Source organism: Streptomyces bauhiniae, assembly GCF_004784475.1.
GTDB classification, from domain to species: domain Bacteria; phylum Actinomycetota; class Actinomycetes; order Streptomycetales; family Streptomycetaceae; genus Streptomyces; species Streptomyces seoulensis.
In genome coordinates this window covers 1-57,671 of sequence record NZ_SRRT01000005.1, presented here as the reverse complement: position 1 = coordinate 57,671, position 57,671 = coordinate 1, and the positions used below count along the sequence as shown (strand labels likewise).

The window sequence follows — 57,671 nt, the reverse complement described above, 5'->3', positions numbered from 1 at the left end:
GCGTGTCACCGCCCGCGAGCCGGAATCCCGGACCGGGGGAGGGGATGGCGTCGGCGCGGCGGAGCACGGCCACGATCGACACGCCGGTCTCGGTGCGCATCCGGGTGTCCCCGAGCAGCCGCCCGTTCCAGTGCGAGACGGAGGACAGCGAGATGCGCTCGGCGACCAGGCCCAGCTCGGTCGTGGACAGCAGACTGGGGCTCTGGTGCGTCGGCATCAGCGTCCTGGCGATGGCCTCCGCCTCGCCGCCGGTCAACTGCACCGACAGCGCGCACGCGTCGGGGTCGTCCTCGCGGTAGGCGCTCAGTGTCCGCGCCCCGTCCCGGTGGGCCACCACCGACAGCCGGCGGTGTTCGCGGGTGGTGAGGTCGTACCGGACGCCGATCCCCGGCAACGGCGTCCTACTCGTGCGAACGGTGCCCATGGCAACCCCCCTGACGCTTTTGACTGTTTCTTGGTGCAACCATTGCCTACACCCTAGCTTGACGGTGCATGGCCACACGGAAGGCAGTCGGTCAGGGGGGTCACGTCATGCTTTGTGCGGTTTTCAGCCGCCGAGGTTGCCCTGCCGGGCGTCGGCCCACAGGTCGACCCCGCCGTCGGTGGCGTACTTGTCGATCTCGGCCAGCTCCTCGGCGCTGAACTCCAGGTTCTGAAGCGCCGCCACGTTCTGCTCGAGTTGCTCGGTGCGCGAGGCGCCGATCACCAGCGAGGTCACCCGCTCGTCACGCAGCGCCCAGGCCAGCGCCATCTGAGCCAGGGACTGGCCGCGCCGGGCCGCGATGTCGTTCAGGGCGCGCAGTCGGCCGCGCATGTCCTCGGTCAGCCAGGACTGATCGAAGGACTTGCCCGCAGCCGCCCGCGAGTCCTCCGGCACGCCGTCCAGGTAGCGGCCGGTCAGCAGGCCCTGCGCCAGCGCCGTGAAGCCGATGACACCGAAGCCCTCCTCCTCGGCCACGTCCAGCAGGCCCTCGGTCTCGATCCAGCGGTTGAGCATGTTGTACGACGGCTGGTGGATCAGCATCGGCGTGCCCAGCTCACGCAGGATCGCCGCGGCCTGCCGGGTGCGCTCGGCGTCGTAGGAGGAGATGCCGACGTACAGGGCCTTGCCCTGGCGGACGGCGGTGTCGAGCGCGCCCATCGTCTCCTCCAGCGGCGTGCTCGCGTCCAGCCGGTGGGAGTAGAAGATGTCGACGTAGTCCAGGCCCATGCGCTTCAGCGACTGGTCCAGGGAGGCCAGCACATATTTGCGCGAGCCACCGCCCTGGCCGTAGGGGCCCGGCCACATGTCCCAGCCCGCCTTGGTGGAGACCACCAGCTCGTCCCGGTACGGCGCGAGGTCCTGCTTCATCAGCCGGCCGAAGTTGATCTCCGCCGAGCCGTAGGGCGGGCCGTAGTTGTTCGCCAGGTCGTGGTGGGTGATCCCCAGGTCGAAGGCGCGCAGCGCGATCTCCCGCTGGGTCTCGAAGGGCCGGTCGTCACCGAAGTTGTGCCAGTAGCCCAGCGACAGCAGGGGCAGGTCGAGCCCCGAGCGGCCGGTGCGCCGGTAGCGCATGGTGCCGTCGTAACGAGCGGGGTCCGCGACATGGTTCATCGGGTGATCTCCGGGTGATGCCGTAGGGGTGCCCCCGGGAAGCGGGGCTGATCCACCCTGCGCCCTCGGCAGCCCGAAGTCCAACCGTCGTACGTCATGGGATTGAGCTGCCTTGTTTCTTAATCAACCGGGCCCTGACCTCGGCATTCGCCCATGTGTACGTGGCCGGTGTGACGTGTGCGGCGTTGGGCAGCAGGATGGGACACGGGGCTGATGCCCGGTGCGGCCGGAGAAAGCGCATCCCGGTGACACCGACGGCGAAAGGAGCGGCAGTGAGTGATGCCCTGTCCGACGGAGAGCGGCCCTCAGGCATAAAGAAGCGGGCCTCCAAGGCCGTGACGGACCTCCCTCACCAGGTCCGCGAGGAGCTGACCCACAGACTGCGGCGCAATCGGGGCGCCTTCCGCAAGGACGACGTCCAGGTCGTCGAACCCCCTCTGCTCAAGCGAGCCGTCGGCGCCTCGGCGCTCGGCAACTGCATGGAGTGGTTCGACTTCGGGGTCTACAGCTACCTTGCCGCCACGCTCGGCAAGGTGTTCTTCCCCGGCGCCTCCCCGGCCGCCCAGGTGATCTCCTCCTTCGCCACCTTCGCCGCCGCCTTCGTGGTGCGCCCCCTCGGCGGGCTGGTCTTCGGACCGCTCGGCGACCGGCTCGGCCGGCAGAAGGTGCTGGCCACCACCATGATCATGATGGCCATCGGCACCTTCGCCATCGGGGTGATCCCCGGCTACTCCACCATCGGCATCGCGGCCCCCATCCTGCTGCTGGTCGCCCGTATGGTGCAGGGCTTCTCCACCGGCGGCGAGTACGGCGGCGCGACCACCTTCGTCGCGGAGTACTCACCCGACCGGCGGCGCGGCTTCCTCTCGAGCTGGCTCGACTTCGGCACCTTCGTCGGCTACGCCCTCGGCTCCGCCCTGGTCACCGTGCTGAACCTGCTGCTGTCGGACGCCGAGATGCTCTCCTGGGGCTGGCGCATCCCGTTCCTGGTCGCCGGTCCGCTCGGCGTGATCGGCCTCTACATGCGGCTGAAGCTGGAGGAGTCCCCGGCGTTCCAGCAGCAGCTCGACGAGCACGAGAAGAGCCTCGCCCAGGAGTCGGCCGGCAGCGAGTTCAAGGACATCATCAAGAGGCACTGGAGGGCGCTGCTCATCTGCATGGGCCTGGTGCTGCTGTACAACGTCACCAACTACATGGTCACGGGCTATCTGCCGACGTACCAGACCGAGACGCTCGGCCGGTCCAGCAGTTCGGCCGATGTGCTGGTGCTCATCGGCATGGTGTGGATCGTCATCCTGATCACCTTCCTCGGCCGGCTCAGCGACCGGATCGGCCGGCGCCCGCTGTACGGCTGGGCCGCCGTCGCCATGATCATCCTGGCGATCCCGGCGTTCCTGCTGATCAAGGCGGAGGGCACCTGGGCGCCGATCCTCGGCGTGCTGATCCTCTCCACCCTGCTGGCCTGCTTCGCCGCGCCGAGCGCGGCCACCCTGCCGGCTCTCTTCCCGACGGCCGTCCGGTACGCGGCGATGGGCATCGGCTTCAACTTCGCCGTCGCGGCCTTCGGCGGGACGACCCCGCTGGTGACCGCCGCGCTGGTGGACATCACCGGCGACGACCTGATGCCCGCGTACTACCTGATGCTGGCCGGCGTCATCGGTCTGATCACGGTGAAGTTCCTCCCCGAGAGCGCCCAGGTCCCCCTGCGCGGCTCGCAGCCCATGGTCGGCTCGAACGAGGAACGCCGTGAGCTGATCACGACGTCCAAGGAGCTGTACGCCCTGGCGAAGGACCGCCCGGCGGCGGACCGGGGCTAGCCCCTCAAGACCCCGCGAGACCCCTCGTCGTCCCTGTGGCGACGAGGGGTCTTCGCATGTCAGGACGCCGACTCCGGTACCAACTCCGGGTTCTGGGCCGGGACTTAAGGGGAGATTAATCGAGGGTTAAACGTCGCTGGGTGAGGCTGTCGTTTGTTCTGAAACCCGTTGCTCATGGGCGATTTGAGAGGTCGCCGGGGTGGTTGGAGCGGGTGGGACCGAGGCGTATGGTCGGGGCCTGCCGGTGGTGCTCGCCGTCGCGTGAGAGCGCTCTCAGACCTTCGGGTCCGGTGTGTGCGGTGTGCTCTTCCGGCGCTCGTCCCGTCCCCCACGGTCGAGGGCGTGCCCCGTACGTCCCCCCCACAGAGAACAGGGTGTGGTCTGGTCATGGCTGGTCATCGTTTACGTCGCTGGTCCTACCGCGGACTGATCTGCGGAAGCGCCGCCGCGCTCGCGGCCGGTGTGCTGCTCAACACCACGGGCCCCGGCGCCCACCGCGCCGACGCCGCGCCGGCGGCCGCGCTGAGCTGGTCCGACGACTTCGACGGCGCCGCGGGCAGCGCGCCGGACAGCTCCCGCTGGACCCTGGAGACGGGCGGCAGCGGCAACGGCAACCACGAGCTGCAGTACTACACGAACAGCACCGACAACGCCGCCCTCGACGGCAACGGCAACCTGGTCATCACCGCCCGCAAGAACACCGACCCCAACCTGAACTGCTGGAACGGGCCCTGTCAGTTCACCTCCGCGCGGCTGAACACGGCGCAGACCTTCACGCAGAAGTACGGCCACTTCGAGGCCCGCATCAAGATCCCGCGCGGTCAGGGCATCTGGCCGGCCTTCTGGATGCTGGGCGACGACCTCGGCAGCGCGGGCTGGCCCAACAGCGGCGAGATCGACATCATGGAGAACGTCGGCAAGGAGCCTTCCACGGTGCACGGCACCATCCACGGCCCCGGCTACTCCGGCGCGGGCGGGATTGGCGCCGCGTACAACCTGCCCGACGGCAAGCCGTTCGCCGACGACTTCCACACTTTCGCGGTCGACTGGAGCCCGTCCGGCATCACCTGGTCCGTGGACGGCCAGAACTACCAGACCCGCACTCCGGCCGACGTGAACGGCAACAAGTGGGTCTACGACCACCCCTTCTTCGTCATCCTCAACCTCGCGGTCGGGGGTGACTGGCCCGGCAGCCCCGACGCCGGTACGTCCTTCCCGCAGACGATGACCGTGGACTACGTCCACGTCTCCGCCCAGAACTGAGGTCCGGGGGCCGGGAGTTGTTCGACCCCGGCCCCTGGCCGTCCCCGTGTTGTCCCGGCTCCGGCCGGGTGCGTCCCCCACTGCAAGGAGTTCCCCGCATGTCGCCTCGTCACCAGCGCAACCTGACCCGCCGCAAGCTGATGTTCGCCCTGGGCGGCGCGGCCGTGGCCATCCCCGCGGGCGCCGCCATCGCGCCCTTCGCCCTCGCCGACCAGCCGGGGGACAGCGGCGGCAACAAGACCCGCGCGGCGTCGGGTTCGCTGCCGGTGACCGTCGTCAACAACAGCGGCTCGTTCGACAACGGGTCCGTGAACGTCTACGTCGTCGGCAACGTCGACGGCAAGCAGGTCCGCCTCAAGCAGGACGGCACCCTCGCGCCCATCGCCGTCTCCGACAACGGCGCCGACGGCTTCACCGACTACGCGATACCGCTCGCGGGCAGCGGCGAGACCAAGCTGTCCCTGCCGTTCATGTCGGGCCGTATCTACGTCTCGCTCGGCGACAAGCTGAAGATGAAGGCCGTCACCGACGGCAACGGCAACGCGGCGCTGCAGTTCCCCGCCGGCTGGGTCGAGTCCGACCCCAACTTCGGTGTGCTGCACGACTGTGCGGAGTTCACGTACAACGCGTCCGGCATGTTCTGCAACACCACGATGGTCGACATGTTCAGCGTGCCGATGAGCATCCGGCTCACCGGTGAGAAGGACCAGACCACCGGCAGCATCCGGGACGGGGGCCGGGCCGCCGCGTTCGCCGCGGTGAAGGAGGTCGCGGAGTTCTCCAAGCTGGTCGTGGACGACAAGCGCATCATCGCGCCGGGTCACGGGCTGGACGCCGGTCTGTTCGCCAAGGACTACTTCGCGCCGTACATCGACGAGGTGTGGTCCACCTTCACCGGCAAGGACCTGAAGATCACGACCAACGCCGGCACCTTCACCGGCCGGGTCCGGGGCGACCGCTTCACCTTCGACGGGCCGGCCTCGGTGTCCTTCGCCAAGCCGTCCACCCGTGACGTCCTCTTCTGCGACGGCAACCTCGCCGCGCCGAACGACGGCACCACCGGGCCCGTCGCCGCGGTCCTCGGCGCCGGCTTCAACCGCTCGACGCTGCTCACCGACACCGCGCAGCCCAGCACCGACCCGGCCGCCTTCTACCAGGGCGAGCTGACCAACCACTACTCCAAGGCCATCCACGCGGCCACCAAGGACGGCAAGGCGTACGGGTTCGCCTTCGACGACGTCGCCGACTTCGCCTCCTTCATCCAGGACACGGCGCCCTCCGGCTTCACGCTCACGCTGACGGCGTTCTGATCCACCCCCCGACAGCACTGCTCCCCGCCTCGGCTCAAGGCGGGGAGCAGTGTGGTTGTCCCTGGTGGTCAGCAGGGACGGATGTGCCAGACCGGCGTCCAGGACGCGGTGCCGCTCTGCGGGGCCCGGCTGCTCCAGCGCTCGGTGCCGTTCTCGTTGTAGAACCGGGCCACGGTGCCGTTGGTCTGGCTGTTGTTGAAGTAGCCGTCCCCGATTCCGTAGAAGTCGTAGTAGCCGCAGTAGTAGTAGTCGTAGCGCTTGCCGTTGCCGTCCTGGATACACAGGTGCCCGGAGCCGCAACTGATCGCGGCGGTGCCGGAGGCGGCGAAGGTCACCGTCCCGCCGGGCATGGTCGCCTGGTCCGCCGCGAGCTGCCGCTCGCCGGGGTGGGCGGCCAGATAGCTGTCGATCCGCCCCTGCACACCGCCCGCCGCCGACGCGCTCCCGGCCAGCAACTGACTCCCCGCCAGCGCCACCGCGGCCACCGTCACACCCAGACCTTTGCGCACGCTCATCCTGAAACTCCCCCTCTTCCCACCCCCGGCCACCGCCACGGACGACGCCGGCCCCGAAGGCTGAACCCATCGTCCCGACCGAATGACCTGCCCTTGAAGCCCGATTCCGGTCATTGGCCCCAGGCCCGGCTCACCCAGGGGGCGCACACGCACCCCGCCACCGCCCCTTCGCACTACGAACCGTTTCAGCAACCGCCCCCCAAAACATCGCTCCGCAAACCCGAGTGAACGCCTCCCGCATCGCACGCCCCTGCCGTCTCCCGCAATCGGACGCTCAGGGTGATCAATTGACTCGATCCGGTTGGGACACGACGGCGCCGCGCCCGCCGCCACTTCAGTCGATTCGCCCCGCCGGAGCGAGCCGTCCCGGCTTCAGTAGCCCCTCCGACGTACGGTCTTGACCGGCGGAAATGGTCGAAATCGCCCTGGAGGAACGATGACGCATGCCGGGGGTCAGGCGCCCCGTACCAGCAAGGGGCTGAATGGGCACATGCTGATGGCGGCCGTGGTGTCCGCGATCAGTGGGCTGCTGTACGGCTACGACACCGGCATCATCTCCGGCGCGCTGCTCCAGATCTCCGAGGAGTTCCACATCGGGAACACCATGAAGGAGACCATCGCCGCCGGAATCCTGCTGGGTGCCGTCATCGGCTCGCTGAGCTGCAGCCTGCTGTGCGAGCGCTTCGGCCGGCACCGCACCATTCTGCTGATCTGCTGCGTGTTCATCGCGGGCAGCCTGACCTGCGCCGTCGCCCCCAACGCGGTGGGCCTAGCCCTCGCCCGCGTGCTGCTCGGCTTCGCCGTCGGCGGCGCCACCCAGACCGTGCCGATGTACGTGGCCGAGCTGGCGCCCAGGACGATCCGCGGCCGGCTGGTCCTCTGCTTCCAGCTCGCCATCGGCGTCGGCATCGTCATCGCCACCATCGTCGGCGCGAGCGAGGCCGTGTCCTGGCGGGTGTCCATCGGCGCGGCCGCCGCACCCGCGCTGGTGATGCTGCTGGGCCAACTGCGGCTCCCCGAGAGCCCCCGCTGGCTGATCCTGCGCAAGGGCGACGTGGAGGGGGCGGAGAAGGTCCTGAAGCAGGTACGCCCCGCCGGCTACGACGTCGACTCCGAGCTGGAGGAGATCAGCGCCCTGGCCCGCCGTCAGCAGCGCACCGACCGGAACCATCAGGGCTGGCGCGGGCTGCGGCAGAGGTGGGTGCGTCCGGCACTGGTCGTCGGCTGCGGCATCGCCGTCTTCACCCAGCTCTCCGGCATCGAGATGATCATCTACTACGCGCCGACCATCCTCACCGACAACGGCTTCTCCCGCTCCTCGGCGCTCCGGGTCAGCGTGGCGCTGGGCGTGGTCTACCTGGTGATGATGATCGTCGGTCTGTGGATCGTCGACAAGGTCGGCCGCCGCAGGCTCACCCTGATCATGGTGCCCGGCGCGGCCGTGAGCCTGTTCGTGCTGGGCGGCTTCTACATCACCGGCCACGGCACCCGCGCCTACGTCCCCGCCATCGTCGCCTGCCTGCTGGCCTTCATGTTCTTCAACGCGGGCGGACTCCAGCTCATGGGCTGGCTGACCGGCTCCGAGATCTACCCGCTGACCGTGCGCGCCGCCGCCACCAGCGTCCAGTCGGCCACCCTGTGGAGCACCAACCTCCTGATCACCCTCACCCTGCTCAGCATGATCAGCGCGTTCGGCGTGGGCCAGGTGTTCTGGATCTACGCCTTCTTCAACGTCGCCGCGTGGCTGTTCGTGTGGTGGAAGATGCCGGAACTCACCGGGCACAGCCTGGAGGACATCGAACGGCACCTGAAGAACGACGAGTTCCAGCCCGAGGACTTCGCCCGCTCCTGACCGGCACCCTCAACTCACCGGCCGGAAGCAGGCCGTGACCTCCTTGCCGCGCGGGCACGGATAGGCGCCCCAGCTATCGGCCAGCGCGTCCACCAGCAGCATGCCCCGCCCGCCGGTCGCCCCGGTGGTCGGCCTGCGCTGCTCCGGCAGCTCCGGCGAGGCATCGTGCACGGTGACATGCAGGCACTCGCTGTCCCAGGTCAGGACGAGCTGCGCGGTGGCCCCGGCGTGCACATGGGCGTTGGTGACCAGCTCGGACACCGTCAGCAGCACCGCGTCCACCGTGTCCGGCGCGCTCCGCGCCCAGTCCAGGCTCTCCAGATGGCCGCGCGTCCAGTCCCGCGCCGCCTTCACCCCACTGCTGACGGGCAGCGACCGCGCCCACCCCACGGCGCGCAGGGAGGACTCGCTCAAGGAAGATTCATCGACGCTCATGACACCCGCTTGCCCCGCGATCGCCCCCGCACCCCGCCGAAACCCTTGACTTCGCGAGCACTCCAAGTGATGAGCTCCTCGGTGTCCACGAACAACGAGGGGGAACCATGAACGACTCACCGGTCGCGCTCATCACGGGCGGCGGCAGCGGCATCGGCGCGGCCGTGGCGCGGCACCTGCTGGACGCCGGCCACCGCGTCACCGTCACCGGACGCGGCAAGGACCGGCTGCGGGAGTTCGCCGAGAGCGTGGGCGACCCCGACGGCCTGCTCACCATCCCGGGCAGCGCGTCCTCCTACGACGACGTCCGGGACGCGGTGGACCGCACTCTCGAGCGGTACGGGCGGCTGGACACCGTCATCGCCAACGCCGGTGTCGCCACCCACGACTCCGTCGCCGAGGGCGACCCGGCGGGATGGAGCGAGATGGTGCTGACGAACGTCCTCGGCCCGGCTCTGCTCATCCGCGCCGCCGTCGACGCGCTCAAGGAGACCCGCGGCCGGATCGTCCTCATCGGCAGTGTCGCCGGGTTCGTGAACACCCCAGGCAACCTCTACGGGGCGACCAAGTGGGCGGTCACCGGGCTCGCCGAGAACACCCGGCGTCAGGTCACCGAGTACGGCATCGGCGTCACCCTGGTCGCGCCCGGCCGGGTGGAGACCCCGTTCTGGGACGGCTACGGCAGCCTGCCGCCGGGACATCTGCTGACCGCCGGCCAGATCGCCGACTCGGTGGTCTGGGCGATCCGGCAGCCGGCCGGGGTGGACGTCAACACCGTCGTCGTACGGCCGGTCGGGCAGCCCAACTGAGCCGACGAGAGCGGGCCCCGGCCGAGCGAACTTCCGCTCGGCCGGGGCCCGTTCGGTATGGAGCACGCGCGTCAGCGGCGCTTCCGGCGGCTCAGCAGGGTCAGCGCGACCACCGCGACCGCACCGGCGACCAGCAGCCCCCGCTTGTCGCGCACCTGCTCGGGCGCCCGCTCCTGCCAGAGCTGCTCGGCCTGACCGGCCTTGGCCCGGACCTGGGTGGCCGCGAGGGCGGCCTTCTCCTTGACCGGGTCCGGCACCTTCTCCGCCAGCTTCTGCGCGGTCTCGGCGGTCTGCACCTTGAGCGCGGCCGCCTTCTCCTGGGCACGGGCCTTGACGTCGGCCTTGTCGGTGAGCGCCTCCACGGTCTCCCCGAGCTCATGGCGGGTCCGCTCGACCTGCTCCCGAAGCTCCTGGGGGCTCGCGGAGGAGGACTCCTCGAACGGCTGCTGTGTCATCGCTTGGCACTCTCCTTGATCTCGGCCACATCGGCCTTCACACTGTCGATGGTCTGCTCCGGAGCGGGCGGGGCGGCCTGGCCGACCTCCTTCTTGCCGGTCAGGGCGAGCACCGCCGTGACCGCGCCGAGGACGCCGGTGACGATGAGGGCCGCGGCCCACACCGGAAGCGGTACGGCAAGACCGGCGATCGCCGTGGCCACCAGGGCCTGGAGCGTGAGGAAGCCGACCAGGCCGGCGCCTCCGAAGAGCCCGCCGCCCTTGCCGTAGCGCTTGCCCTTCTCCTTCATCTCCGCCTGGGCGAGCCGGAGTTCACCGCGCACCAGCTCGGTGAGCTGCTGCGAGGCGCGTTGCACCAATTCGCCGACCGGCTCCTCACGGGCCACCGCTTGTTCACGGTCGGGTTCGAACATGACCATCACCCCTCCTGCGTATCCGGAAATCCGGATGCCCCGGTTACGCGAAGAGACGCCTGCCAGGGCCCTGTTCCACAGGGCCCTCACACGGGCGGCACCGAGATGGACGGGGCAGGTGGGTGAGGTGTTACGGCTGTGGCCAGCGGTCCGGCTCGCGGGAGGCCGGTCCGTCCGTCTCGAAGGGGCCGGCCGGCCGGCTCGGGTCGAGGATCTCGTCGCCGAACAGATCCTGGAGCCAGTTGGTCTGGTAGACGGTGTCGAGGTAGCGCTCGCCCAGGTCCGGTGCGATGGCCACCGCCGTCATGTCACGGGTGTCGTGGCGGGACAGCCAGTGCGCCGCGCCGCTGACCACCGTGCCGGTGGACCCGCCGAAGAGGAAGCCGCGCCGGGCCATCTGATGGCAGGCCCGGATGGTGTCCGCCTCCTCCACCCGGATCACCTCGTTGACGTAGGACTCGTCCAGCAGCGGCGGCCGCATGCTCATCCCGAGGCCGGGGATCATCCGGCGGCCGGGCTCCCCGCCGAAGGCGACCGAGCCCACGCTGTCCACCGCGACGATGCGCACCGGGCGGTGCCACTGCCGGAAGTAGCGGGCGCACCCCATCAGCGTCCCGGCGGTGCCCGTACCGACGAACAGCACGTCCAGGCGGGGGAAGTGACGGGCGATCTGCGGCGCGGTCGTGCGGTAGTGCGCCTGCCAGTTGCCGGGGTTGGTGTACTGGCTGAGCCACACGTACCGGTCGTCGGAGGCGCACAGCGAGCGGACGTACTCGATCCGCGTGCCCAGGAACCCGCCGTTCTCGTCCAGGTCGGCCACGATGTGCACCTTGCTGCCGAGGGCCTCCATCAGCAGCCGGGTCGACAGATTGCAGCGCGAGTCGGTGACGCACAGGAACTTGTAGCCCTTGCTCGCGGCGATCATGCTGAGCGCCACGCCGAGGTTCCCGGACGAGGATTCGACGATGACGGAGTCCGGCTTGAGGATGCCCTCCCGCTCGGCGCTCTCCACCATCTCGTTCGCGGCCTTCAGCTTGATGGAGCCGGCGAAGTTGAAGCCCTCGCACTTCAGGTAGAGGGGACAGCCGAGGATCGACTTGAGGTCGACGAAGAGATGGCCTTCGTTGAAGTCATGGGGAGCGGATATGACGGGCACGATGGGCCTCCTGGTACCGGGGAAGGGCAGCGCTCTCAGCCGTACCGGCGCAGGTCGTGGAAGAAGTTGTCGATGAGGCCGAGGTTTCCCGCGGCGGCCGTCCCGTCGTAGACGTACTTGCCGACGGCGAGGTCGAGGACGCCGAGCCCGAAGGGCGAGAAGACGATCGGCCGGTCGGGCGGGGGAGCGGCCCGGCCGAGCATCACGTCGTTCAGCGTGCCGTTGAGGAAGTCCCGGTTCCCGGTGCGCTGTTCGACCAGGTGCGGGGAGGTGTCGGCCTTCAGGCAGTGCTCGACGTCGTCGACGAAGTTGGCCGACGCCAGGAGGACTTCGGGGGCGAGGTCGCGCAACGAGACGTGCAGGACCACGGGGTTGTGCGAGAACAGTGAGGCGTCGGTGACGTGCGGCTGTCCGGCGACGGTGGCGAAGACCACCAGGTCACTGGAGCGGATCAGGTCCGCCGCGCTGTCGTGGACGGTGACCTCGGCGCTCGTCCCGCTCTGCCGCAGGTAGTCGCAGAACCCGGCGGCGCTGTCGGCGGCCAGGTCGTGCACCCCGACCGCCTCGAAGTCCCAGCCGGTGCCCGCGAGGAAGGTGTGGATGTAGCGGGCGATCAGACCGGTGCCGAAGAACCCGACCCGGGTCGGGCGCGGCCGGTTGCGGCTGAACCAGTCGGCGGCCAGCGCGGCGGACGCGGCCGTCCGGGTCGCGCTGATGATGGAACTCTCCAGACAGGCGAACGGATAACCCGTCGTGGGGTCGTTGAGGATCAGCACCGCCGAGGCGCGGGGGAGACCCGACCGGACGTTGTCCGGGAAGCTGGAGATCCACTTCATGCCGTCGACGCCCACGGAACCGCCGACCGAGGCCGGCAGCGCGATGATCCGCGAGCTGGGCCGGTCGGGGAACCGCAGGAAGTAGGACGGCGGGTTCACCGAGTCCCCGGCCCCGTGCAGCCGGTAGGTCGCCTCGACCAGGTCCGTGATCTCCCGCTCGCGCCCGGCGAGCGCCTTCTGCACCTGCTCACCGGAGATCACCGCGAACGTCGGCGAGGCCGGGTCGGGGTGGGCCGGCTGCGCTGTGGTGGGCAACAGGTCGGTCATCGCGTCCTCGCCTCCGGGTTCGTGGCACCGGCGTCCAGTCGGCGCGGGCCGGCCATGCCGACCAGCACCTGCCTGTCCCCGGTGTAGGGCTCCCTGCTGTGCGCGGTGCGCACGTTGTCGACGAGGAGCAGGTCGCCGGCCTGCCACGGCTCACGCCGGGTGTGTTTCTCGTACGTCGCGTTGAGCAGCTCGACGACGTCCTCACCGATCGGAGTGCCGTCCCCGAAACGGGTGTTGAACGGCAGGCCGTCCGCGCCGTAGATGTCCACCAGGTACTCGCGGACCTCGGGGGCGAGTGTCCACTCGTTGAGGAACGCGATCTGGTTGAACCAGCACGCCTCGCCCGTGACCGGGTGCCGGACCACGGCCGGTCGCCGCTGGGTGGTGCGCAGCGAACCGTCCGGCTGCCAGGCGAAGTCGATGCCGTTCGCCCGGCAGTAGCTCTCCACCCCGGTGCGGTCGGCGGTCCCGAACGACTCCTCCAGGGACGCCCCGATCTCGTCGTTGTAGGACCGGGTCAGCAGCCAGCCCTCCCGCTCGAAGCGGGTGCGCACCTCGGCGGGCAGCTCCCGCAGCACCTCCGCCGCGTCCGCCACCGCCGTCGCCCCGCCGTCCTCGGGCGCGGTCAGGCAGGCGAACAGCATCAGACCGGGCGGCTCCTGGGTGTAGCTCAGTTCGTGGTGCATGCACATCGGCTGATTCGCCGGCCAGGTCGTGGACGCGTACAGCCCGGAACCGAAGGTCTCGCGCGGCGCGAAGGACTCCCGCTCCGTCATCAGACCGCCGGTCAGCCGGGTGAACACGGCACCGACCTGCTCCGGGTCCCGCAGCCCCAGGCCCCGCACCAGCAGCGACCCGTGCTCGGCGACGAGGGCGCGCAGCACGTCGCGGTACTGCGCCGCCCAGCCCACCACGTCCGGCGGGGTGTCGATACGGGCCACCGGCGGTCTGCCCGGCCGCAGCTCCACATCGAGCGGGGCTGCCAGGGATGAGGTCGACATCTCGGTTTTTCCTTTCGGTCGCCCGCCATTGGGCTGAAGGGAGGAACGTCAGGAGGAGGCCAGCGGCTCGACGGCGGTCAGTACGGCCTTCGCCGCCTCGGTGGGGCGCAGGCGCGGGAAGTAGTGCCCGCCGTCGGGGAGTTCGTGCAGGTCGACGCGGCCGGCCAGCAGCAGCCAGTCCCGGTGGGCCCCGCTGTACCCGGCCGTGTACGGGTCGTCGGCGGCCACCACCACCGACACCGGCGCCGCCAGCCGCACGGCCGGCGGGTTCTCCAGGGCGTCGGAGAAGTACCGGTGCGCGGAGAGGCAGTCGTGGCGGTAGGCGGCGCCGACGCGCTCGGCGTGCCGGGCGGTCAGTTCCGCCAGCTCGACATAACCACCTTCCTCGGCCAGCCGCGCGGCGATCTCGGCGTCGCTCCGGACGGACAGCGCCTCGACGGCGGCATGTCGCTCGGCGGCCGTGCCCAGCAGTTGCGCGCCCAGGAACAGCCGCGCCACCTCCACCCCGCGCTCCTGGAGCCTGCGGGCCGTCTCCACGGCCGCAGCGGCGCCGGAGGAGTGGCCCCACAGCATGACCCGAGTCAGGCCCCGCGCGGTGATCTCCGCCGCGACCCGCTCCGCCACCTCGGCGACCGAGCCGAACGGCTCCTGCCGCCCGGCCAGGTCGTGCCCCGGCAGCTCCACCGCGAGCACCGGCATGCCGCCGCCCGCCAAGGCGCTCGCCATCGGCTGGAAGTTGACCGCGTTGCCCCCCGCGTACGGGAAGCACACCAGCGCGCACTCCGGCGTGCCGTCGGCCTCCGCCAGCGGCTGCAGCAGCTCCCCGTCCGGCCCGGCCGCGCCGTCCAGCAGGGCGGCCAGGTCGGCGAGGACCGGGTTGCGGGTGATGTCCTTCAGGGACACCGCCCGGTCCAGCGCGATGGTCAGCTTCACCGCCGTCAGGGAGGTGCCGCCGGAGTCGAAGAAGTGGTCCGTACGCCCGATCCGCTCCTCGGGGATGCCGAGCAACCCGGCCCACGCGGCCGCGAGTCTGCGCTCGGCCGGGGTACGCGGCTCCCGGTCCCCGGCGTCGTCCTGCGCGGCCGGCGTGGTCTGCTCCGCCAGTGCGGTGAGCGCCTTGCGGTCGGTCTTGCCGTTGGCCGTCAGCGGGAGGGCCGACTGCCAGTGGAAGGCCGCCGGGACCATGTAGGCGGGCAGCCCCGCGCCCAGCGCGTCCCGCAGCTCGTCCACGGACAGTTCGCACCCCGCGTAGAAGGCGACCAACTGCTTGCCCTGCCCGGCCCGTTCGGCCACGACCACCGCGCCGTCCCGCACCCCCGGAACCCGCAGCAACGCGTTCTCGATCTCGCCGGTCTCGATGCGGAAGCCCCGGATCTTGACCTGGTTGTCCCGGCGCCCCAGGAACTCCAGCTTGCCGCCGGGATGCCAGCGCCCCCAGTCACCGCCCAGGTAGAGCCGCTCGCCCGGCCGGTACGGGTCCTCCCGGTACGCCTCACGGGTGCGCTCGGGATCGTTGACGTAGCCCCGGCCCACGCAGACGCCGGAGAAGGCGATCAGGCCCGGCGCGCCCAGCGGCACCAGCTCCAGCCGCTCGTCCACGACCAGGACGCGGACATTGTTCACCGCGCGCCCCAGCAGGACGCGCTCGCACGGCCCGTCGATGATCTCGTGGTTGGTGTCGTCGGACGTCTCGGTCAGGCCGTAGGCGTTGACCAGCCTGATGTCCGGCTGGACGGCGAACCAGCGCTGCACCAGCTCCGGTTTGAGCGCCTCGCCGGTCACGGACACGAAGCGCAGGTCCGGGAAGGCGCGTGGGTGCTGCTCCAGGTAGGAGACCAGGACCTCCAGGTAGGAGGGCACGAGCTGGGTGACCCCGACCCGGTCGTGCACGAGCGTGTCGGCGAACCGCTCCACGTCCAGGAGCACGTCCTGCTCGACCAACAGCGTCCGCCCGCCCACCAGCAGCGCGGAGACGAGCTGCCACAGCGAGATGTCGAAGCACTGCGGAGCGGTCTGCGCCACCACGGTGCCCTCGCCGACCCCCAGATCGTCGATCTTGGCGAAGAGATGGTTGAGCATCCCCGCGTGCTCGCACATCGCGCCCTTCGGCTCACCCGTGGAGCCGGAGGTGAAGTAGATGTACGCCAGTTGACCGGGGTCCACCGCCGCACCGAGGTCGTCCTCGGCGTGCTCCTCCGCGTACGCGTCCCCGACGAGCAGCCGCTCGGCGCCGGGCACATCGGCCAGCGCCTCGTCGAGCGTGCCCGTGCTGCCCGACTCGGTCAGCACCAGCCGGCACCCGGCCCGCGAGAGGGTCGCCGCAATACGGCCGGGCGGGAAGTGCGGCTCGATCGGCAGGTAGGCGCCGCCCGCCTTGAACACGGCCAGCGTCGCGGCCAGCCAGTCGAGGTTCCGCTCGGTGACCACGGCCACCACGTCCTCCCGGCCCACCCCGCGCGCCGCCAGCGCCCGCGCCAGCCGGTTGGCCCGGCGGTTCAGCTCCCCGTACGTCCACCGCTGGTCGCCGTGCACCGCCGCCACGGCGTCCGGGTGCTGCCGTACGCGCCGCTCGAACAGTTCGTGGGCCCGCGCCTCGGGCAACTTCCGGTCAGGACCGGCCAGTTCCTCCAACTGCTCGTGCCGCTCCTGGTCCGACAGCAGGCTCCGGTGCGTGTGCTCGGCGTCCGGGCCGGCCGCCAGCAGCTCCAGCGCCCGCAGGTGGTACCCGGCGATACGGTCCGCGCTCCGGGCGTCCAGGACGTCCGTGCGGTACCGGAGGACCAGGCGCCCCTCGGGCTCGGACCAGTGCACGTGCAGGACGCGGTCGCCGGAGAGGGGGCTGTTCACGGGTCCGCACGTCACCTCGAACGCCGTTTCCGCCAGGCCCAGTTCACGGCGCAGGTCCGCCACGGCGAAGTCCCGGTGCGCCAGTACCTCCGACTCCGCGCGGTGGGCCGCTCCGGCGAGCGTGCGCCAGGTGCCGGGGGAGACGGTGAGGCGGCACGGCAGGGGTTCGCCGTCAGGGGCGTACCCGGTCACCACGTCCTGCTCGCCGGTCAGGGTGGAGAGCACCTTGGCATGGGCTGCCAGCAGCAGCGCGCCCACGGGCACGTCCAGCCGTCGCGCCAGGCCGCCCAGGGACCCGGGCAACGGCACCTCGTGCTCGGCCGTACCGGCGACCGGCACCTCCGCCCAGCGCGGTACCGCGGTGAATCCGCCGGCGGTCAGCACGCCGCTCCAGAACTCCCGGTCCGCCTGCACACGCGTTCCCATCGGATGCTCCCTCAATTCACGGACGCCGCGGCGGCGCTGTCGACGGACGGTGGGGTCCTGCGGCCGGTACCGGCGGGCAGCACCGCTGCCTCCGGCATCTCCACGGCGGGGTTGCCGCCCCAGCGCGCGTGCGCGGGGACCTCCTCGCCCTTCATGAGGAAGGAGTCGGGCGCCAGCCGCGCGCCGTCGCCCATGGTCACGCCGTAGTGCACGTGCGAGCCGACGCCGAGCGTGCAGCCCGCGCCGAGCGTGCTGATGTCGGACTTGAACGTGCCGTCCTCCTGCGAGTGGCACTGGACCTTGCTGCCGGCGTTCAGGGTGCAGTCGTCGCCGATGACGGCGAGCGTGCGGTCCGTCATGTAGCAGCCGTCGTCGAACACCCTGCGGCCGATACGGACACCCATCAGGCGCCAGACGAGGGCCTTGAAGGGGGTGCCGTTGAAGATGTTCAGATGCCGGTCCGGCACCTTCCACAGCCGCTCCTGCGCCCAGAAGGCCGGGTCGTAGATGGAGACCAGCATGGGGCGCAGCCGGCGGAAGCGGGTCAGACAGCGCTCCAGCAGCACGTAGTAGAGCGTGGACAGGGCCAGCGTCAGCGCCATGTAGGTGGCGATCACCACGTGCCCGAGCACGCCGTACAGCTCCACCGTGGCCAGGCCCAGCAGGGTGAGGGCGAGGACGTGCAGCCAGCGCACGAACAGCATGAAGGCCATCGAGCGCAGGTTGTAACGATTCTTCCGGGCGAGGCTCTGGCGCAGCGCGTCACCGGACCGGAACCTGTCGAACCGGCTGTCGCGCTCCACCGACCTGGGGATCTCGAAGCTCGGCGAGCCGAGCAGCCCGACCCCCTCGCGTATCTCCCCGTCGAGCGGCACCATCACCTTGGTCGCCAGCAGGCAGTTCTCGCCGGTCCGGCCGCCGATGGGGTAGGCGATGTTGTTGCCGAGGAAGTTGCGCGCCCCGATCGTCGCCCGGGACACCTTGAACGACGTGGCCGAATAGTCCGCGTTGATCACGGAGAGCCCGTCGGCCACCATCGTGCCGCTGCCCACCGTGACCAGCAGCGGGTTCTCGTGCTGCACCTCGGTGCCGAAGTTCGACCCGGTCTGCTCGACGTGCGAGAGGTCGTACCCGATGCCGCGCAGGTAGTGCACGATGTACGAGCTGTCGCCGAAGAGCCAGGCGAAGAACTTGATGTTCGTCATGCGCGCGGTCGTCCGGTGCACCGCGTACCGGAACCCGTAGAGCGGGAAGACCCGGTCCGGCGGGACCACCACGTTCAGCAGGCGCGGCAGGGTGCACAGCAGGGCGAGGCCCAGGACCACGAAGCCGGCGAAAAGCACCAGGGAGAGGACCACCGCGTCGGTCACCAGCTCGCCCAGGGGAAGCGCCGCCTCGGGCTCGAGCCGTCGGCGGACCGCCGGCACCGCGTCGAACAGGATGTACAGACCGCCCACACCCAGCGGGATGTACAGCAGGAACAACTGGAGCAGCGAGGCCAGTCCGAACCAGGCCCGGCGGCCGGTGCCGCAGCGGGCGGGCGCGACCCGCAGATAGTCGACGTCGGTGGCCTGCGCGGGGGAGCCATGATGGTGCTCGCCGGCCGGGACCGACTGGCCCCGGTGCAGCGAGGAGGAGTGCCCGAGCTGGGCGCCGTCCCCCATCGAGGTGTCGATGTCCAGGACGGTCTTCTCCCCGATGTACACGTCCCGGCCGATGCTGATCCGGCCGGTCTGGATGTTCCCGGCGTGCGCCCGGTAGCCGAGGAAGAACGAGTCCTTGCGGATGACCGTGCCGGAGCCGATCGTCAGCAGATCCGTGCAGACCGGTACCGAGTGGGTGAGGATCGTGACGCCCTTGCCGATCCGGGCGCCGAGGGCGCGCAGATAGAACACGTACAGCGGGTTCCCGATGAAGAGGATCATCGGATTGGCGTGCAGCAGCGCCTTGACGACCCAGAAGCGCAGGTAGGCGAGGCCCCAGACCGGGAACTCACCGGGTTTCCAGCGCCCGACGAGCACCCACTTGGCGACGACCGGGAACGCGCACAGTGCCACGAATCCGACACCGCCGAAGACCAGGGACCGCAGGTACACGTCCCAGGCGCCCGAGCCGGTGGCGACCCATTCGTAACCGCCCGCGGTGGCGAAACCGGCGACCAGTGAGTATCCCAGGAAGATCAGCAGTTGGGCCGTGCCGCAGAGCGTGTGGGAAAGCCCGCTCGCCCGCCGTACCGGCTCCGGAGGCATCACCAGAGTGCTGGGGGCGGGGGCCGCCGGGGTCTCCGTGAGTCCCTCCGCCAGGGCGTTGATCGTGGGGTACCGGTAGATGTCCTTCATGGACGGGGAGGGCAGATCCTCCCGCTTCCGGACCCGTGCGCAGAATTGCGCCATGACCAGGGAATTCGCGCCGAGATTCTCGAAGAAGTGCGCATCGGCCGGAACGTTCTCCACACCCATGACGTCGGCCAGCACATCCGCCAGCCGCGTTTCGGTCTCCCTCACCGCCGGGCCGCCGACAGGCCGCCCCACGAGGGTTTTCTCGTCCGTTCCTTCTATATGGACGTCCGAGGACTGTTCCACCATGTGATCTCCTGCGAGAACGTCTGGATCGCTTGCTCGGCCACGTGCTCTTCTCTGATCACGAACTGCTGCTTCAGTTTCGGCCCGGCGCGGTGAGGCTGCCACTTCGAATCGATCAACCCGTGGACGGGGAAGGCCCCGGCGGCCCGTGGTTTCCGGGCATCCGCAGGTGTCCGGCCCATCTGGGATCACCTGTTTGGCGGACCTTCGGGAAGCCGGCGCCGGTGGCGGACCGCCCTTCGGTGCCGGATGCTGGACGGGCCGGATTCCGCCTGCCACGCACCGCCCTGCCCGCTCGATCCCGCGGGCCGCCCACCGGGAGAGGCCATGGATTACAGCGCCGTCGCCAAGCACGACCTGAAGACCGAGCCGCAGTACATCGACGCCCCGATGACCGCGGCGGCCGCCTTCCTGGTGCTGACCATCAACAGCGGCGACGAGGCCATGGACAAGGCGCGGTCGGTGGTGGCGAGCATCGAGGACCTGCTCAAGGACATCAAGATCCAGGTGAACACCGGGATCTTCACCGCCAATCTCGGTATCTCGCACCACGCCTGGGAACCGTTGACCCGGAAACCGCTGCCGAAGGAACTCAAGCCCTTCCAGGAAATCCGGGGCGCCCAGCACACGGCGGTGGCCACGGAAGGCGATCTCCTGTACCACATCCGCGCCGATTCGGTCGATCTCGTCGTGGAATTCGAGAAGATCCTGCTGGAGGCGTTCGGTGATTCCGTGACGGCCGTGGACGACGTCACCGGATTCCGTTACTACAACGGCCGCGACCTCCTGGAATTCGTGGACGGCACCGCCAATCCCATCGGCCTCTCCCTGCCGGCGTCGACCCTGGTCGGCGAGGAGGACCCGGCCTACGCGGGCGGCAGCTACGTCGTCATCCAGAAGTACCTGCACGACCTCAAGGACTGGCGCGCCCAGACCACCGAGACGCAGGAACAGATCATCGGCCGCACCAAGTTCGACAACATCGAACTCCCCGACGCGACCGAGGGCCAGAAGTCGCACAAGACCCTGTGCACCATCCAGGACGCCGAGGGCGAGCACGACATCCTCCGCGACAACATGCCGTTCGCCACCCCCGGCAAGGGCGAGTACGGCACCTACTTCATCGGCTACTCCCGGCACCTGTGGGTCACCGAGAAGATGCTGGAGCGCATGTTCCTCGGGGACCCGCCGCCGCTGCACGACCGCATCCTCGACTACTCACGGGCGGTCACCGGCGTCACCTTCTTCTGCCCGCCCCGGAAGTTCCTGGTCGACCTCGCGGACTGAGCGCCCGCGCGCGTGCGGACTGAATCGGGTGGGCCGGGAAAGTCGCAGGGGGAGGCGACTTTCTGGGAGGAAGCATGACGCTGGTCAAAGCGGGCGTGGTGGTGCTCGACTGTGCCGAGCCGGAGAAACTGGCCGCGTTCTACGAGGAGTTGCTGGACGGCGAACAGACCGTCGCCTCCGCCAACCTGGTGCAGATCCGGGGTGCGGACGGCTTCCGTATCGCCTTCCGCCGCGATGTCAACGCCACGCCCCCGAGCTGGCCCCGCCCGGAGAACTCCCTCCAGGCGCACCTCGAGTTCATGGTGGACGACCTGGACGGGGCCGAGCGGCGCATCGTCTCGCTGGGCGGCCGTCCCCTGGAGACACGGGACGCGGTGGGACCGCACGAGGAGCGCAGCTACTCCGACCCCTCGGGCCACTCCTTCACGGTGCGGCTCGTCCCGCCGACCGCCCCCAAGCAGGGCTGACCACGGACGAAGACCGGGGGTGGCGGGCATCGCATCGACCCGCCCCCCCCGGTCTTCGTGTGCTCAGTCCCGGCCGCCCTTCTCGGCCACCGGCCACACACCCGTCGACCGCTCGATGGCCTTGGCCCCGGTACGGTCCACGGCGCTGCGCACCACCGCGAAGATCGCGCCCTGCACGGCCGCGGCGAGCAGCACCTCGCCCCAGCCGCGGTCGCGGTCCAGCGCGTCGGGCGCGTCCTCCTCGTGCCGTATGGCCATCCACGCCTTGCGGAAGGCCAGTCCGGCCAGCGCACCGCCGGCCCAGCTCATCACGAAGCCGACCGGCTTGTAGGTGAGCGAGAGTTTCTTCTTCGTCTTGTTCTTCGCCATGTCACGCTTCTTCCTCGTCACGCCCTCCTCATGCAGGCAGACCTCGCGGTCCCACCCGCTCGTGCGGCGCCACGGGTCCCGGCGGGGTGCCGTCACCGAACGGCCGGCCGCCCAACTCCTCGCGGTGGTGCGGGCTCAGCCAGCCGGAGAGGTCCGGGCCGAGCGGCACGATCCCGGTCGGATTGATGCCCGAGTGGACCTGGTAGTAGTGCCGCTTGATGTGGTCGAAGTCCACCGTGTCCCCGAACCCCGGCGTCTGGAACAGGTCCCGCGCGTACGCCCACAGCACCGGGTTCTCCGTCAGCTTCCACAGATTGCACTTGAAATGCCCGTGGTAGACCGGGTCGAAGCGGACCAGCGTGGTGAACAGCCGGATGTCCGCCTCGGTGATCGTGTCCCCGACGAGGTAGCGCTGCCCCGCCAGCCGCTCGGCCAGCGCCTCCAGCCGCCGGAACACCCCGGCGCACGCCTCCTCGTACTCCTCCTGGTCCGAGGCGAACCCGGCCCGGTAGACACCGTTGTTGACGTCCTCGTAGACCTCGGCCATCACCTCGTCGATCTCGTCCCGCAGATGCTCCGGGTAGAGGTCCGGGGCGCCCTCGCGGTGGAGGTCGGTCCACTCGGTGGCCAGGTCGAGGGTGAGCTGCTGGTAGTCGTTGGTGACCAGCTCGCCGCTCGGCACGTCCACGATCGCGGGCACGCTCACCCCGCCGGGCGCGCCCGGCTCCCGCTTCTCGTACGCCTCGGCCAGGTAGCGGATGCCGAGCACCGGGTCCCGGCCGCCGGGGTCCAGGGTGAACCGCCAGCTCCGGTCGTCCTGGACCGGGTCGGTGACCGCCATCGGCAGCGCCCGCTCCAGTCCGAGCAGCCGGCGCGAGATCACCGCCCGGCTCGCCCACGGGCAGGCCCGCGAGACCACCAGCCGGTACCGCCCGGACTCCACCGGCCAGCCGTCCCGCCCGTCGGCCGTGATCCGGTCCGCGAAATGGCTCTTGGACCGCTTGAACTTCTTGTGGCCGTAAGCGCTGTTGCCGTCGCCACCCATGCCGCCTCCTCGCCGTACGGCTCACACCGCACGCTGTGCCCTGCCGGGCCCGCCGGCCGCTCCGGCGCGGCGGGCCCGATCCGTTCCGCCTGACGCGTTCCCCCTTTTCGGCCGGGGACCCGCGCCGAAGCGCTCAGCGGTCCTGGGACAGCCGCAGGAGGCCGGCGAAGGTGCCGCCCGCGTGCACGAGATCGTCGTACGTGCCCTGCTCGGTGATCCGGCCCTGGTCCATCACGACGATCCGGTCCGCGATCCGGGTGTTCTCCAGGCGGTGGGTGATGACGATGGTGATCCGGTCGGCGGAGATCGCCTTGATGTGCTCGAAGATGGCGTGCTCGCCGTGCGGGTCCATCTGGGAGGTGGGCTCGTCCAGGATCAGCAGCGGTGGACGGCGGTACAGCGCGCGGGAACACGCGAGCCGCTGCCACTGGCCCCCGGACAGCTCGGTGCCGCCGAAGATCTCGCGGGCGAGCAGCGTGTCCAGTCCGGCGGGCAGCTCCTCCACCGCATCCCGCATGCCGACGGCCTCCACCGCGTCCCACACCGGGCCGTCGTCATGGCTGCGGGGCTGGCCGAGGGTGACGTTCTCCCGGACCCGGAGGGGCCACTGCGCGAAGATCTGCGGCACCAGACCGGTGTTGTCCCAGACGGTCGCCGGATCGGCGCCCGCGAGATCGGTGCCGTTCCACACCACCCGGCCCTTGTCCGCCAGGTAGATGCCGGTGATCAGCCGGGTCAGGGTGCTCTTGCCGGAGCCGTTCACCCCCACGACCGCCAGGATCTCGCCGCGCCGCAGCGCCAGGGACACCCCGTCCACGGCGGCCCGGTCCTTGCCCGGATACCGGTAGCTGACCTCCTCCAGCCGGATCTCTTCCACCGGCTCCTCGACGACCGCCCCTCCGCGCCTCGGCGCCCGCTCGGCGGCGTGGTCGAAGAACGCCTGCATGTCACCGAGGTAGAGGCTGGTGTGGAAGACGGCCGCGCCCTCCATGACCAGTTGGGACAACGCGGAGAGCGTCGTCTGCACCGCGACCACGGCGGTGGCGGCGACCGCCGGCGCCACCCGGCCGGTGACGGCCAGCCAGGCGAGCATCCCCCAGGTCGCGGTGAGGAACACACCCCCGGCGAAGGAGGAGGACAGCGCGATCCGCAGCGTCCTCGGGGCGGCGGCCAGGGTGCGCCGGTCGACCCGCTCGGACAGGGCCCGGTACCAGTACAGGAGGTAGTCGGTCATGCCGTTGGCGCGGACCTCGTCGCCGTACTTCGGGGTCGTCGCCCACCAGCGGGTCATGCCCCGGACGTTGCGGTCCGCGATGTTCGCGTAGTGGATGCCGTAGTCCACCCGTGCGGTGAGGACCGCGCCGACGGCGGCCGGGGCGACGGCCAGCAGGAGCAGCGGCAGCACCAGCGGGTTCAGCACGGTGACGACCGCGCCCGCGGTGACCATCCTGATCAGGGCCGACGTGAACCGCTGGGCGTCCATCACCATGACCTGCGTACGCGTCACGCCCATCTCGGCGGCTTCCTGCCGGTCCGAGAAGCCGTCCACCGCGCAGGCGGCCGCCTCCACCCGGCAGACGGCCTCGACCAGGGTGGTGTCCGTGGCCGTCATCAGCCGGGGAGTGATCCGGCGCTCGGCATAGCGGGCGACGGCCGGCGCGGTCCGGGCGACGGCACTCGCGCAGGCCACGACGACCAGCGCGGGGAGGGCCGCGCGCAGCCGGTCCGCCATCGCGCCCGCGCCGAGCAGCGGGGTCATGGCCCGCGCCGTGGCGGTGAGCAGGACGGCGGCCGACACCCCGGTCGCCACCTGGCAGGCGAGCAGCAGCAGGACGGCCCGGCGGTCGATCGCCCACGCCATGGCCGTGATCCGGCCCAGCACACACGGGAGTTGGGCGCACAGGCTACGGAAGCTCGCCTCGCCCAGCGGGTTGACGGAGTAATGCCCGGAGTAGGTGATCTCCGCCGGTGCGGGCGGTGGGACGGTACGGGTGGAGGTGCTCAACTGCGCGTCTCCTCAGGTTGCGGAAGCCGGTGAAGGTGCGGCACCGGGGTCAACGAGAGGGAGAGCTATATCGAACACACGTGTTTCGGCCGCAGCGGAGTCCGCATCGAGCGGCGTCATTCCGGGAGCACCGGAAACGCGTCGTAGGGCTCACCGTGCCGGGGGTCCGCGCGGCCCTGGCCGAATCGCCACGGCCGATACGGGTGTGACGGATGGGTTCCGCTCAGCCCTTGAGGCGGTCGCGGTCGCCCATCACCACCATCGGGTGGTCGGCGGGGTCGAGGGTGCCGAGGAGGGTCTTGATGCCGGCCTCCGGGACGGTCACACAGGCCGACGTGCCGTCACCGTGGTCCAGGTGCAGCCAGATGCCGCCACCCTTCTCCACGCCCTCGGGCCGGCTCCAGTCGTAGGGCGGGGTGCCCTTGAGCCGGTTGTAGTTGATGGCGATGACGTAGTCGAAGTCGTGCGCGTGCGCCTCGTCGTCCGGGTCCACCACCGAGGCCGCGTAGGCGTGGTCGTCGTACCAGTACGGCAGCTTGGTGCCGGGGCTGCGCAGGGTGCCGCCGGCGTCGGTGAGGGAGAAGACGCCCACGGGGGAGCGCTCGTCGTCGAGCTGATGGTCCGTCGTCCAGCCCCGGCGGCCGTTGTGCGAGGGCCAGCTCGCGGACTGCTTCCACTGGGCGCCCTGCTTCTCGTACAGCACGGCCGTGCCCTCGGCGGAGTCCCGGTCGTCGCCGTAGACGACCACCAGTTGCCGGGTGTCGTCCGGGATCTGTTTGCCCATCCGCTCACCGACACCGGGGACGCCACTGGCGGTCGCCGGGCGGGAGGAGCCGGAGACGGCGGGGTTGCCGTTGCCCGCCGCGCCGCCGGAGCGGGCCTTGCCGCCTGGGTCCCCGCAGGCCGTGGTCACCGCCAGCAGGACACCGCAGAGGGCCGCCGCGGATATGGCATGCCGGGCACCACCGTGCCGCGAGTACCGGGGACAGGACGGGGTGTCAGTGGAGTTCCGCATGATCAGAATCCTGGGGCGCCACCGCCGGGACGCGCATCCCGGACCGGCATCCGGGCTAAGCGCTAGCGTGGCTCCCCATGACAGTCACCGGGACGGACATCACGGCGGACCTGATCCGGGATCTGCTGCGCGAGCAGCACCCCGACCTGGCGGAACGCCCCCTGAAGCTCGGCGCGCTCGGCTGGGACAACCAGGTCTGGCGGCTGGGCGACGACCTCGCCGTCCGCCTGCCCTGGGCCACCGAGTCGGCGGACGCGCTGCTGCGCAAGGAGCACGCCTGGCTGCCGCTCCTCGCCGAGGGCCTGCCCCTCCCCATCCCCGTCCCGCAGCGCCTCGGGGAGCCCTCCGCCCGCTTCCCGAGACCCTGGCTCGTCACCACCTGGGTACCGGGCGAGCCCGCCGACCGCGCCCCCGCGACCCGCCCCGACGAAGCCGCCGACGCCCTCGCCGCCTTCCTGACCGCCTTTCACCGCCCCGCCCCCGAGCAGGCACCGGTGGGCCGGGACCGAGGGGGCCGGCTGGCCGACTTCGCCGAATCCCTCACCGCCTCGCTCGACTGGGCCGCCGACCTGGGCCTCGTCCAGCACCCCGACACCGTCCGCGCGGTGTGGGACGACGCGGCCGCCGCCCCCGCCTGGACCGGCCCCCGCCTCTGGCTCCACGGCGACCTGCACCCCGCCAACATCCTCACCACCGACGGCACCTTCTCCGGCGTCATCGACTTCGGCGACCTCTTCGCCGGCGACCCCGCCTTCGACCTCGCCGCCGCCTGGATTCTCCTCCCCGACGGCGCCCTCGACCGCTTCCACACCGCCTACCACCCCACCCCCGACCCCGCCACCCTCCGCCGCGCCCGCGGCTGGGCCATCCTCCGCGCCCTGGCCGGCCTCCGCATCGGCCACGCGGGCGACAATGGCCTCCCCGGCGGCAAACCGACCTGGGGACCACCGGGCCGGGCGTCCCTACGGCGGCTCACGGAGTCGGTGCGGTCCTGACGCGGGCGCCGGGCGTGGTCGAGAGGTGTGCCCTCCCGTGGGGCAGACTGCCGACCATGGACGACTATCCCTCGGTGCGCCAGAATCCCGCCCCTGAGCTGTACGGACGCCTGCGTGTGCAGTCCGCCGACCTGGCGCCTGCCCGCTGGCTCGCCGTGCGTTTCCCGGGCCGTGACCACTCGTGCACCGTGGCCGGTATCTCCGTTCCCGGATTAGATGCCTACGTACGGGTTCTGCATCCGGCGTCGCTGGGGGAGCGGGCGGTGCGGTGGCGAGACGTGGCTGAGGCTCATGGGCGGGCGGTGGGGCCGAACGCCGGCTGGCACGAGGTGGCCGGGATGGAGCGGGACTATCAGAACGCGTCCGAGTATGGGTTGCCCGGGGTCTGGGACGAGCATCCGGCGGAGGGGCCGACGCCGCCCGCTGTCGCCGAGGCGCTGATTCCCGTACTCGCCCGGCACACTCGCACCGCCGACCAGTGCTGGTTCGGTCTGTGGGAGGGGTATGGGCGGTGGGACTTCTCCCGCTTCCCCACCTTCGAGACTCCGTACCGGGACGAGGTGCTGCTTGCCGGGACCCTCTCGGACGCCGTTTCGCCGGTGGTGTGGGACGAGTTCGCCGAGTTGCCCGACCTGTGGTGGCCGCAGGACCGTGCCTGGTGTGTGGGTGGGGACGTGGACCTGGTCAGCACCTATGTGGGCGGCAGCGAGGCGCTGATCGAGGAGTTGCTCGCCGACGGCGAGTTGGAGACGCACCGCGTGGGGCCCGGCGACCCGGTGTACTGAGGAGGCCGGTGCCAAGAACGGCACCGGTCCGGTTGGCTCAGACGTGTGGGCGGCGGCCGTGTTCCTGGTGGGGGAAGGTCTGGTCCGCGCCCGGTAGTGTCGGCTTGGGGAGGGTGGCCACCTCCTGCTTCGCCTTCTCGAGCTGCTCCGCCGTGTCGTCCGGGAGGCGCGGCGGGCGCGGGCGGGCGGAGCGGAAGCGGAAGGCGCTGGTGAGGTCGCCGAAGGTGGAGCGGCGCCAGTCGCTGATGTTGGGCTCCTCGACCCCGGTGAAGTGCTCGAGGAATTGCAGCGCCGAGGTGTGGTCGAACGCTTCCGTGGCGACCCAACCGCCCACGGTCCAGGGCGAGACCACGATCGCCGGCACGCGGAATCCACCGCCGATGGGCAACCCCTGGATGAACTCGTCCGGCGTCCCCGCGGGCGGCACCGGCGGCGGGACGTGGTCGAACAGGCCGTCGTTCTCGTCGTAGTTGAGGATGAACGCGGTCTTGCGCCACACCTTCGGGTTGGCCGCGATCGCCTCGATCTTCGAGGCCACGAAGTCCGCGCCGGCCGCCGGGAGATAGTTCGGGTGCTCCGACTGGAAGCTGGTCGGCATGATCCAGGACACCGCCGGGAGCCGGTCGTTGCGGGCGTCGTCCTCGAAGGTGCCCTCGGGCTGCGGGCGTACCCCGCGCTCGTACAGCTCGGAGCCGGGGGCGGCGTTCTTGAACGCGGCGAACTGCTCCAGCATGTTGCAGCCGTAGTCGTCGTCCTGCTGGTACACCTTCCAGCTCACCCCGGCCGCCTGCAGCCGCTCGGCGTAGGTGGTCCACTGGTACGGCTTGGGCGCCGAGTTCTTGATGACCGGGCCGCCCTTCGTACCGCCGGGGTCGATGGAACCGGTCATCCACATCAGCCGGTTGGGCCACGTCGGCCCGAACACCGAGCAGAAGTAGTTGTCGCAGATCGTGAACGTCTCGGCGAGCGCGAACTGGAACGGGATGTCCTCGCGCGTGTAATACCCCATCACATAGGGGCCGTTGACGCCGTCGGCCGCGCGGTGGGCGGGCAGCCACTGGTCCATCCTGCCGTTGTTCCACGCCTGGTGCTGCACCGACCAGGCATGGCTGGTGGACGGGATGGCCTGGGCGCTGGACGAGTGGGTGTCGAGGTGGAAGGGCAGCAGATAGCCCTTGGGGTTCACCGTGTCTGGCTGGTAGAACACGCTGCGCCCGTTGTCCAGCGTGAGGGCGTGCGGGTCGGCGAAGCCCCGGACCCCGGAGAGGGTGCCGAAGTAGTGGTCGAACGACCGGTTCTCCTGCATCAGCAGGACCACATGCTCGATGTCACGCAGCGAACCGCCCTTGGGCGGCCCGGCGGCGACGGCTTTCTGGACGCTCGGCGGCAGCAGGGACAATGCCGCGGCGCCACCCAGCGCGCCCGCGGCCGACCCCAGGACTCTACGGCGGGTCAACTCGGCCATGGTCGTCCCTTCTTGAGCGCGATGGGCGCTCCGGCGGAGTGTCGGTCCACCCGGCCGGGAAGCCGGGCCGCCGACCACTCTCCGCCCCTCATGGCGGGCCGCGTCAGGGGAGGGTGGTGAACATGTGGCCAACGCGCGGGAACGGCTTGACCAGGCCATGACTCTCAATGCCTGTACGTAGCAGGGGAGTTGCCGGATGTTCAGAGAAGCACGAGCAGGGCCCCCACCGCCGAAGCGGTGAGGGCCCCACGGTCCCGTCGCCTACAACTCCTTGATCCGGATGTCGCGGTACGAGATCACGTCCGACGTGCTGTGCACCTGGAGCCCGATGTACCCGGTCGCGTAGCGCCGGCCGTCGGTGCCGGGGTCACCCGCGCGGGGCGGGGTGAAGACCTGGCCGCCGACGTTGTCGAACTCGTTGATGACGACACCGTTGCGCAGGATCGTGAAGTGCTGGCCCTCCGCGCGGATCTCGTAGTCGTTCCAGGTGCCCTTCGGAGTGACCCCCGCACCGCCCAGGCCGACCCGGTCGAACCCGTAGACCGAGCCCGTCTTGTACATGTCGCCGGTCGGGCTGTCGAGGATCTGGATCTCGTGCCCGTAGTTGATGGCGACCCACTCGGGCCGGGACTCCTCCGGATGGTTGTGGACGTCGGGGAACCGGATGAACACCCCGCCGTTGGCGTTGCCCGTACCCGGAGCGTCGTCACGGAAGCGGAGCTTGAGCGAGAAGTCGCCGTATTTGCGCTCCGGGAACCACAGCATGCCCATGCCCTGCACGGTCGTACTGCTGGTGATCGCGCCGTCGCCGGTCAGGCTGAACTGCCCGCCGCCGACCTGCTCCCACTTGGCCAGGGACGCCTGCGTGCCGTCGAACAGGTCACGGTAGCCCTCCGTCTGGCCGGGCTTGCCGATCTTCGACTGCTTGGCGGCCTTGGTGATCTTCTTGAACTCGCGCTGGTCGATCACACCGTCCGTGAGGAGCCCGTCGAGCACGCCGTCTACGTGCTTGAGGAACAGCGCCTGCGACGACCAGCCCTTCTCGTCCTCGATCAGCTCGTTGATCGTGCACCGGCTGCGCGTCAGCCGGTTCGGCACGCCGGTGTCCACCGTGCCGACGATGACCGTCAGCCGCTCGTCGTACTCGGGGCAGTTCGGCGCCGGGACGCCCCCGCCCTGCGCGACGGTGAAGGTGACGCTCTTGGCGGCGGAGGTGTTCCCCGCCTTGTCCGTCGCCCGGTACGCCACCGTGTGGAACCCGAGCCGGTCCACGACCACGGGCGCCGAGTACGCCAGGTACGGTCCCCCGTCAAGGGAGTACTCGACCCCGGCCACGCCGGAGTCGGAGTCCGAGGCGTTGACGGTGACCTTGGCACTGGTGACGTACGCCCCGTTCGAGTTCCGGGTGCCGCTCAGGGTCGCCGAGGTCTCCGGCGCGGTCGTGTCCTCGGCCGGCGGAGCTACGACCTTGAAGGCCACGGACTTCTCGGCCGCCGCGTTCCCCGCCTTGTCGGTCGCCCGGTAGCGCACGGTGTGCGAGCCGACCGCGTGCACCATCACCGGCGCGGTGTACGGCTGCCAGGAGCCGTCCGAACCGAGCGCGTACTCAATGGTGTTGACGCCCGAGCCGGTGTCCGAGGCGGTCACGGTGACCGTCGCCATCGTGAGGTAGTTCCCGTCGGCGTCCTTCTCGCCGCTCACCGTCGCTGACGTCTCCGGCGCGGTCGTGTCGTCGGTGGGCGGGGCGACCACGCTGAAGGTCACGGACTTCTCGGCGGCCACGTTGCCCGCCTGGTCGGTGGCGCGGTAGCGCAGGGTGTGCGAGCCGACCTGGTCGACGACCACCGGCGCGGTGTACGCCTGCCACGGGCCGTCCGCGCCGACCGCGTACTCGATCGACTTCACCCCGGACGCGTCGTCCGACGCGGACACCGTGACCTTGGCCGAGCCGACATAGGCGCCGTCGGCGTTCTGCTGCCCCTCGACCCTCGCCGAGGCGGCCGGCGCCGTGGTGTCCTCGCCGCCGGGCTCGGTCACCGTGAGGATGCCCTGCATCTGGCTGTGACCCGGAATGGTGCAGAAGTAGCGGTACCGGCCGGGCGTCAGCGTCACGTCGACGGTGTGCTTGCCGCCGCTGTCGTCACCGGGGTTGGCCAGGATGTTCACCGGCACGTCGTGGTTGTACTCGGGGTCCGACACGTCGAAGGTCAGCGTGTGCGGCATGCCGATGTCGTTGCCGGTCGCGGTGCTGTTCTCGAAGACGAGGGTCGCCGCGCCGGCCACCGCCGTCGTCGGGAAGCTCGCGTACTGGTCGGTACGGGAACTCGCCGTCCACGTCAGCGTCTGGGCCGCCGCAGCGCGGTCGCCGTCCCGTCCGTACGCGGCCGTCGAGGTGAGCCCCAGCATCAGCAGCAGCGCGCCCAGCAGCGCGGTGTACAGGCGGAGAGGTCGATGTCTCACTGTGCCGCCTTCCTGGCCAGATCCTTCGCGGCGGGCGTGGCCGCGCCGCCGGTGTACGTCACACGCCACAGCGCGGACTGGGAGTCGGAGGTGAAGAAGCCGCGGCCGTAGTCGAGGACGTAGAGCGAGCCGTCCGGCGCGAACTTCCAGTCCATCAGGTTGCGGATGCCGCCCTGCCCGACCGGGATGATCTTCTTCAGCGACTCCGCCGTGACCGGCAGGCCGCCCTTGCCGACCGTCTTCGGGTCGGTGAGCACCGCGTGGCGCGGGTTGTCCGCGTCGTAGAAGTCACCGACGAACCACTTGCCGTCCCAGTACTCCGGCCACGCCCCGGCGCCGGCCGTCGCCGCGTCGTAGCGGTAGACCGGGCCGTCCATGGTGGCCTGGCCGCCTCCCTTGAGCCACGGCAGGAGGTAGGTGGCCTCCTCGTTCTTGTAGCTGGGCACGCCCGCCGCGTCGCGCGGGAAGTCGGGGGCGCCGCCCTGCGGGGAGTACCAGATGGTGTTGCCGGTGACGGGCGGCAGGTTCACCAGGCCGTCGTTGTTCGGCGACTCGTTCTTCGGGGCGTCGCAGTCGTACCAGCCCAGCGGCTTCGTCGGGTCCGGCAGATTCCGGTCGCGGTAGGGCTGCTTGTTGCCCATGCAGAACGGCCAGCCGTGGTTGCCCGCCTTGGTGATCGCGGCGAACGTGTCGTACTTCGCCGGTCCCCAGGTGGTGCTCGGCGCGCCCGCGTCGGGGCCGACCCAGCCCGCGTAGAGGATGTCGGTCTTCTTGTCGACGGAGATCCGCGCCGGGTTCCGTACACCCATCACATAGATCTCGCCACGGGTCTTGCCGCCGCCCTCGTCCTGCTCCTTGCCGGTGAAGAGGTTGCCTTCGGGCAGGGTGTACGTGCCGTCCGGCTCCGGGTGGATGCGCAGGATCTTGCCGTTGAGGTTGTGGGTGTTGCCCGCGGTGCGGCGGGCGTCGGCGAAGGAGAGGCCCTTGTAGTTGGGCTGCGGGTTGTTGCCGGAGTAACCGTCGCTGAACCCGGAGGAGTTGTTGTCACCGGTGGCGATGTAGAGGTTGCCCTGGGAGTCCCAGGCCATCCCGCCGCCCGCGTGACAGCAACTGTGCACCTGTACCGGCCACTTGAGCAGCACCTTCTCCGAGGCCAGGTCGAGCTTGTTCGTGGCGCGGTCCAACGTGAAGCGGGAGACGCGGCGTTCGGCCACCTGCTTGTCGCGGTCCAGGCCGGAGTGCGGGGTGTAGTGCAGGTACACCCAGCCGTTGGACTCGAAGCCGGGGTCCAGCTCGATGCCGAGCAACCCCTCCTCGACCTTGACCAGTTCGTCGCCGCCACCCTTGTTGCCGAAGACGGTGAGGGCGCCCGCGAGCGTGACCTTCTTCGTGGCGGGGTCGTAGATGTGGATCTGGCCGATGCCCTTGCCGATGTCGGGGTTGTTCCAGTCGGTGACGACCGGCGCCTCGTTGGTGCCGCCGCCCCGGCCGATGTACAGCACCCGACCGTCGGGCGCCACGACCAGGCCGTGCGGCTCGCCGATCTGGTCCTGCTGACCGGGCTGGTTCGGCTGAGTGACGCGCACCGCCGAGTAGTTGGCGTCGATGGTCGCCTTGCAGTCGGCGCGCGAGAGCCGGGTGGTCCACAGCAGCGCGCCCCGCAGATGGTCGCGGAAGTCGGTCTCGGCGAACGACTCCACCGTGCCGCCCATGCCGGTGTAGAAGGACCGGCCGCCGGAGTAGTCCCGGCACCAGGACACCGGGTGGTCCACCCCGTTGGCGCCGGTGCCCGGCTGGTAGCTGCTCTCGCGGACCTTGGCGACGGTGTGCACCTTGCCGGTCGGGTTGCTCGCCCAGTTGAACCACGTGTCGGGCCGCTTCCACTCCAACGGCAGCCCCTTCGTGGCCGGATGACTCCGGTCCGGGATCTCCACGGTGGCCCGCTGCACGGCGGCCGGGCTCGTCTTCGCGGGGCGGGCCCCGATCAGACCGGTGAACCAGTCGGAGTACGGCTCCGTCCGCGCCGCGTCATGGATGCCGAGGAAGCCGCCGCCGGCCTGCAGATACGCCTCGAGGCCCGCCTCCTGCTCGGGATCGAGGACATCTCCGCCGCCGGTCAGGAACACCACGGCGTTGAAGGTGCCCAGCCGCTTGTCGTTGGTGAAGACCGAGGCGTCGTCCGTCGCCACGGTCTTGAAACGCTGATCCTCGGGACCGGTCAGACCGATGGACTCGATGGCCTCGATACCGGCGTCGACGGTCGGTGACTCCTCGGTGGCCGAGGCGTGGAAGACGAGTACTTTGACGTCTCTGCCGCCGGGCGGCGACGGCAGCGCCGACGCCCTCGGCTCCGGGAACGGACTGGCCGTGGCGGCGGTACCGCCGCTCAACAGGGATGCCGCCAGGGCTCCGGCCGCCAGGGCCGCCGCCGTTGCCCGCCGGGATCTCGACCGGTGATGTGGTGCGCTCTGCATGGGTCACCCACCCTCCGTGGTCTCAGCAACAGCGCCAGAAGCTAGACGCCTTTCGCCGGTCCGCCAATAGCTATGGACGGAATCTCACCAACTTTGTCCTGGGTGTGGATAAACGAGAGGCGCGCCTCTACCGTGGCCGTCCCCGGGGGCCCGCCCCCGCCCGTCTCCTCACAGCACTCCGCACAGGACTGGAGAGACCGGAATGGCTCTGGACAGAAGGACTTTCGGGCGACGGCTGCTGGCCGGCGGTGTGGTCGCCGCCACCGGCACGGCAACGTTGTCGGTGGCTTCCGCCCCTTCGGCGGCCGAGCCCTCGCCGCCCACCGCCCCGGCCGGCGGCCAGGTGCGCCACCTCAAGCTCTACGCCGAGAAACTGCCCGGCGGACAGCTCGGCTACGGTCTGGAGAAGGGCAAGGCGACCGTGCCGGGCCCGCTCATCGAACTGGTCGAGGGCGACACCCTGCACATCGAATTCGAGAACCTCACCGACGCCGACGCCAGCCTCCACGTCCACGGCGTCGACTACGACATCGCCAACGACGGCACCCGGATGACGGGCAGCCATGTCGAACCCGGCGGCACCCGCACCTACACCTGGCGCACCCACGCCCCCGGCCGCCGCAAGGACGGCACCTGGCAGGCGGGGAGCGCCGGTTACTGGCACTACCACGACCACGTCGTGGGTACCGACCACGGAACCGGCGGCATCCGCAAGGGCCTGTACGGCCCGGTCGTCGTGCGCCGGAAGGGCGACCTCCTGCCCGACAAGCAGTTCACGATCGTCTTCAACGACATGACGATCAACAACAGGACGGCGGGGCAGACCCCGGACTTCGAGGCCACGGTGGGCGATCGCGTCGAGATCGTCATGATCACGCACGGCGAGTACTACCACACCTTCCATATGCACGGTCACCGCTGGGCCGACAACCGCACGGGCCTGCTGACCGGTCCCGACGACCCCAGCCGGATCGTCGACAACAAGATCACCGGGCCCGCCGACTCCTTCGGCTTCCAGGTCATCGCGGGCGAACACGTCGGCGCGGGCGCCTGGATGTACCACTGCCACGTCCAGAGCCACTCCGACATGGGGATGGCCGGACTGTTCCTGGTGGCGAAGCCCGACGGCACCGTACCGGGCCACACCGGACACCACACCGCCGCGCACCACGCCCACTGACGGCCCCGACCTTTGTCCTGTGAGTGGAGAAAGTGAGCACGAATTCCCGCGCTACTTCTTCCCAGCCCCGGCAGCCGCTGCTACGTTCCCCCCGAAAGAACGCGACGGACGGCCGGTACCGAGGCGGGGAGGGACTCGTGAGACGCATGACGGCACGACCCGCCAACGCCCACCAGGCCCGGCTGCTCCGCATGCTGCGCGACGAGGGTCCCAACTCCCGCGCCCAGTTGGGCGATCAGATCGAACTGTCCCGGTCCAAGCTGGCCGTGGAGGTGGACCGGCTCCTGCAGACCGGGCTCATCGTGGCCGACGGACTCGCCGCCTCGCGCGGCGGACGCCGCTCCCACAATCTGCGGCTCGCCCCGAACCTGCGCTTCCTCGGCATCGACATCGGCGCGACCTCGGTCGACGTCGCCGTCACCAACGCCGAACTCGAAGTGCTGGGCCACCTCAACCAGCCCATGGACGTACGCGAGGGTCCGGTCGCGGTCTTCGAGCACGTCCTCGCCATGGCGGCCAAGCTCCGCTCCTCCGGGCTCGTGGAGGGGTTCGACGGCGCCGGCATCGGCGTACCGGGACCCGTCCGCTTCCCGGAGGGGGTGCCGGTCGCCCCGCCGATCATGCCGGGCTGGGACGGCTTCCCCGTACGGGAGGCGCTCAGCCAGGAACTCGGCTGCCCCGTCATGGTCGACAACGACGTGAATCTGATGGCCATGGGGGAGCAGCACGCGGGCGTCGCCCGCACCGCCGCCGACTTCCTCTGCGTCAAGATCGGCACCGGCATCGGCTGCGGCATCGTCGTCGGCGGCGAGGTCTACCGGGGGGCCACGGGCAGCGCGGGCGACATCGGCCACATCCAGGCCGTACCCGACGGCCGCGCCTGCGCCTGCGGCAACCGGGGCTGCCTGGAGGCCCACTTCAGCGGCGCGGCGCTCGCCCGCGACGCGCTGGAGGCGGCCGGCCAGGGGCTCTCGGCCGAACTCGCCTCCCGCCTGGAGACGCACGGCACCCTGAGCGCCGTCGACATCGCGGCCGCGGCCGCCGCCGGCGACACCGTCTCGCTCGACCTCATCCGCGAGGGCGGCACCCGCACCGGCCAGGTCATCGCGGGCCTGGTCAGCTTCTTCAACCCCTCTCTCGTGGTGATCGGCGGCGGGGTGACCGGCCTCGGCCACACCCTGCTCGCCGCGATCCGCACCCAGGTCTACCGCCAGTCGCTGCCGCTCGCGACCGGCAACCTGCCCATCGTCCTCGGTGAGCTGGGCTCGAACGCCGGAGTCATCGGCGGCGCCCGCCTCATCAGCGACCACCTGTTCTCCCCCGCGTGACCACGCCGTCCGGCACCCCGCCGGACGGCCCGCAGGAAACAGCGCCACCGCTTCAAGCCCCGGTCCGCCCTGTCCACCGGCGTACCGCCCTGAAACAGGCCCGCACGCCCGCCGAGGGGAATCCACATGGCACCAGAACCACCCCTGCTCAGCATGACCGGCATCACCAAGGCATTCCCCGGCGTCCGCGCACTCGACGGTGTCGACCTCGACGTCCAGGAGGGCGAGGTGCACTGCCTGCTCGGCCAGAACGGCGCGGGCAAGTCCACCCTCATCAAGGTCCTCGCGGGCGCCCACCAGCCCGACACCGGAACCATCCACTGGCGCGGCGAACCCGTCACCCTCCGCTCGCCCATGGCCGCGATGCGCCTCGGCATCGCCACCATCTACCAGGAACTCGACCTGGTGGAGCACCTGTCGGTCGCCGAGAACATCCACCTGGGCCACGAACCCACCAGAGCCGGATTCGTCGTACGGCGCCGCACGGCCCGCGCCTCGACGGCCGCGCTGCTGCGGCGACTCGGGCATTCCGAGATCGAACCGGGGCGCCTGGTGGGGGAGTTGTCGGCGGCGCAGCAGCAGATCGTCTCCATGGCACGGGCGTTGTCGCACGACGTACGGCTCATCGTGATGGACGAGCCGTCCGCCGCGCTCGACCCCGACGAGGTCGACAACCTGTTCCGCGTGGTCACCGGACTCACCGCCGAGGGCGTCGCCGTCGTCTACATCTCGCACCGGCTGGACGAGATCCGCCGCATCGGGGACCGCGTGACCGTACTGAAGGACGGCCGCGCGGTGGCCCGAGGACTGCCCGCGAAGACCACCCCGACCCGCGCGGTCGTCACCCTGATGACGGGCCGCGACGTCGAGTACGTCTTCCCGCCGCGCCCGGCCGAACCCTCCGTCGACGAACCGGTGTTGGAGGTGCGGGGTCTCGCCCGGAGCGGTGAGTTCGACCCGCTCGACCTCGTGGTGCGGCCGGGCGAGATCGTCGGGATCGCCGGACTCGTCGGCTCCGGCCGCTCCGAGATCCTGGAGACGGTCTACGGCGCCCGCAAGCCCGACGCGGGCCACGTCCTGGTCGGCGGCCGGCCGATCCGGACCGGCAGCGTACGCGCCGCCGTGCGCGCCGGGATCGGGCTGGCCCCCGAGGAACGCAAGGCGCAGGCCCTGCTCATGCTGGAGTCCGTCACCCGCAACGTCTCGGTGTCCACCCTCTCCCGCTTCGCCCGCGCCGGCTGGATCGACCGGCGCGCCGAGCTGGGCGCCGCCCGCGCCGCGACCCGCGAGCTGTCCCTGCGCCCGGACAACCCGGCCGTCCCCGTCCGCACCCTCTCCGGCGGCAACCAGCAAAAAGCCGTCCTCGCCCGCTGGCTGCTGCGCGGCTGCCGGGTGCTGCTGCTCGACGAACCCACCCGGGGCGTCGACGTCGGCGCCCGCGCCGAGCTGTACGCCGTGGTCCGCCGGCTCGCCGACGAGGGCCTCGCCGTGCTGCTGGTCTCCAGCGAGGTGCCCGAGGTCCTCGGCCTCGCCGACCGTGTCCTGGTGCTCCGCGAGGGCCACGTCGTCCACGAGGCACCCGCCAGCGAACTCGACGAGCACCGCGTACTCGACCTCGTCATGGAAGGAAGCCCGGCGTCATGACGCAGCCCGTCTCCCCGCCCCGGTACGACAGCGGCAAGGCGCCCGCGACCGCGCGGCCCCCCGCCTGGCGCACGCTCACGGCCCGCGCCGACGTCCGCACCCTCTCCCTGCTCGGCGTCCTCGCCGTCCTGATCGTGATCGGCGGGGTCACCAAGCCGGACGAGTTCCTCGACACCCGCAACCTCCAACTCGTCCTCACCCAGGCGTCCGTGATCGGTGTCGTCACCGTCGGCATGACCTTCGTCATCACCTCCGGCGGCATCGATCTGTCGGTCGGCGCGATCGTCGCCCTGGCCTCGGTGTGGGCGACCACGGTGGCGACCCAGGAGTACGGCTTCGCGGGCATCCTCTTCACGGCGCTCGCCGTCGGCGTGGGCTGCGGCCTGGTCAACGGCCTGCTCGTCGCCTACGGCGGCATGGTCCCCTTCATCGCCACCCTCGCCATGCTCGCCTCGGCCCGCGGACTCGCCCTCCAGATCACCGACGGCCGCACCCAGATCGTCACCGTCGACTCCGTCCTGAGCCTCGGCGAGCGCGACGCCTACGTGCTCGGCATCCCGCCGCTGGTCCTGGTCTTCGCCGTCGTCACCGTCATCGGCTGGCTCGTGCTGAACCGCACCACCTTCGGCCGCCGCACCGTCGCGGTCGGCGGCAACGCGGAGGCGGCCCGCCTCGCCGGCATCGACGTCCGCCGCCAGCGCCTCTACCTCTACCTGCTCTCCGGACTGTGCTGCGGCATCGCGGCCTTCCTGCTGATCATCCTGGCCGGCTCGGGCCAGAACACCAACGGCAACCTGTACGAACTCGACGCCATCGCCGCCGCCATCATCGGCGGCACCCTGCTCAGCGGCGGCCGGGGCACCATCACCGGCTCCGTGCTGGGCGTGCTGATCTTCACCACGATCACCGACATCTTCGCCCTGAACAACCTGCAGAGCGACGTCCAGCAGATCGCCAAGGGCGCGATCATCGTCGCCGCCGTGCTGGTCCAGCGCCGTACCGCGAGCACGACCTGAGGAAAGGGTTCACCGCCATGCGACCGACCGCACCGACCCCCCTGACCAGCCGCAGAGGACTGCTCTTCGGCACCGCCGCCGTCGGCGCCGGGGCCTTCCTCGCCGGGTGCACGAGCAACGAGCCGAAGGACGAGAAGACCGCCGCCGAGGACCGGCCCGCCGACGACAAGCCCGGCAAGCACGTCACCATCGGCTTCGCCGGACCGCAGGCCGACCACGGCTGGCTCAACGCCATCAACGACAACGCCAAGCGGCGCGCGCGCACCTACTCCGACGTCACCCTGGAGATCACCGAGGGCTCCAACGACACCGCCGCCCAGATCGGGCAGATCGAGACCCTCATCAACAAGAAGGTCGACGTCCTGGTGGTGCTGCCCGCCGACGGCAAGGCCCTCACCCAGGTCGGCCTCAAGGCCATGCGCGCCGGCATCCCGGTCGTCAACCTCGACCGTGTCTTCAACACCCCGCAGGCGTACCGCTGCTGGATCGGCGGCGACAACTACGGCATGGGCCTCAACGCCGGTCACTACATCGGCGAGAAGCTCAAGGACACCCCGGACGCCCGGGTCGTGGAGCTGGCCGGGCTGGACAACCTGGAGCTGACCAAGCAGCGCACCAAGGGCTTCGACGACGCCCTGAAGAACTACCCCAACATCCGCAAGGTGGCCCGCCAGGCGGCCGACTTCACCGTGGAGTCCGGCCAGGCCAAGATGGCCCAACTCCTCCAGGCACAGCGCAAGTTCGACGCCCTGTGGAACCACGACGACGACCAGGGCGTGGGCGCGCTGCGCGCCGTGGAACAGGCGGGCCGGGACGGCTTCCTCATGGTCGGCGGCGCCGGCGCCCTCTCCGCGTTCCAGGCCATCAAGCGCGACGACGGCGTACTGAAGGCGACCGTCCTCTACCCGCCCACCATGTCCGCCTCCGCCATCGACCTCGCCCGCGCCCTCGGCCAGGGCAAGGGCGTCGGCGGCATGGCCGAGTACGAGATCCCGGCCTCCGTCACGCTCTACTCCGCCGTCGTCGACAAGGACAACGTCGACCGGTACATGCCCACCGGCTTCCGGTGACCGGCCCCCGCCCCACCCGCACGGCACCCCGTACGAGGACGAGGAGAGGACCCACCGCATGGCAGAGCCGCAGAGTTCAGCAGGGGACGGCACCCGGCCCGGTCCGCAAGGCAAGCCGCCGCTGCGCATCGGGATGGTCGGCTACGCCTTCATGGGCGCCGCCCACTCCCAGGGCTGGCGCACGGCGGGCCGCGTCTTCGAGCTGCCCCGCGAGCCGGTCCTGTCCGTGCTGTGCGGCCGGGACGCCGACGCCGTCCGCACCGCCGCCGAGCGCCACGGCTGGGCGGCCACCGAGACCGACTGGCGTGCGCTGATCGCCCGGGACGACGTCGACCTGGTCGACATCTGCACCCCCGGCGACAGCCACGCCGAGATCGCTCTCGCCGCGCTCGCGGCCGGCAAGCACGTGCTGTGCGAGAAGCCGCTGGCCAACACCGTCGAGGAGGCGGAGGCCATGGCGGAGGCGGCCGAAACGGCGTATGCACACGGTCAGTTGGCCATGGTCGGCTTCAACTACCGCCGGGTGCCCGCCATCGCCCTTGCCCGCCGGATGATCACCGAGGGGCGGCTCGGCACCCTGCGCCACGTCCGGGTGAGCTACCTCCAGGACTGGCTGGTGGACCCGGAGTTCCCGCTGACCTGGCGGCTGCGCAAAGAGGCGGCCGGGTCGGGCGCGCTCGGGGACCTGGGCGCCCATGTCATCGACGTCGCCCAGTACTTGGCGGGGGCGAGGCTCGCGGGGGTGTCCGCGCTCACCGAGACGTTCGTACGCAGGCGGCCGCTGCCGGAAGGCGGCTTGGGCCCGGTCACCGTGGACGACGCCGCCGTGTTCACGGGCCGGTTCGCCTCCGGCGCGCTGGCCTCCTTCGAGGCGACGCGGTACGCCACCGGCCGCAAGAACGCCCTGCGGATCGAGCTGAACGGTGAACGGGGCTCCCTCGCCTTCGACTTGGAGCGGCTCAACGAGCTGTCCTTCCACGACGGCACCGAGCCCGGCGCGCACGCGGGGTTCCGCCGCATCCTGGTGACCGAGCCCGACCACCCCTACCTGGACGCCTGGTGGCCGCCGGGCCACGGCCTCGGCTACGAGCACACCTTCGTCCACCAGGCCCGTGACCTAGTGCACGCCATCGCGGAGGGCCGCAGGGCCGTCCCGTCGTTCGCCGACGGCCTGGAGGTCCAGCGGGTGCTGGCCGCCGTGGAGGAGAGCGCCGCGAAGAACTCCGTGTACACCCCGATCGTGTTCTGACGTCCGAGGAGGGCCGGCCGATGCCGCGTACATTCACCCTGTTCACCGGCCAGTGGGCCGACCTGCCGCTGGAGGAGGTCTGCCGCCTCGCCCGCGACTTCGGTTACGACGGACTCGAACTCGCCTGCTGGGGCGACCACTTCGAGGTCGACAAGGCGCTCGCGGACCCGTCGTATCTCGCCTCGCGCCATCAACTCCTCGACAAGTACGGCCTGAAGTGCTGGGCGATCTCCAACCATCTGGTCGGCCAGGCTGTTTGCGACGCCATCATCGACGAACGCCACCAGGCGATTCTGCCCGCGCGGATCTGGGGCGACGGCGACGCCGAGGGCGTACGGCAGCGGGCGGCGGCCGAGATCGCGGACACCGCCCGCGCGGCCGCCGCCTTCGGCGTGGACACGGTCGTCGGCTTCACCGGCTCCGCCATCTGGCACCTCGTCGCCATGTTCCCGCCCGCCCCCGAGACGATGATCGAGCGGGGCTACCAGGACTTCGCCGAGCGCTGGAACCCCATCCTGGACGTGTTCGACGCCGAGGGCGTGCGGTTCGCGCACGAGGTCCACCCCAGCGAGATCGCCTACGACTACTGGACGACCCAGCGTGCCTTGGAGGCGGTCGGACACCGGCCCGCCTTCGGCCTCAACTTCGACCCCTCCCACTTCGTGTGGCAGGACCTGGACCCGGTCGGCTTCCTGTGGGACTTCCGGGACCGGATCTACCACATGGACTGCAAGGAGGCCCGCAAGCGCCTCGACGGCCGGAACGGCCGGCTCGGCTCCCACCTGCCCTGGGGCGACCCGCGCCGCGGCTGGGACTTCGTCTCGGCCGGACACGGTGACGTCCCTTGGGAGGACGTGTTCCGGATGCTGGCCTCGATCGGCTACCAGGGCCCCGTCTCCGTCGAGTGGGAGGACGCCGGCATGGACCGGCTGCAGGGCGCCCCCGAAGCCCTGGCCCGCCTCAAGGCGTACGACTTCGACCCGCCGTCGGCCTCGTTCGACGCGGCGTTCGGCCACTGACACTCCCCACCGGTCCCTGACTCTCCCCACCGGGATGACGGCGCATCCCGGCGCACCCCACCCGCCCGTACAACCCGCTTCTTCTGGAGGCATCCGTGCACGGGAACGACCGCCCCACCGGTACCCCAAGCCGCCGGCCACGCCTGCGCACCGCCCTGGCCCTGGCCTGCGGCGCGCTCCTCATCGGCGCCACCCCCGCCCTCACCGCCCCCGGCGCTGCCGCCGCCGACCGGAGCGGTGCCGCCGCCGAGGACTTCCAGCAGGTCACCCTCGCCCGCGGCGAGGCGGAGGTCGGCGAGCCCATGAGCCTCGCCGTCCTGCCCGACCGCTCCGTCCTGCACACCTCCCGCGACGGCGAACTCCGCCTCACCGACGCCGCCGGAACCACCCGCACGGCGGGCAAGCTCGCCGTGTACTCGCACGACGAGGAGGGCCTGCAAGGCGTCGGTGTCGACCCGCACTTCACCGACAACCGGTTCGTCTACCTCTACTACGCGCCCCCGATGGACACCCCGCCCGGCGACGCCCCCGAGACCGGCACCGCCGCCGACTTCGCCCCCTTCGACGGGGTCAACCGGCTCTCCCGCTTCGTCCTGAAGACCGACGGCACCCTGGACACCGCCAGCGAGAAGAAGGTCCTGGAGGTGCCCACCTCGCGCGGCATCTGCTGCCACGTCGGCGGCGACATCGACTTCGACAAGGACGGCAACCTCTACCTGTCGACCGGCGACGACTCCAACCCCTTCCAGTCCGACGGCTTCACCCCGATCGACGAACGCACCGACCGCAACCCGGCGTTCGACGCCCAGCGCACCGCCGGGAACACCAACGACCTGCGCGGCAAGATCCTGCGCATCAAGGTCCAGGACGACGGCTCCTACACCGTCCCCGACGGCAACCTCTTCGCCCCCGGCACCGCGAAGACCCGCCCCGAGATCTACGCCATGGGCTTCCGCAACCCGTTCCGCTTCAGCGTCGACAAGGAGACCGGCGTCCTCTACGTCGGCGACTACGGCCCCGACGCCGGAGCGGCCGACCCCGCCCGAGGCCCCGGCGGCCAGGTCGAGTTCGCCCGCGTCACCGGCCCCGGCAACTTCGGCTGGCCCTACTGCACCGGCAAGAACGACGCCTACGTCGACTACGACTTCGCCACGAAGACCTCCGGCGCGGCCTTCGACTGCGCCGCCCCCGAGAACGACTCCCCGCACAACACCGGCCTCACCGACCTGCCCCCGGCCCAGGCGGCCTGGCTGCCCTACGACGGCGCGTCCGTACCGGAGTTGGGCGCCGGCTCCGAGTCCCCGATGGGTGGCCCCGTCTACCACTACGACCCCGGCCTCGACTCGCCCGTGAAGTTCCCCGAGGCTTACGACGGCGACTTCTTCGCCGGTGAGTTCGGCCGCCGCTGGATCAAGCGCATCGAGACCGGTACGGACGGCGCCGTGCAGTCGATCAACGCCTTCCCCTGGACCGGCACCCAGGTGATGGACATGGCCTTCGGCCCCGACGGCGCCCTGTACGTCCTGGACTACGGCACCGCCTGGTTCGGCGGCGACGACAACTCCGCCCTGTACCGCATAGAGAACGCCACCGACGGACACTCACCCGTCGCCAGGGCCGCCGCCGACAAGACCTCCGGGCAGGCCGCGCTGAAGGTGCGCTTCTCCTCGGCCGGCACCACCGACCAGGACGGCGACACCCTCACGTACCACTGGGACTTCGGCGACGGCACCGGCTCCACCGCCGCCAACCCCACCCACACCTACCGGCAGAACGGCACCTACACCGCCACCCTGACCGCCAAGGACCCCTCCGGCCGCACCGGCAGCGCCGCCGTACGCGTCGTCGTCGGCAACACCGCACCCACCGTGACCCTCCAACTCCCGCAGGACGGGCAGTTGTTCAGCTTCGGTGACGCGGTCCCCTTCACCGTGAAGGTCACCGACCCCGAGGACGGGCAGAACATCGACTGCTCCAAGGTCACCGTCCACTTCATCCTCGGTCACGACACCCACGGCCACCCGCTGACCTCCGCCAAGGGCTGCTCCGGCACCATCCAGACCAGCGCCGACGGCGGACACGACGAGAACGAGGACATATTCGGCGTGTTCGACGCCGAGTACACCGACAACGGAGGCGGCGGCCAGACCGCGCTCACCACTCATGACCAGAACGTCACCCAGCCCCGCCACCGCCAGGCCGAGCACTACACCGACTCCTCCGGCGTCACCCTCCAGTCCAAGGACACCGCCCACGGCGGCAAGACCGTCGGCGACATCCACTCCGGCGACTGGATCTCCTTCACCCCGTACGCGCTGGGCAACGCAAAGAAGATCAGCGCACGCGTCTCCTCCGGCGGCGCCGGCGGCACCCTGGAGATCCGCGCCGGATCGGCCACGGGCACCCTGCTCGGCAAGGCCACCGTGCCGGTGACCGGCGGCTGGGAGACCTTCCAGGACGTCAGCGCCGACCTGACCCGCGCGCCGAAGGCCACGACCACGCTCTTCCTCGTCTTCAAGGGCGGCACCGGCGCCCTCTTCGACGTGGACGACTTCACCTTCACCACCGGCTGAGCGGAGGGCACCCCATGCGCACCACACGCCTGCTCACCACCACCGCCCTGGGCGCCGCCCTGCTGCTCGGCTGCCTCACCGGCCCGGCCGCCGCGCAGCCCACCGAGACCGGACGGGTCCTGGTCTTCTCCAAGACCGCCGGCTTCCGCCACGACTCCATCCCGGACGGCATCGCGGCCGTGCGGCAGCTCGGCACCACGGACGGCCTCACGGTCGACGCCACCGAGGACGCCACCGCCTTCACCACCCGCAACCTGCGCCGCTACGACGCCGTCGTCTTCCTCTCCACCACCGGCGACGTCCTCAACTCCACCCAGCAGCGCGCCTTCGAGGGCTACATCCGCCAGGGCGGCGGCTACGTCGGCATCCACGCAGCCGCCGACACCGAGTACGACTGGCCGTTCTACGGCGGCCTCGCCGGCGCCTGGTTCGACTCGCACCCGGCGATCCAGCCGGCCACGGTCGTGGTCGAGGACCACGCCCACCCCTCGACCGCCGCCCTGCCCGCCCGCTGGGAACGCACCGACGAGTGGTACAACTACCGCTCCAACCCCCGCGAGAGCGCCCACGTCCTGGCCTCGCTGGACGAGTCCTCGTACACCGGCGGCACCATGAACGGCGACCACCCGATCGCCTGGTGCCAGAGCTACCAGGGCGGCCGCGCCTTCTACACCGGCGGCGGTCACACCCGCGAGTCGTACGCCGACCCCGCCTTCCGCGCCCACCTGCTCGGCGGCCTCCGCTGGGCCACCGGCGCCGCTCAGGCCGACTGCCGCCCGGAGAACGGCTACCGCCGCCTGTTCGACGGCACCTCGCTGGAGGGCTGGCGGCAGGCGGGACCGGGCTCCTTCACCCTCTCCGCCGACGGCACGCTCACCTCGTCCGGCGGCATGGGCCTGCTCTGGTACGCCGACGCCGGCTTCTCCTCGTACTCCCTGAAGCTCGACTGGAAGATCACCGGGGACGGCAACTCGGGCGTGTTCGTCGGCTTCCCGCCCTCCGACGACCCCTGGTCCGCCGTGGACAACGGGTACGAGGTCCAGATCGACGCCACCGACGTACCCGAGAGGACCACCGGCTCGGTGTACGGCTTCCAGTCCGCCGACCTGGCCGCGCGGGACCGCGCGCTGAACCCGCCGGGGGAGTGGAACACCTACGAGATCCGGGTCGAGGGCGAGCGTCTGCGGATCTGGCTCAACGGGGTCCCGGTGAACGACTTCACCAACACCGACCCCGCCCGCAGCCTGCGGGACGGCCACATCGGTATCCAGAACCACGGTGCCGACGACCAGGTGTCGTTCCGCGACGTCCGGATCAAGGAACTGCCGGTGCGGGGGCGCTGAAGCGGCGGCGGGCGGGGCACGCCGTAGCCCCGCCCGCCGTCTCCCGCCCCCGATCAGTACGCCCACAAGGAGGCCGACCATGTCTACGTCCCGTCCCGCCGGCGTGTGGCTCATCGGCGCCCGAGGCTCGGTGGCGACCACCGTGGTCGCCGGCTGCGCCGCGATGTCGGCCGGCCTGCACCCACCCACCGGCCTGCTCACGGAGACCACCCTCTTCGCCGATTGCGGCCTGCCGGGGCTGTCCTCCCTGGTCTTCGGCGGCCACGACACGCTGGACTGCCCGCTGCCCAAACGAGCCGAGGAACTCGCCGCGGGCGGCGTCCTCCCGCACGGCCTCCCTGCCGCCGTGGCCGCCGAACTCACCGCCGCTGACGCCGAGATCGTCCCCGGTGGCCCGCTCCCGCACGACGACCGCGACGAGGAGGAGCTGATCGAGGCGTTCGCGTCCGACATCCGCGACTTCACCGCCCGCCGGGCTCCGGCCGGAACGGTCGTCGTCAACGTGGCCTCCACCGAACCCGCCGCCGACGGCGACACCCTCCCGCCCAGCTCGCTCTATGCTGCCGCCGCCCTCCGCGCCGGCTGCCCCTACGTCAACTTCACCCCCTCCACCGGCCTCCACCACCCGTCCCTGGCCGCCCCCTTGGCGCGGAGCGGCCTGCCCTACGCCGGGCGGGACGGCAAGACCGGCCAGACCCTCCTGCGCTCGGTACTCGGCCCGATGTTCACCCAACGCGCCCTCGCGGTCCGGGCCTGGTCCGGAACCAACCTGCTCGGCGGCGGAGACGGCGCGGCCCTGGCCGACCCGGCGGCGGCCGCCGCCAAGAACGCGGGCAAGGAACGCGTCCTCACCGACACCCTCGGCACACCGGTCCAAGGCGAGGTCCACATCGACGACGTCCCCGCCCTCGGCGACTGGAAGACCGCCTGGGACCACATCGCCTTCGACGGCTTCCTCGGCACCCGCATGGTCCTCCAGACCATCTGGCAGGGCTGCGACTCGGCCCTCGCGGCACCGCTGGTCCTGGACCTGGCCCGGCTGATGCTCCGGGCGCGGGAGGCGGGGATGTCGGGGGCTGTGGGTGAGCTGGGGTTCTACTTCAAGGACCCGGTGGGGGAGGGGGCCGCTGGGCTGGGGGAGCAGTACGCGGCCCTGGGCGACCTCGCGGCTCGGCTGCGGGTGGGGGAGGCGCGGTGACGGGGAGTGTCTCCGCGTGGGCCGAACTCCTGCGCCTGCCCGCTCTGTTCACCGTCCCCGGTGACGTCCTGGCGGGCGCGGCGACGGTTCCCGGCCACCCCGGCCCGCGCACCCTGTGGGCGATCTCCTCCTCCCTCTGCCTCTACGAGGCGGGCATGGCCCTCAACGACTGGGCCGACCGAGCCGAGGACGCCGCCGAACGCCCCCACCGCCCCCTGCCCTCGGGCCGCATCCGTCCCACCGCCGCCCTTACCGCGGCCTGCGCCCTGACCGCCACCGGCCTGGCCCTCGCCGCCCACGCCGGCCGCCCGGCACTCGCCGTCGCCGCGCCGCTCGCCGCGACGGTATGGGCCTACGACCTCGGCCTCAAACACACCCCGGCAGGCCCCGCCGCCATGGCAACGGCCCGCGCCCTGGACCTCCTGCTCGGCGCCGCCACCGCCTCCGGTGGCGTCCGGCCCGCACTCGCCTCCGCCGCCCTCCTGGGCACCCACACCCTGGCGGTGACCACGGTCTCCCGCCACGAGACGCAGGGCGGCGCTCCGCTGACCGCCCTAGCGGCACTGGCCACTACGGGTGCTTTGGCGCTCGGCCTGGGGCGTGGGTCCAGCCGCGCACAAGTCTGGCTAGTTGAACACCAGTTGAGCCTTACCGGACCCGGAACCCTCCGCGCATCCCTCGCCCTTGCCTACGCCGCAACCGCAGCCCGTCCGTACCTCCATGCCGCCCTCAACCCCTCACCCCCGCTCACCCAGAAGGCCGTCGGCGGCGGCATCCGGGCCACCATCCCGCTCCAGGCCACGCTCTCCGCCCGCGCCGGCGCCCCGGTCAGCGCCCTGATCACTGCGGCTCTCGCCCCGCTGGCCGCCCGGTTCGCCAAGAAGGTGAGCGTGACATGACGCCCGAGCAGCCCGGCCCCGCCCCCCTCCGCTTCGGCTACGGCACCAACGGCCTGGCCGACCTCCGCCTGGACGACGCCCTCGCCCTCCTCGCCGACCTCGGCTACGACGGCGTCGGCCTCACCCTCGACCACATGCACCTCGACCCCCTGGCCCCGGACCTCGCCGCCCGCACCCGCCAGGTCGGCCGCCGCCTGGCCGCGCTCGGCCTGGAGGTCACGGTGGAAACCGGCGCCCGCTACGTCCTCGACCCCCGCCGCAAACACGGCCCCTCCCTCCTCGACCCCGACCCCGCCGACCGCTCCCGCCGCGCCGACCTGCTGCTCCGCGCCGTGCGGGTGGCCGCCGACCTGGGCGCCCACGCCGTGCACAGCTTCAGCGGCACCCTCCCGCCCGGCACGGACGAGGCAACGGCGTGGAACCGCTTGGCCGAGGCGCTTAACCCCGTACTGGAAGCCGCGACCGCCGCCGACATCCCCCTGGCCGTCGAGCCCGAACCCGGCCACCTCCTCGCCACCCTCGCCGACTTCCACCACCTGCGCCACGCCCTCGGCGACCCCACCCACCTCGGCCTCACCCTCGACCTGGGCCACTGCCAGTGCCTCGAACCTCTCTCACCCGCCGACTGTGTCCGTGCCGCCGCCCCCTGGCTGCGCCACGTCCAGATCGAGGACATGCGCCGCGGCCACCACGAACACCTGCCTTTCGGAGACGGCGAGATCGACTTCCCCGCAGTTCTCGACGCCCTGGCCGCCACCGGCTACGCCGCCCTCACCGTGGTCGAACTACCCCGCCACTCCCACGCGGGCCCCCACTACGCCGAAACCTCCCTGCCCTTCCTCAGGACAGCCGCCGCCCGCCCGGATTCCTCTGCGCCCTTGAGCGACTCGGCCCCGACTTCGGCGTTCCCCGACGGCGTCCCGTCGGCCTCCCTCGGCCCTCCGTTCCCGTAACCGCTTTCGCCGGCACGCCGACCCCCTCCACCAAGCCCTCCGCCCCCACGGAAGGGACCACCTCATGACCCACTCCGCCCCCAGCACCCCGGCCCCCGCCGACCTGCGCCCCCACCTCACACCCCCCGCCCGAGCCTGGCTGGACCAATCCCTGGCCGAAGCCGCCCAAGGCATCACCCCCACCACGGAGTTACGCCTCGCCGAAGCCGCCCGCCGCTGCGGCCCCCCGCACGCCGACACCGTCCGCATCCTCATCCTCCAAGCCGCCCACCCCACCCCCGCCGACCTCACCCGCGTCTACCACCGAGGCACCGCCGACGAGCGCCGCGCCGTCCTCCACGCCCTGCCCCACCTCGTACCGGGTCCCGAAGCCCTCCCCCTCATCGAGGACGCCCTCCGCACCAACGACACCCGCCTCCTCACCGCCGCTCTCGGCCCCTACGCCGCCCGCCATCTGAGCGCCCACCTCTGGCGGCACGCGATCCTGAAGTGCCTGTTCACCGGCGTACCCGTGTCGGGCGTCGCCCAGCTCGCCACCCGCGCCCACGGCGACGCCGAACTCGCCCGCATGCTGGCCGACTTCGCCGCCGAACGCACCGCCGCCGGCCGCCCCGTCCCCGAAGACCTGCACCACGTCCTGGCCCTGACCGACCCCGAGGCAGTCCCGCCGCACCCCGTGCACGAGGACGGCGTCCCCCACGGCAAGGAGTCCTGATGCGCCTCTTCGACCCCCACATCCACATGACCTCGCGCACCACCTACGACTACGAGGCCATGCGCGCGGCGGGCGTCCGCGCCGTGGTCGAGCCCGCCTTCTGGCTCGGCCAGCCCCGCACCTCCACCGCTTCCTTCCTCGACTACTTCGACTCCCTCCTCGGCTGGGAACCCTTCCGCGCCGCCCAGTACGGCATCGCCCACCACTGCACGATCGCCCTCAACCCGAAGGAGGCCAACGACCCCCGCTGCACCCCCGTCCTGGCCGAACTGCCCCGCTATCTCGTGAAGGACCGCGTCGTCGCCGTGGGCGAGATCGGCTACGACTCGATGACCCCGGCCGAGGACACCGCGCTCGCCGCCCAGCTCCAGCTCGCCGCCGACCACGGCCTGCCCGCCCTCGTCCACACCCCGCACCGGGACAAGGCCGCCGGCCTGCGCCGCACCCTGGACGCCGTCCGGGACTCCGCGCTCGTCCCGGAACGCGTCCTGCTCGACCACCTCAACGAGACCACCGTCAAGGAGGCCAAGGACAGCGGCTGCTGGCTCGGCTTCTCCGTCTATCCCGACACCAAGATGGACGAGGAACGCATGGTCGCCGTCCTGCGCGCCTACGGCCCCGAACAGGTCCTGATCAACTCCGCCGCCGACTGGGGGAGGAGCGACCCCCTGAAGACCCGCAAGGTGGCCGACCTGATGCTGGCCGAGGGCTTCACCGAGGACGACGTCGACCGCGTCCTGTGGCGCAACCCCGTCGCCTTCTACGGCCTGAGCGGACGGCTGGACCTGGACGTCGCCGCGACCGACGCCACCCACGAGGGCAACACCATCCTCCGCGGCGCCCCCAAGGAAACCGCCCCCGCCGGACAGGAGTGACCCGTGCGCTTCCGCCACCCCGACGGTTCCCTCGTCCACCTCGCCTACTGCACCAACGTCCACCCCGCCGAGACCCTCGACGCCGTCGTAGCCCAGCTCCGCGACCATTGCGAGCCCATCCGGCGCCGCCTGGGCCGCGACCGCCTCGGTATCGGACTCTGGCTCGCCAAGGACGCCGCCCTCGCCCTGGAGAACGACCCCTGCGCGCTGGTGGCGCTTCGCGCCGAACTCGACCGGCGCGGCCTGGAGGTCGTCACCCTCAACGGCTTCCCGTACGAAGGCTTCGGCTCCCAGCAGGTCAAGTACCGCGTCTACAAGCCCGACTGGGCCGACCCCGAACGCCTGCGCCACACTACGGCCCTCGCCCGCATCCTCGCCGGCCTCCTCCCCGACGACATCGTGGAGGGCAGCATCTCCACCCTGCCGCTCGCCTGGCGCACCGTCGCCACTCCGGCCCGCACGGACACGGCCCTGACCGCCCTGCGTACCCTCGGCGACCGCCTCGACGCCCTCGCGGAACTTACCGGCCGTTCCCTCCGCATCGGCCTCGAACCCGAACCCGGCTGCGTCATCGAGACCACCGCCGACGCCCTCACCCCTCTCACCGACATCGCCCACCCCCGCATCGGCATCTGCGTGGACACCTGCCACCTAGCCACCTCCTTCGAAGACCCCGACACCGCCCTGGACGCCCTCGCCCGCGCCGGCGTCCCCATCGTCAAATCCCAGCTCTCCGCCGCACTCCACGCCGAGCACCCCCACCGCCCGGACGTCCGCGAAGCCCTCACCGCGTTCGACGAGCCCCGCTTCCTGCACCAGACCCGCACCCTCACCGCCAGGGGCAGACAGGGCACCGACGACCTGGGCGACGCCCTCCAGCACGGCGCCCTGCCCGACTCCACCCCGTGGCGCACCCACGTCCACGTCCCCCTGCACGCGGCCCCCGCCGCGCCCCTCACCTCCACCCTCCCCGTCCTCGCCACCGCCCTGACCCGGCTCGTCGGCGGCCCGCACCCCCTCACCCGCCACCTCGAGGTCGAGACCTACACCTGGCACGCCCTCCCCGCCGAACTACGGCCCCGCACCCGCGCCCAGCTCACCGACGGCATCGCCGCCGAACTCTCCCTCACCCGGGACCTGCTCACCGACCTCGGCCTGAAGGAGCTGCCATGACCGAGCACCTGGCGCACCCGGCCCGCCCCACCCCGCTGCTCGTCCTGGACGTCGTCGGCCTCACCCCCCGTCTCCTCGCCCACATGCCCCACCTGCGCGCCCTCGCGGACCAGGGCTCCCGCGCCCACCTCGGCACGGTCCTGCCCGCCGTCACCTGCGCCGCCCAGTCCACCTTCCTGACCGGCACCACACCCGCCGAGCACGGCATCGTCGGCAACGGCTGGTACTTCCGCGAGCTGGGTGACGTCCTGCTGTGGCGCCAGCACAACGGCCTGGTCGCCGGCGACAAACTCTGGGACGCAGCCCGCCGCGCCCACCCCGGCTACACCGTGGCCAACATCTGCTGGTGGTACGCCATGGGCGCCGACACCGACTTCACCGTCACCCCCCGTCCCGTCTACTACGCCGACGGCCGCAAGGAACCCGACTGCTACACCCGCCCTCCCGACCTGCACGACGAACTAACCGCCAAGTTCGGCACGTTCCCCCTCTTCCAGTTCTGGGGCCCCGGCGCCGGCCTCGCCTCAAGCCGCTGGATCATCGACGCCACCCGCCACATCCAGCGCACCCGCCACCCCGACCTGACCCTCTGCTACCTCCCCCACCTCGACTACGACCTCCAGCGCTACGGCCCCGACGACCCGCGCTCCCTCAAGGCGGCCGCCGACCTGGACGCCGCGGCCGCACCCCTCCTGGCCGACGCCCGCGCGGAGGGCCGTACCGTCGTCGTCCTGTCCGAGTACGGCATCACGCGCGTGGACCGCCCGGTGGACATCAACCGCGCCCTGCGCCGCGCCGGCCTGCTGGAGGTGCACGAGCAGGACGGCATGGAGTACCTGGACCCGATGGCCTCACGGGCCTTCGCGGTCGCCGACCACCAGATCGCCCACGTCTACGTACGCCGTCCCGAAGACCTCGACGCCACCCGCGCCGCCCTCACCGGCCTGCCCGGCATCGCCCAACTCCTGGACGACGAGGGCAAGAAGGAACACCACCTCGACCACCCGCGCTCGGGCGAACTCGTCGCCGTGGCGGAACCGGACGCCTGGTTCACGTACTACTACTGGCTCGACGACGCCCGCGCACCCGACTTCGCCCAGCTCGTCGAGATCCACCGCAAACCCGGCTACGACCCGGTCGAACTCTTCATGGACCCCCTCGACCCCTACGTCAAGGTCAAGGCGGCGGCCGCGCTGGCCCGCAAGAAACTCGGCCTGCGCTATCGCATGGCGGTCGTACCCCTGGACCCGTCACCTATTCGGGGCAGCCACGGCCGCCTTCCCGCGAGCGACGACGACGGTCCGCTCCTCATCTGCTCCACCCCCCGTGCCGTCGGCGACCGCCTCGCGGCCACCGATGTGAAATCACTCCTGCTCCGACTCGCCGGCCTCACCTGACGAGCCCTCCTGACACCCGTCTCGTGTGCCTGGTCCCCAGTGAAGCACTCGCCACTGACAACGCCCTCCCACACCCCGGAGTTCCCGCATGAGCCGCATTTCGCACAATGACCCCGAACTGACCCACCGCCTGACCAGAAGGGGCATGCTGGGCGTCGCCGCGGGCGCCACGGCCGCCGCCCTGCTGGGCACGGCGGCGGCCACCGCCTCGGCCGCGACCACCGCCCCCTCGCCCACCATCGGCCGGGGCCGTCCCGTCCTGCCCCCCGGCCGCCTCGGCATCCAGCTCTACAGCCTGCGCGACAAGGTCGGCACCCTCGGATTCGCCCCCGTCTTCGCCGAACTGGAGAAGTACGGCTACGACGAGATCGAGTTCGCCGGCTACACCCAGGGCTCGGCCGGCCCCATCACCCTGCCGAGCCTCAGGCGCCTCGCCAGGAACCACGGCCTGACGCCCATCGGCAGCCACGTCGGCTACTACTCCGACGACCCGAACGCCTACACCTTCGCCCAGAACCTCGAGAAGGTCCTGGACGACGCCCAGGCCCTCGGCCTCAAGCACATCGGCACCGCGTCCGGCCCGTTCCGCTACGGCTCGACCGTCGACGCCTGGAAACGCGCCGCCGAGGAGTTCAACACCTACGGCGCGGCGGCCAGGGCGCGCGGCATGAAGTTCTACCAGCACAACCACTCGGACGAGTTCGCCTTCGCCGCCGACAACCCCAAGGTCCGCCTCTACGACGTCCTCCTGGCGGAGACCGACCCCGACCTCGTCTACCTGGAGATGGATATCTACTGGGCCTTCGCCGGCCAGTTCCGTTTCTCCAAGCGCCCCGACGGCACCCCCGCGCCCTTCGACCCGCTGGACTACGTCCTCGCCCACCCCCACCGCTACCCGCTCTTCCACGTCAAGGACGGCGTGAGCGACCCCTCGAACGAGTTCGGCTACCGCATGACGGACGTCGGCGACGGCGACATCGACTACCAGCGCTTCATCTCCACCGTCACCCACCTGCGCGGCCAACGCCAGGCCCACCACTGGCAGACGGAGCACGACAGCCCGCCGGACTCCCTGAGCTTCGCGCGCCGCTCGAGCGCGTATCTGCACTCCCTGCGCGAGAAGTGCTGACTGGGAGGTCCGCCACATGAAGACTCGCTCTGGCGGAGCGTGGAGCCTCCGCCAGAGCGAGTCTTCTGCGTTGCGTTGCGTTGCCGGGATCAGCGGGTGTAGGTGACCCGCTTCTCCTTCAGGGACGCGCAGTTGGAGCCGGAGATCTGCACGTACACGTTCTTGATCTGGCCGCCCCAGTCGACGCAGTGCCCCTTGCCGTAGACGTAGGTCGGACCGGCGTACGAGGTGAAGCTGCCGTAGTCGTCGTCGCCCTGGTCGGTGTCGGCGACGTACAGCCAGGCCGACATGTCGACCGCGGTGCCGGGGCTGTTGCGGATGGTGGTCACACAGTTCTTGCCGTTGGACGCGTTGTAGGTCAGGTAGACGGTCCCGAGCGAGCCGACGGCCGCGGAGTTGACGGTGCGGTAGCTGCTCCCGCAGACCTTCTGCGGAGTGGTGTTGGGCGCGGCGGACGCCGGCGCGGCCATCGCGGTGCCGGCCCCGAGCGCGAGCGCGGCCAGAGCACCGACAGTGAGGGTTGTACGGTTGAATCGCATATTTCCCCCTTGTGGCTGTAGGAGCTCGTTGCTCCTGACTGGTCTGACTGGCGGCGCATGCGGATGGTTGTACCGGTCTCCGAAGAAACCTGTCACTCGTCGGCGTCGGCCCGCCGCTGCACTTCGCAGTGCCATCTCGAACCCGCTCGCGTCCGTGAAGCTGACCTTCACGGTGAAGAACGCATCGCTGACCAGGGTGGACCAACTGCCGTGATCCTGGCTGGAGTTGCTGAGGTTTGAGCAAGTGGTCGGCGCATGGGTGAAGTTGAGTGGCAGGATCTGCGTATGTGAGTGATCGCAGCGCGTTCATGACCATCGCCCGGGCGGCCGCGCCGCTCTACGTGACCACCCTCGCGGCTTCGGCGGGCTCTCTCGTCGACACCGCACTCCTTGGCCGCCACGCCACCCTCTCACTGGCCGCGTTCGCAGTGACCGTGGCCGTCTTCAGCCGGCCACTGCCACCGTGGCGGGGGCGTTGCGCGGGGTGATGCCGTTCATCGCTCCGTACCGCAGTGACCCCGAGAGCGTGTTGCCGCTGGTGAGAAGCGGTATGTGGTTGTCGTGCGCTGTGGGCGGGGTGTGTGCGGCGACGGTGGCGGGGGTGCCGTGGCTGGGCGGACTGTTCGGAGTCCAGCCCGGCGTGCTGTCCGAGCTGGGTTCCTTCCCATGGTTGCTGGCGGGCGGCGTGCTGCTGATCGCCGTCGGCCAGTCGGCAACGTCCGTGCTGGTCGCTATGGGCCATTCGGCTCAGGTGATGTGGTCGGGGTTGGCGGGCACTGGCGTGTCGGTGGTCCTGTCGGTGCTGCTGGTCGGGGGCCCGGGTCCGTTGCCGGACTTTGGGCTGACTGGGGCGGGTGTGGCGATGCTTGTCTCCAGTTTGATCAGTGCCGGCTTCAATCAGTACGCGTTGCGCCACCGCACGGTGCTGGCCGGCCGGCGGATACGGCCTGGCCGTCCGGATGCGCGTCAGATCCTGCGTCTCGCCCGGGTAGGACTTCCGCTTGGCGGCACCGTGCTCGTCAAGTTCTCGGTCCTCGGGGTGTTGACCTTCGCGGCCGCCCGGATCAGTACGGACAGCGCGGCTGTGCACAGTGTGTCGGAGTCGCTGGTGAACGTCGTCTTCACCGCGGCGGTCGCCGTCGGTCAGGCCACGGTGCCGCCGATCGCCGCGTACGCCGAGGCGGGGGATGCCGTACGTGTGCGGCGCGCTGTGGGGGCGGGGGTGCTGGTGGCACTGTGCGCGGTCACGGTACTTGGGGCCCTTTTGCTCGTGCTGCGGGGCCCGTTGGTGGGCCTGTTCACCCAGTCCCCGGTACTGGAGGACCAGGTGGCCGGCCTGTTGCCGTTGATCCTGGCCGTGATGATCACCGACGCCCTGCAAGCGGTGGCCGGATTCGGCCTCGTCGGCCTCAAACGCACCGGGCCGAGCCTGGTGTCCACCATGGTGTGGTTCGGAATCCTGGCCGCGCTGGCGGTCCCTGTCGCCGAGGTCGCGGGTCTGCCCGGCCTGTGGACGGCCTTGGCATGTGCGAACTTGCTCCAAGCCGCTTCCAAGTTCTGGTCGTTCGTTCGCCACAGCGCCCGGATCGGGGCGGCCGCCCCGTTGACGGTGAGGGACGGGGACGGCACCGCTGGGCCGGGAGCGGCTGGGTCTCTTGAGCTGGTCAATCGCTCGGATACAGCCGATTGAACGACGGCGTCCAACCTCTCCGCTGCTTGTGGCCTGTGTAGGTCAGGGCCGGTTTGGCTGGTGTGGTGGGTGTTCTGTGGGTGGGGGTGGGTGGGGAGGGTGGTGGGTGTCCGGGATGCGGGTTCGGGAGGGGTTGTGGGGATGATGTTGGTGGCTAGTTCGGTGCTGCGGGTGGTTGTGGCGGGTGTGTTCGTGGTGGCGGGTACGGGTGTGGCGGGGGGTACGGCCGCAGCGGCCGGCGCCGCCTCCTCGGCCGTTTCTTCGGCTGCGCCGGGTGCCGTCTCCCCGGGGGCTGGTGTCGTCTCTCGTGTGGCTGGTGTGTCTTCGCGGGTGGTCCACGTTTCCTCGCGTGTGGCTGGGGCCGCTTCTGCTCCTGTCTCGTCGTCCACCTCGACGTCGGCCTCCGCTGCTGTTGTTGTTTCTGCTTCTGCCTCGGTCTCGGTCTCGGCTGTCGCTGTTGGTGTGGGTGGTGTGGGTTTGGATGATTCGGGGTGGCAGGGGGCTGGGGTCTGAGCGGGGGTTGGGGTGTGAGTGGGGTGGTGGGGGTGAGGGATGTGGCGCTTGAGTCGGGGCTGGTGGAGTCGGGGGCGGGGCTGGTGTCTGGGTCGGGGTCGGTGGAGTCGGGGCTGGGGCTGGTGGGTGTGGACGGGGTGTCTGAGGCGGTGTCTGGGGTGAGGGGTGTGGTGGGTGTGGGTGTGGAGGGTTTGGATTATGTGGCGGGTTTGCGGGCTGGGGT

General features: G+C 70.9%; 45 protein-coding genes and 1 pseudogene (1 of these 46 running past the window's edge). 27 read left to right on the top strand and 19 right to left on the bottom strand.

Annotated elements, in window-relative coordinates; all coding sequences use genetic code 11:
* On the bottom strand, positions 1–424 hold the 5' portion of the coding sequence (locus tag E5083_RS17180) for a cation:proton antiporter regulatory subunit (protein ID WP_135786589.1). It extends 62 nt beyond the left edge of the window; the window shows 424 of its 486 coding nt (coding positions 1–424); its start codon is at positions 422–424; its stop codon lies beyond the left edge, outside the window.
* Between the two features lie 123 nt (positions 425–547).
* Positions 548–1,594 (bottom strand): L-glyceraldehyde 3-phosphate reductase, encoded by a 1,047-nt coding sequence (gene mgrA / locus E5083_RS17175; RefSeq protein WP_135786588.1) that lies wholly within the window; start codon positions 1,592–1,594, stop codon positions 548–550.
* A gap of 311 nt (positions 1,595–1,905) precedes the next feature.
* Here mgrA and proP point away from each other — a divergent pair, with 311 nt between their 5' ends.
* From proP to E5083_RS17160, 3 genes and pseudogenes are all read left to right on the top strand, one after another.
* Positions 1,906–3,411: a glycine betaine/L-proline transporter ProP gene (gene proP / locus E5083_RS17170; RefSeq protein WP_135787012.1), complete on the top strand. Its 1,506-nt coding sequence runs from the start codon at positions 1,906–1,908 to the stop codon at positions 3,409–3,411.
* Between the two features lie 387 nt (positions 3,412–3,798).
* Positions 3,799–4,671 (top strand): annotated as a pseudogene (locus tag E5083_RS17165) (glycoside hydrolase family 16 protein); the annotation flags it as partial.
* Positions 4,672–4,772: 101 nt separating this feature from the next.
* Entirely contained in the window at positions 4,773–5,984 is a 1,212-nt protein-coding gene (locus E5083_RS17160) for a beta-1,3-glucanase family protein (protein ID WP_135786586.1), read from the top strand.
* Positions 5,985–6,052: 68 nt separating this feature from the next.
* Here E5083_RS17160 and E5083_RS17155 read toward each other — a convergent pair whose 3' ends face one another.
* Positions 6,053–6,499, bottom strand: coding sequence for a hypothetical protein (locus E5083_RS17155; protein WP_135786585.1), 447 nt, complete (start codon positions 6,497–6,499; stop codon positions 6,053–6,055).
* A 436-nt stretch (positions 6,500–6,935) separates the two neighbouring features.
* Here E5083_RS17155 and E5083_RS17150 point away from each other — a divergent pair, with 436 nt between their 5' ends.
* On the top strand, positions 6,936–8,351 hold the full coding sequence (locus E5083_RS17150) for a sugar porter family MFS transporter (RefSeq protein WP_208754073.1): 1,416 nt from the start codon (positions 6,936–6,938) through the stop codon (positions 8,349–8,351).
* A gap of 9 nt (positions 8,352–8,360) precedes the next feature.
* On the opposite strand, the gene E5083_RS17145 is transcribed toward E5083_RS17150, so the two are convergent.
* A complete protein-coding gene (locus E5083_RS17145) occupies positions 8,361–8,765 on the bottom strand; it encodes an ATP-binding protein (RefSeq protein WP_167513562.1) in 405 nt (134 codons plus the stop codon).
* A 128-nt stretch (positions 8,766–8,893) separates the two neighbouring features.
* Between E5083_RS17145 and E5083_RS17140 the strand changes: the two genes are divergently transcribed.
* Positions 8,894–9,595: an SDR family oxidoreductase gene (locus tag E5083_RS17140; protein ID WP_135786583.1), complete on the top strand. Its 702-nt coding sequence runs from the start codon at positions 8,894–8,896 to the stop codon at positions 9,593–9,595.
* Positions 9,596–9,666: 71 nt separating this feature from the next.
* On the opposite strand, the gene E5083_RS17135 is transcribed toward E5083_RS17140, so the two are convergent.
* The 7 genes from E5083_RS17135 to E5083_RS17105 all read right to left on the bottom strand — a co-directional run bounded on the left by E5083_RS17135 (position 9,667) and on the right by E5083_RS17105 (position 19,581).
* A complete protein-coding gene (locus E5083_RS17135; protein WP_135786582.1) occupies positions 9,667–10,050 on the bottom strand; it encodes a DUF3618 domain-containing protein in 384 nt (127 codons plus the stop codon).
* Entirely contained in the window at positions 10,047–10,463 is a 417-nt protein-coding gene (locus E5083_RS17130) for a phage holin family protein (protein ID WP_135786581.1), read from the bottom strand. Before E5083_RS17130 ends, E5083_RS17135 begins: the two co-directional genes overlap by 4 nt.
* A gap of 130 nt (positions 10,464–10,593) precedes the next feature.
* Positions 10,594–11,619 carry a 2,3-diaminopropionate biosynthesis protein SbnA gene (gene sbnA, locus E5083_RS17125; protein WP_030815786.1) on the bottom strand — a complete coding sequence of 342 codons (1,026 nt, stop codon included), beginning with the start codon at positions 11,617–11,619 and terminating at the stop codon, positions 10,594–10,596.
* 35 nt (positions 11,620–11,654) lie between these two features.
* Positions 11,655–12,722, bottom strand: a complete 1,068-nt coding sequence (sbnB, locus tag E5083_RS17120) for a 2,3-diaminopropionate biosynthesis protein SbnB (protein ID WP_135786580.1) — start codon at positions 12,720–12,722, stop codon at positions 11,655–11,657.
* Positions 12,719–13,723 (bottom strand): TauD/TfdA family dioxygenase, encoded by a 1,005-nt coding sequence (locus E5083_RS17115; RefSeq protein ID WP_135786579.1) that lies wholly within the window; start codon positions 13,721–13,723, stop codon positions 12,719–12,721. The genes sbnB and E5083_RS17115 overlap by 4 nt, the downstream gene beginning before the upstream one ends.
* 48 nt (positions 13,724–13,771) lie before the next feature.
* Positions 13,772–16,996, bottom strand: coding sequence for a non-ribosomal peptide synthetase (locus E5083_RS17110; RefSeq protein ID WP_135786578.1), 3,225 nt, complete (start codon positions 16,994–16,996; stop codon positions 13,772–13,774).
* A gap of 11 nt (positions 16,997–17,007) precedes the next feature.
* Positions 17,008–19,581 (bottom strand): Pls/PosA family non-ribosomal peptide synthetase, encoded by a 2,574-nt coding sequence (locus E5083_RS17105; RefSeq protein ID WP_135786577.1) that lies wholly within the window; start codon positions 19,579–19,581, stop codon positions 17,008–17,010.
* A 324-nt stretch (positions 19,582–19,905) separates the two neighbouring features.
* On the opposite strand from E5083_RS17105, the gene E5083_RS17100 reads away from it, so the two are divergent.
* Together E5083_RS17100 and E5083_RS17095 are read left to right on the top strand one after the other, a co-directional pair.
* On the top strand, positions 19,906–20,865 hold the full coding sequence (locus tag E5083_RS17100) for a Dyp-type peroxidase (RefSeq protein WP_135786576.1): 960 nt from the start codon (positions 19,906–19,908) through the stop codon (positions 20,863–20,865).
* A gap of 74 nt (positions 20,866–20,939) precedes the next feature.
* Entirely contained in the window at positions 20,940–21,332 is a 393-nt protein-coding gene (locus E5083_RS17095) for a VOC family protein (RefSeq protein ID WP_135786575.1), read from the top strand.
* A gap of 63 nt (positions 21,333–21,395) precedes the next feature.
* Here E5083_RS17095 and E5083_RS17090 read toward each other — a convergent pair whose 3' ends face one another.
* The 4 genes from E5083_RS17090 to E5083_RS17075 form a co-directional block, all read right to left on the bottom strand.
* Positions 21,396–21,701 carry a DUF4235 domain-containing protein gene (locus tag E5083_RS17090; RefSeq protein ID WP_031183373.1) on the bottom strand — a complete coding sequence of 102 codons (306 nt, stop codon included), beginning with the start codon at positions 21,699–21,701 and terminating at the stop codon, positions 21,396–21,398.
* A 28-nt stretch (positions 21,702–21,729) separates the two neighbouring features.
* A complete protein-coding gene (locus E5083_RS17085) occupies positions 21,730–22,746 on the bottom strand; it encodes a glutathione S-transferase family protein (RefSeq protein WP_135786574.1) in 1,017 nt (338 codons plus the stop codon).
* A 133-nt stretch (positions 22,747–22,879) separates the two neighbouring features.
* A complete protein-coding gene (locus E5083_RS17080) occupies positions 22,880–24,607 on the bottom strand; it encodes an ATP-binding cassette domain-containing protein (protein WP_244317572.1) in 1,728 nt (575 codons plus the stop codon).
* 367 nt (positions 24,608–24,974) lie between these two features.
* Positions 24,975–25,766, bottom strand: coding sequence for a hypothetical protein (locus E5083_RS17075; protein WP_135786572.1), 792 nt, complete (start codon positions 25,764–25,766; stop codon positions 24,975–24,977).
* 77 nt (positions 25,767–25,843) lie between these two features.
* On the opposite strand from E5083_RS17075, the gene E5083_RS17070 reads away from it, so the two are divergent.
* Positions 25,844–26,761 carry an aminoglycoside phosphotransferase family protein gene (locus tag E5083_RS17070; protein WP_135786571.1) on the top strand — a complete coding sequence of 306 codons (918 nt, stop codon included), beginning with the start codon at positions 25,844–25,846 and terminating at the stop codon, positions 26,759–26,761.
* 56 nt (positions 26,762–26,817) lie between these two features.
* The gene (locus tag E5083_RS17065) at positions 26,818–27,546 is read left to right on the top strand and encodes a hypothetical protein (RefSeq protein ID WP_135786570.1); all 729 of its coding nucleotides are present in this window, start codon (positions 26,818–26,820) and stop codon (positions 27,544–27,546) included.
* 37 nt (positions 27,547–27,583) lie between these two features.
* On the opposite strand, the gene E5083_RS17060 is transcribed toward E5083_RS17065, so the two are convergent.
* From E5083_RS17060 to E5083_RS17050, 3 genes are all read right to left on the bottom strand, one after another.
* Positions 27,584–29,011, bottom strand: a complete 1,428-nt coding sequence (locus tag E5083_RS17060; RefSeq protein ID WP_135786569.1) for an alkaline phosphatase family protein — start codon at positions 29,009–29,011, stop codon at positions 27,584–27,586.
* A 261-nt stretch (positions 29,012–29,272) separates the two neighbouring features.
* Positions 29,273–31,417 (bottom strand): OmpL47-type beta-barrel domain-containing protein, encoded by a 2,145-nt coding sequence (locus E5083_RS17055; protein ID WP_244317571.1) that lies wholly within the window; start codon positions 31,415–31,417, stop codon positions 29,273–29,275.
* Between the two features lie 50 nt (positions 31,418–31,467).
* The gene (locus tag E5083_RS17050) at positions 31,468–33,945 is read right to left on the bottom strand and encodes a ThuA domain-containing protein (RefSeq protein WP_208754072.1); all 2,478 of its coding nucleotides are present in this window, start codon (positions 33,943–33,945) and stop codon (positions 31,468–31,470) included.
* 208 nt (positions 33,946–34,153) lie between these two features.
* On the opposite strand from E5083_RS17050, the gene E5083_RS17045 reads away from it, so the two are divergent.
* The 17 genes from E5083_RS17045 (at position 34,154) to E5083_RS16965 (ending at position 54,706) form a co-directional block, all read left to right on the top strand.
* Complete coding sequence (locus tag E5083_RS17045) at positions 34,154–35,125, top strand: multicopper oxidase domain-containing protein (RefSeq protein ID WP_135787009.1); 972 nt, start codon at positions 34,154–34,156, stop codon at positions 35,123–35,125.
* Positions 35,126–35,271: 146 nt separating this feature from the next.
* The gene (locus tag E5083_RS17040; protein ID WP_135786567.1) at positions 35,272–36,453 is read left to right on the top strand and encodes an ROK family transcriptional regulator; all 1,182 of its coding nucleotides are present in this window, start codon (positions 35,272–35,274) and stop codon (positions 36,451–36,453) included.
* A gap of 126 nt (positions 36,454–36,579) precedes the next feature.
* Complete coding sequence (locus tag E5083_RS17035; protein ID WP_135786566.1) at positions 36,580–38,097, top strand: sugar ABC transporter ATP-binding protein; 1,518 nt, start codon at positions 36,580–36,582, stop codon at positions 38,095–38,097.
* On the top strand, positions 38,094–39,113 hold the full coding sequence (locus E5083_RS17030) for an ABC transporter permease (protein WP_135786565.1): 1,020 nt from the start codon (positions 38,094–38,096) through the stop codon (positions 39,111–39,113). The genes E5083_RS17035 and E5083_RS17030 overlap by 4 nt, the downstream gene beginning before the upstream one ends.
* 17 nt (positions 39,114–39,130) lie before the next feature.
* Positions 39,131–40,183, top strand: coding sequence for a substrate-binding domain-containing protein (locus E5083_RS17025; protein WP_135786564.1), 1,053 nt, complete (start codon positions 39,131–39,133; stop codon positions 40,181–40,183).
* A 58-nt stretch (positions 40,184–40,241) separates the two neighbouring features.
* A complete protein-coding gene (locus E5083_RS17020; RefSeq protein ID WP_135786563.1) occupies positions 40,242–41,432 on the top strand; it encodes a Gfo/Idh/MocA family protein in 1,191 nt (396 codons plus the stop codon).
* 20 nt (positions 41,433–41,452) lie between these two features.
* On the top strand, positions 41,453–42,451 hold the full coding sequence (locus E5083_RS17015) for a sugar phosphate isomerase/epimerase family protein (RefSeq protein ID WP_135786562.1): 999 nt from the start codon (positions 41,453–41,455) through the stop codon (positions 42,449–42,451).
* A 95-nt stretch (positions 42,452–42,546) separates the two neighbouring features.
* Positions 42,547–45,024, top strand: coding sequence for a PQQ-dependent sugar dehydrogenase (locus tag E5083_RS17010; RefSeq protein WP_135786561.1), 2,478 nt, complete (start codon positions 42,547–42,549; stop codon positions 45,022–45,024).
* A gap of 14 nt (positions 45,025–45,038) precedes the next feature.
* The gene (locus E5083_RS17005) at positions 45,039–46,367 is read left to right on the top strand and encodes a ThuA domain-containing protein (RefSeq protein ID WP_135786560.1); all 1,329 of its coding nucleotides are present in this window, start codon (positions 45,039–45,041) and stop codon (positions 46,365–46,367) included.
* Between the two features lie 79 nt (positions 46,368–46,446).
* Positions 46,447–47,565, top strand: a complete 1,119-nt coding sequence (locus E5083_RS17000) for an inositol-3-phosphate synthase (RefSeq protein ID WP_135786559.1) — start codon at positions 46,447–46,449, stop codon at positions 47,563–47,565.
* A complete protein-coding gene (locus tag E5083_RS16995) occupies positions 47,562–48,464 on the top strand; it encodes an SCO3242 family prenyltransferase (protein WP_135786558.1) in 903 nt (300 codons plus the stop codon). Before E5083_RS17000 ends, E5083_RS16995 begins: the two co-directional genes overlap by 4 nt.
* A complete protein-coding gene (locus E5083_RS16990; protein WP_135786557.1) occupies positions 48,461–49,417 on the top strand; it encodes a sugar phosphate isomerase/epimerase family protein in 957 nt (318 codons plus the stop codon). Before E5083_RS16995 ends, E5083_RS16990 begins: the two co-directional genes overlap by 4 nt.
* 64 nt (positions 49,418–49,481) lie before the next feature.
* Positions 49,482–50,132 (top strand): EboA domain-containing protein, encoded by a 651-nt coding sequence (locus E5083_RS16985; RefSeq protein WP_135786556.1) that lies wholly within the window; start codon positions 49,482–49,484, stop codon positions 50,130–50,132.
* Positions 50,132–51,007, top strand: a complete 876-nt coding sequence (locus E5083_RS16980) for a TatD family hydrolase (RefSeq protein WP_135786555.1) — start codon at positions 50,132–50,134, stop codon at positions 51,005–51,007. Before E5083_RS16985 ends, E5083_RS16980 begins: the two co-directional genes overlap by 1 nt.
* A gap of 3 nt (positions 51,008–51,010) precedes the next feature.
* Positions 51,011–52,180, top strand: coding sequence for a metabolite traffic protein EboE (eboE, locus tag E5083_RS16975; protein WP_135786554.1), 1,170 nt, complete (start codon positions 51,011–51,013; stop codon positions 52,178–52,180).
* Complete coding sequence (locus E5083_RS16970) at positions 52,177–53,577, top strand: alkaline phosphatase family protein (RefSeq protein WP_135786553.1); 1,401 nt, start codon at positions 52,177–52,179, stop codon at positions 53,575–53,577. The genes eboE and E5083_RS16970 overlap by 4 nt, the downstream gene beginning before the upstream one ends.
* Positions 53,578–53,665: 88 nt before the next feature.
* The gene (locus E5083_RS16965) at positions 53,666–54,706 is read left to right on the top strand and encodes a sugar phosphate isomerase/epimerase family protein (RefSeq protein WP_135786552.1); all 1,041 of its coding nucleotides are present in this window, start codon (positions 53,666–53,668) and stop codon (positions 54,704–54,706) included.
* An 89-nt stretch (positions 54,707–54,795) separates the two neighbouring features.
* Here E5083_RS16965 and E5083_RS16960 read toward each other — a convergent pair whose 3' ends face one another.
* Positions 54,796–55,245 carry a spore-associated protein gene (locus tag E5083_RS16960; RefSeq protein ID WP_135786551.1) on the bottom strand — a complete coding sequence of 150 codons (450 nt, stop codon included), beginning with the start codon at positions 55,243–55,245 and terminating at the stop codon, positions 54,796–54,798.
* A 487-nt stretch (positions 55,246–55,732) separates the two neighbouring features.
* On the opposite strand from E5083_RS16960, the gene E5083_RS16955 reads away from it, so the two are divergent.
* On the top strand, positions 55,733–56,935 hold the full coding sequence (locus tag E5083_RS16955) for an MATE family efflux transporter (RefSeq protein ID WP_244317533.1): 1,203 nt from the start codon (positions 55,733–55,735) through the stop codon (positions 56,933–56,935).
* The last annotated feature ends 736 nt before the right edge of the window (positions 56,936–57,671 follow it).

What these genes read in the sequence shown, in the direction of transcription:
- mgrA (WP_135786588.1), bottom strand. Translation starts at nt 1,594, where the DNA reads ATGAACCATGTCGCGGACCCCGCTCGTTACGACGGCACCATGCGCTAC.
- E5083_RS17160 (WP_135786586.1), top strand. Translation starts at nt 4,773, where the DNA reads ATGTCGCCTCGTCACCAGCGCAACCTGACCCGCCGCAAGCTGATGTTC.
- E5083_RS17155 (WP_135786585.1), bottom strand. Translation starts at nt 6,499, where the DNA reads ATGAGCGTGCGCAAAGGTCTGGGTGTGACGGTGGCCGCGGTGGCGCTG.
- E5083_RS17150 (WP_208754073.1), top strand. Translation starts at nt 6,936, where the DNA reads ATGACGCATGCCGGGGGTCAGGCGCCCCGTACCAGCAAGGGGCTGAAT.
- E5083_RS17140 (WP_135786583.1), top strand. Translation starts at nt 8,894, where the DNA reads ATGAACGACTCACCGGTCGCGCTCATCACGGGCGGCGGCAGCGGCATC.
- E5083_RS17135 (WP_135786582.1), bottom strand. Translation starts at nt 10,050, where the DNA reads ATGACACAGCAGCCGTTCGAGGAGTCCTCCTCCGCGAGCCCCCAGGAG.
- E5083_RS17130 (WP_135786581.1), bottom strand. Translation starts at nt 10,463, where the DNA reads ATGTTCGAACCCGACCGTGAACAAGCGGTGGCCCGTGAGGAGCCGGTC.
- sbnB (WP_135786580.1), bottom strand. Translation starts at nt 12,722, where the DNA reads ATGACCGACCTGTTGCCCACCACAGCGCAGCCGGCCCACCCCGACCCG.
- E5083_RS17115 (WP_135786579.1), bottom strand. Translation starts at nt 13,723, where the DNA reads ATGTCGACCTCATCCCTGGCAGCCCCGCTCGATGTGGAGCTGCGGCCG.
- E5083_RS17110 (WP_135786578.1), bottom strand. Translation starts at nt 16,996, where the DNA reads ATGGGAACGCGTGTGCAGGCGGACCGGGAGTTCTGGAGCGGCGTGCTG.
- E5083_RS17105 (WP_135786577.1), bottom strand. Translation starts at nt 19,581, where the DNA reads ATGGTGGAACAGTCCTCGGACGTCCATATAGAAGGAACGGACGAGAAA.
- E5083_RS17100 (WP_135786576.1), top strand. Translation starts at nt 19,906, where the DNA reads ATGGATTACAGCGCCGTCGCCAAGCACGACCTGAAGACCGAGCCGCAG.
- E5083_RS17095 (WP_135786575.1), top strand. Translation starts at nt 20,940, where the DNA reads ATGACGCTGGTCAAAGCGGGCGTGGTGGTGCTCGACTGTGCCGAGCCG.
- E5083_RS17090 (WP_031183373.1), bottom strand. Translation starts at nt 21,701, where the DNA reads ATGGCGAAGAACAAGACGAAGAAGAAACTCTCGCTCACCTACAAGCCG.
- E5083_RS17085 (WP_135786574.1), bottom strand. Translation starts at nt 22,746, where the DNA reads ATGGGTGGCGACGGCAACAGCGCTTACGGCCACAAGAAGTTCAAGCGG.
- E5083_RS17080 (WP_244317572.1), bottom strand. Translation starts at nt 24,607, where the DNA reads ATGGCGTGGGCGATCGACCGCCGGGCCGTCCTGCTGCTGCTCGCCTGC.
- E5083_RS17075 (WP_135786572.1), bottom strand. Translation starts at nt 25,766, where the DNA reads ATGCGGAACTCCACTGACACCCCGTCCTGTCCCCGGTACTCGCGGCAC.
- E5083_RS17070 (WP_135786571.1), top strand. Translation starts at nt 25,844, where the DNA reads ATGACAGTCACCGGGACGGACATCACGGCGGACCTGATCCGGGATCTG.
- E5083_RS17065 (WP_135786570.1), top strand. Translation starts at nt 26,818, where the DNA reads ATGGACGACTATCCCTCGGTGCGCCAGAATCCCGCCCCTGAGCTGTAC.
- E5083_RS17060 (WP_135786569.1), bottom strand. Translation starts at nt 29,011, where the DNA reads ATGGCCGAGTTGACCCGCCGTAGAGTCCTGGGGTCGGCCGCGGGCGCG.
- E5083_RS17055 (WP_244317571.1), bottom strand. Translation starts at nt 31,417, where the DNA reads ATGCTGGGGCTCACCTCGACGGCCGCGTACGGACGGGACGGCGACCGC.
- E5083_RS17050 (WP_208754072.1), bottom strand. Translation starts at nt 33,945, where the DNA reads ATGCAGAGCGCACCACATCACCGGTCGAGATCCCGGCGGGCAACGGCG.
- E5083_RS17040 (WP_135786567.1), top strand. Translation starts at nt 35,272, where the DNA reads ATGACGGCACGACCCGCCAACGCCCACCAGGCCCGGCTGCTCCGCATG.
- E5083_RS17035 (WP_135786566.1), top strand. Translation starts at nt 36,580, where the DNA reads ATGGCACCAGAACCACCCCTGCTCAGCATGACCGGCATCACCAAGGCA.
- E5083_RS17030 (WP_135786565.1), top strand. Translation starts at nt 38,094, where the DNA reads ATGACGCAGCCCGTCTCCCCGCCCCGGTACGACAGCGGCAAGGCGCCC.
- E5083_RS17025 (WP_135786564.1), top strand. Translation starts at nt 39,131, where the DNA reads ATGCGACCGACCGCACCGACCCCCCTGACCAGCCGCAGAGGACTGCTC.
- E5083_RS17020 (WP_135786563.1), top strand. Translation starts at nt 40,242, where the DNA reads ATGGCAGAGCCGCAGAGTTCAGCAGGGGACGGCACCCGGCCCGGTCCG.
- E5083_RS17015 (WP_135786562.1), top strand. Translation starts at nt 41,453, where the DNA reads ATGCCGCGTACATTCACCCTGTTCACCGGCCAGTGGGCCGACCTGCCG.
- E5083_RS17005 (WP_135786560.1), top strand. Translation starts at nt 45,039, where the DNA reads ATGCGCACCACACGCCTGCTCACCACCACCGCCCTGGGCGCCGCCCTG.
- E5083_RS17000 (WP_135786559.1), top strand. Translation starts at nt 46,447, where the DNA reads ATGTCTACGTCCCGTCCCGCCGGCGTGTGGCTCATCGGCGCCCGAGGC.
- E5083_RS16990 (WP_135786557.1), top strand. Translation starts at nt 48,461, where the DNA reads ATGACGCCCGAGCAGCCCGGCCCCGCCCCCCTCCGCTTCGGCTACGGC.
- E5083_RS16985 (WP_135786556.1), top strand. Translation starts at nt 49,482, where the DNA reads ATGACCCACTCCGCCCCCAGCACCCCGGCCCCCGCCGACCTGCGCCCC.
- E5083_RS16980 (WP_135786555.1), top strand. Translation starts at nt 50,132, where the DNA reads ATGCGCCTCTTCGACCCCCACATCCACATGACCTCGCGCACCACCTAC.
- E5083_RS16970 (WP_135786553.1), top strand. Translation starts at nt 52,177, where the DNA reads ATGACCGAGCACCTGGCGCACCCGGCCCGCCCCACCCCGCTGCTCGTC.
- E5083_RS16965 (WP_135786552.1), top strand. Translation starts at nt 53,666, where the DNA reads ATGAGCCGCATTTCGCACAATGACCCCGAACTGACCCACCGCCTGACC.
- E5083_RS16960 (WP_135786551.1), bottom strand. Translation starts at nt 55,245, where the DNA reads ATGCGATTCAACCGTACAACCCTCACTGTCGGTGCTCTGGCCGCGCTC.
- E5083_RS16955 (WP_244317533.1), top strand. Translation starts at nt 55,733, where the DNA reads ATGCCGTTCATCGCTCCGTACCGCAGTGACCCCGAGAGCGTGTTGCCG.